General features: G+C 63.5%; 54 protein-coding genes, 2 pseudogenes and 2 riboswitches (2 of these 58 cut by a window edge). Of the genes and pseudogenes, 23 read left to right on the top strand and 33 right to left on the bottom strand.

Translation table 11 applies throughout. The features are described from left to right. From ACW5W4_RS06545 to ACW5W4_RS06555, 3 genes are all read right to left on the bottom strand, one after another. A protein-coding gene (locus ACW5W4_RS06545) for a sensor histidine kinase (RefSeq protein WP_456688825.1) crosses the window boundary here: on the bottom strand, positions 1-423 show its beginning. It extends 612 nt beyond the left edge of the window; only the first 423 of its 1,035 coding nucleotides appear in the window; it begins with the start codon at positions 421-423; its stop codon lies beyond the left edge, outside the window. A gap of 107 nt (positions 424-530) precedes the next feature. Next, on the bottom strand, positions 531-1,952 hold the full coding sequence (locus tag ACW5W4_RS06550) for a sigma-54 dependent transcriptional regulator (protein ID WP_456688826.1): 1,422 nt from the start codon (positions 1,950-1,952) through the stop codon (positions 531-533). Positions 1,953-2,145: 193 nt separating this feature from the next. Continuing rightward, the gene (locus ACW5W4_RS06555; RefSeq protein ID WP_456688827.1) at positions 2,146-3,087 is read right to left on the bottom strand and encodes a DUF2726 domain-containing protein; all 942 of its coding nucleotides are present in this window, start codon (positions 3,085-3,087) and stop codon (positions 2,146-2,148) included. Positions 3,088-3,280: 193 nt separating this feature from the next. On the opposite strand from ACW5W4_RS06555, the gene ACW5W4_RS06560 reads away from it, so the two are divergent. The 3 genes from ACW5W4_RS06560 (at position 3,281) to ppx (ending at position 7,426) form a co-directional block, all read left to right on the top strand. Then, positions 3,281-3,793, top strand: coding sequence for a glycine cleavage system protein R (locus ACW5W4_RS06560; RefSeq protein WP_041996227.1), 513 nt, complete (start codon positions 3,281-3,283; stop codon positions 3,791-3,793). Positions 3,794-3,873: 80 nt separating this feature from the next. Next, the gene (gene ppk1, locus ACW5W4_RS06565; protein ID WP_456688828.1) at positions 3,874-5,946 is read left to right on the top strand and encodes a polyphosphate kinase 1; all 2,073 of its coding nucleotides are present in this window, start codon (positions 3,874-3,876) and stop codon (positions 5,944-5,946) included. Further along, entirely contained in the window at positions 5,936-7,426 is a 1,491-nt protein-coding gene (ppx, locus tag ACW5W4_RS06570) for an exopolyphosphatase (RefSeq protein WP_456688829.1), read from the top strand. Before ppk1 ends, ppx begins: the two co-directional genes overlap by 11 nt. Before the next feature lie 60 nt (positions 7,427-7,486). Here the strand turns inward: ppx and mgtE are convergent, their stop codons facing one another. The 14 genes from mgtE to ACW5W4_RS06640 form a co-directional block, all read right to left on the bottom strand. Further along, positions 7,487-8,827, bottom strand: a complete 1,341-nt coding sequence (gene mgtE / locus ACW5W4_RS06575) for a magnesium transporter (protein WP_456688830.1) — start codon at positions 8,825-8,827, stop codon at positions 7,487-7,489. Positions 8,828-8,942: 115 nt separating this feature from the next. Continuing rightward, a riboswitch (M-box (ykoK) riboswitch) is annotated at positions 8,943-9,112 on the bottom strand. 118 nt (positions 9,113-9,230) lie between these two features. Beyond that, positions 9,231-10,436, bottom strand: coding sequence for a flagellar hook-associated protein FlgL (flgL, locus tag ACW5W4_RS06580; protein WP_456688831.1), 1,206 nt, complete (start codon positions 10,434-10,436; stop codon positions 9,231-9,233). A gap of 3 nt (positions 10,437-10,439) precedes the next feature. Further along, positions 10,440-12,443, bottom strand: coding sequence for a flagellar hook-associated protein FlgK (gene flgK, locus ACW5W4_RS06585; RefSeq protein WP_456688832.1), 2,004 nt, complete (start codon positions 12,441-12,443; stop codon positions 10,440-10,442). 3 nt (positions 12,444-12,446) lie between these two features. Next, a complete protein-coding gene (gene flgJ / locus ACW5W4_RS06590; protein WP_456688833.1) occupies positions 12,447-13,505 on the bottom strand; it encodes a flagellar assembly peptidoglycan hydrolase FlgJ in 1,059 nt (352 codons plus the stop codon). A gap of 135 nt (positions 13,506-13,640) precedes the next feature. Then, positions 13,641-14,741 (bottom strand): flagellar basal body P-ring protein FlgI, encoded by a 1,101-nt coding sequence (locus ACW5W4_RS06595; protein ID WP_456688834.1) that lies wholly within the window; start codon positions 14,739-14,741, stop codon positions 13,641-13,643. 14 nt (positions 14,742-14,755) lie between these two features. Further along, positions 14,756-15,427 carry a flagellar basal body L-ring protein FlgH gene (flgH, locus tag ACW5W4_RS06600; RefSeq protein ID WP_427261355.1) on the bottom strand — a complete coding sequence of 224 codons (672 nt, stop codon included), beginning with the start codon at positions 15,425-15,427 and terminating at the stop codon, positions 14,756-14,758. A 13-nt stretch (positions 15,428-15,440) separates the two neighbouring features. After that, positions 15,441-16,229 (bottom strand): flagellar basal-body rod protein FlgG, encoded by a 789-nt coding sequence (flgG, locus tag ACW5W4_RS06605; protein WP_456688835.1) that lies wholly within the window; start codon positions 16,227-16,229, stop codon positions 15,441-15,443. Positions 16,230-16,242: 13 nt separating this feature from the next. Further along, positions 16,243-16,989: a flagellar basal body rod protein FlgF gene (locus tag ACW5W4_RS06610; protein ID WP_427261353.1), complete on the bottom strand. Its 747-nt coding sequence runs from the start codon at positions 16,987-16,989 to the stop codon at positions 16,243-16,245. A 133-nt stretch (positions 16,990-17,122) separates the two neighbouring features. After that, positions 17,123-18,424, bottom strand: a complete 1,302-nt coding sequence (gene flgE, locus ACW5W4_RS06615) for a flagellar hook protein FlgE (protein ID WP_456688836.1) — start codon at positions 18,422-18,424, stop codon at positions 17,123-17,125. Positions 18,425-18,434: 10 nt separating this feature from the next. Continuing rightward, on the bottom strand, positions 18,435-19,178 hold the full coding sequence (locus ACW5W4_RS06620) for a flagellar hook assembly protein FlgD (RefSeq protein ID WP_456688837.1): 744 nt from the start codon (positions 19,176-19,178) through the stop codon (positions 18,435-18,437). Between the two features lie 17 nt (positions 19,179-19,195). Further along, entirely contained in the window at positions 19,196-19,615 is a 420-nt protein-coding gene (gene flgC / locus ACW5W4_RS06625; protein ID WP_041996194.1) for a flagellar basal body rod protein FlgC, read from the bottom strand. A gap of 67 nt (positions 19,616-19,682) precedes the next feature. Continuing rightward, a complete protein-coding gene (gene flgB, locus ACW5W4_RS06630; protein WP_408796610.1) occupies positions 19,683-20,084 on the bottom strand; it encodes a flagellar basal body rod protein FlgB in 402 nt (133 codons plus the stop codon). Positions 20,085-20,145: 61 nt separating this feature from the next. Then, positions 20,146-20,970, bottom strand: coding sequence for a CheR family methyltransferase (locus ACW5W4_RS06635; RefSeq protein ID WP_041996187.1), 825 nt, complete (start codon positions 20,968-20,970; stop codon positions 20,146-20,148). Positions 20,971-20,988: 18 nt separating this feature from the next. Then, positions 20,989-21,900 (bottom strand): chemotaxis protein CheV, encoded by a 912-nt coding sequence (locus ACW5W4_RS06640; protein ID WP_427261350.1) that lies wholly within the window; start codon positions 21,898-21,900, stop codon positions 20,989-20,991. Between the two features lie 234 nt (positions 21,901-22,134). Between ACW5W4_RS06640 and flgA the strand changes: the two genes are divergently transcribed. The 3 genes from flgA (at position 22,135) to ACW5W4_RS06655 (ending at position 23,563) form a co-directional block, all read left to right on the top strand. Next, positions 22,135-22,740 (top strand): flagellar basal body P-ring formation chaperone FlgA, encoded by a 606-nt coding sequence (flgA, locus tag ACW5W4_RS06645; protein ID WP_456688920.1) that lies wholly within the window; start codon positions 22,135-22,137, stop codon positions 22,738-22,740. A gap of 89 nt (positions 22,741-22,829) precedes the next feature. Then, positions 22,830-23,150 carry a flagellar biosynthesis anti-sigma factor FlgM gene (gene flgM, locus ACW5W4_RS06650; RefSeq protein WP_456688838.1) on the top strand — a complete coding sequence of 107 codons (321 nt, stop codon included), beginning with the start codon at positions 22,830-22,832 and terminating at the stop codon, positions 23,148-23,150. Further along, the gene (locus ACW5W4_RS06655; protein WP_456688839.1) at positions 23,147-23,563 is read left to right on the top strand and encodes a flagella synthesis protein FlgN; all 417 of its coding nucleotides are present in this window, start codon (positions 23,147-23,149) and stop codon (positions 23,561-23,563) included. Before flgM ends, ACW5W4_RS06655 begins: the two co-directional genes overlap by 4 nt. Positions 23,564-23,711: 148 nt before the next feature. On the opposite strand, the gene yfcE is transcribed toward ACW5W4_RS06655, so the two are convergent. Both yfcE and ACW5W4_RS06665 read right to left on the bottom strand, forming a co-directional pair. Continuing rightward, positions 23,712-24,275: a phosphodiesterase gene (yfcE, locus tag ACW5W4_RS06660; protein WP_456688840.1), complete on the bottom strand. Its 564-nt coding sequence runs from the start codon at positions 24,273-24,275 to the stop codon at positions 23,712-23,714. Next, entirely contained in the window at positions 24,272-25,870 is a 1,599-nt protein-coding gene (locus tag ACW5W4_RS06665; protein ID WP_456688921.1) for a peptide ABC transporter substrate-binding protein, read from the bottom strand. Before ACW5W4_RS06665 ends, yfcE begins: the two co-directional genes overlap by 4 nt. Before the next feature lie 263 nt (positions 25,871-26,133). On the opposite strand from ACW5W4_RS06665, the gene ACW5W4_RS06670 reads away from it, so the two are divergent. Both ACW5W4_RS06670 and ACW5W4_RS06675 read left to right on the top strand, forming a co-directional pair. Next, positions 26,134-27,171: an acyltransferase family protein gene (locus ACW5W4_RS06670; protein ID WP_456688841.1), complete on the top strand. Its 1,038-nt coding sequence runs from the start codon at positions 26,134-26,136 to the stop codon at positions 27,169-27,171. 177 nt (positions 27,172-27,348) lie between these two features. Further along, positions 27,349-27,783 carry an N-acetyltransferase gene (locus ACW5W4_RS06675; RefSeq protein WP_456688842.1) on the top strand — a complete coding sequence of 145 codons (435 nt, stop codon included), beginning with the start codon at positions 27,349-27,351 and terminating at the stop codon, positions 27,781-27,783. A 17-nt stretch (positions 27,784-27,800) separates the two neighbouring features. Here the strand turns inward: ACW5W4_RS06675 and ACW5W4_RS06680 are convergent, their stop codons facing one another. Continuing rightward, positions 27,801-28,127, bottom strand: a complete 327-nt coding sequence (locus tag ACW5W4_RS06680) for a winged helix-turn-helix transcriptional regulator (RefSeq protein ID WP_456688843.1) — start codon at positions 28,125-28,127, stop codon at positions 27,801-27,803. Positions 28,128-28,248: 121 nt separating this feature from the next. Here ACW5W4_RS06680 and ACW5W4_RS06685 point away from each other — a divergent pair, with 121 nt between their 5' ends. After that, on the top strand, positions 28,249-28,554 hold the full coding sequence (locus ACW5W4_RS06685) for a monooxygenase (protein WP_427263228.1): 306 nt from the start codon (positions 28,249-28,251) through the stop codon (positions 28,552-28,554). Here the strand turns inward: ACW5W4_RS06685 and ACW5W4_RS06690 are convergent. Further along, positions 28,535-29,083: a GNAT family N-acetyltransferase gene (locus tag ACW5W4_RS06690; RefSeq protein ID WP_456688844.1), complete on the bottom strand. Its 549-nt coding sequence runs from the start codon at positions 29,081-29,083 to the stop codon at positions 28,535-28,537. The genes ACW5W4_RS06685 and ACW5W4_RS06690 overlap by 20 nt on opposite strands. 287 nt (positions 29,084-29,370) lie before the next feature. On the opposite strand from ACW5W4_RS06690, the gene ACW5W4_RS06695 reads away from it, so the two are divergent. Beyond that, positions 29,371-30,216 (top strand): PhzF family phenazine biosynthesis protein, encoded by an 846-nt coding sequence (locus ACW5W4_RS06695; RefSeq protein ID WP_456688845.1) that lies wholly within the window; start codon positions 29,371-29,373, stop codon positions 30,214-30,216. Positions 30,217-30,432: 216 nt separating this feature from the next. Here ACW5W4_RS06695 and ACW5W4_RS06700 read toward each other — a convergent pair whose 3' ends face one another. Next, positions 30,433-31,011 carry a penicillin-binding protein activator LpoB gene (locus ACW5W4_RS06700; RefSeq protein WP_456688846.1) on the bottom strand — a complete coding sequence of 193 codons (579 nt, stop codon included), beginning with the start codon at positions 31,009-31,011 and terminating at the stop codon, positions 30,433-30,435. A gap of 222 nt (positions 31,012-31,233) precedes the next feature. Between ACW5W4_RS06700 and ACW5W4_RS06705 the strand changes: the two are divergent. From ACW5W4_RS06705 to ACW5W4_RS06720, 4 genes and pseudogenes are all read left to right on the top strand, one after another. After that, positions 31,234-31,876: pseudogene (locus tag ACW5W4_RS06705) on the top strand (Vat family streptogramin A O-acetyltransferase). A gap of 31 nt (positions 31,877-31,907) precedes the next feature. Next, positions 31,908-32,324 carry a GNAT family N-acetyltransferase gene (locus ACW5W4_RS06710; RefSeq protein WP_456688847.1) on the top strand — a complete coding sequence of 139 codons (417 nt, stop codon included), beginning with the start codon at positions 31,908-31,910 and terminating at the stop codon, positions 32,322-32,324. Positions 32,325-32,510: 186 nt separating this feature from the next. Beyond that, positions 32,511-33,770 carry a DUF3644 domain-containing protein gene (locus ACW5W4_RS06715; protein WP_456688848.1) on the top strand — a complete coding sequence of 420 codons (1,260 nt, stop codon included), beginning with the start codon at positions 32,511-32,513 and terminating at the stop codon, positions 33,768-33,770. Positions 33,771-33,856: 86 nt separating this feature from the next. Further along, entirely contained in the window at positions 33,857-34,441 is a 585-nt protein-coding gene (locus ACW5W4_RS06720; RefSeq protein ID WP_456688849.1) for a hypothetical protein, read from the top strand. A gap of 1,051 nt (positions 34,442-35,492) precedes the next feature. Here the strand turns inward: ACW5W4_RS06720 and thiH are convergent. The 8 genes from thiH to ACW5W4_RS06760 all read right to left on the bottom strand — a co-directional run bounded on the left by thiH (position 35,493) and on the right by ACW5W4_RS06760 (position 43,642). Continuing rightward, the gene (gene thiH, locus ACW5W4_RS06725) at positions 35,493-36,611 is read right to left on the bottom strand and encodes a 2-iminoacetate synthase ThiH (RefSeq protein WP_456688850.1); all 1,119 of its coding nucleotides are present in this window, start codon (positions 36,609-36,611) and stop codon (positions 35,493-35,495) included. 158 nt (positions 36,612-36,769) lie between these two features. Further along, positions 36,770-37,537, bottom strand: a complete 768-nt coding sequence (locus ACW5W4_RS06730; protein ID WP_456688851.1) for a thiazole synthase — start codon at positions 37,535-37,537, stop codon at positions 36,770-36,772. Positions 37,538-37,622: 85 nt separating this feature from the next. Then, the gene (thiS, locus tag ACW5W4_RS06735; RefSeq protein WP_042042049.1) at positions 37,623-37,823 is read right to left on the bottom strand and encodes a sulfur carrier protein ThiS; all 201 of its coding nucleotides are present in this window, start codon (positions 37,821-37,823) and stop codon (positions 37,623-37,625) included. Beyond that, positions 37,820-38,593 carry a HesA/MoeB/ThiF family protein gene (locus ACW5W4_RS06740; protein WP_456688852.1) on the bottom strand — a complete coding sequence of 258 codons (774 nt, stop codon included), beginning with the start codon at positions 38,591-38,593 and terminating at the stop codon, positions 37,820-37,822. The genes thiS and ACW5W4_RS06740 overlap by 4 nt, the downstream gene beginning before the upstream one ends. Then, a complete protein-coding gene (gene thiE, locus ACW5W4_RS06745) occupies positions 38,583-40,190 on the bottom strand; it encodes a thiamine phosphate synthase (protein ID WP_456688853.1) in 1,608 nt (535 codons plus the stop codon). The genes ACW5W4_RS06740 and thiE overlap by 11 nt, the downstream gene beginning before the upstream one ends. After that, the gene (thiC, locus tag ACW5W4_RS06750; RefSeq protein ID WP_456688854.1) at positions 40,187-42,235 is read right to left on the bottom strand and encodes a phosphomethylpyrimidine synthase ThiC; all 2,049 of its coding nucleotides are present in this window, start codon (positions 42,233-42,235) and stop codon (positions 40,187-40,189) included. Before thiC ends, thiE begins: the two co-directional genes overlap by 4 nt. Before the next feature lie 248 nt (positions 42,236-42,483). Further along, a riboswitch (TPP riboswitch) is annotated at positions 42,484-42,597 on the bottom strand. A gap of 66 nt (positions 42,598-42,663) precedes the next feature. Continuing rightward, positions 42,664-43,131, bottom strand: a complete 468-nt coding sequence (locus ACW5W4_RS06755; protein WP_456688855.1) for a hypothetical protein — start codon at positions 43,129-43,131, stop codon at positions 42,664-42,666. 82 nt (positions 43,132-43,213) lie between these two features. Continuing rightward, positions 43,214-43,642 carry a hypothetical protein gene (locus ACW5W4_RS06760; RefSeq protein WP_456688856.1) on the bottom strand — a complete coding sequence of 143 codons (429 nt, stop codon included), beginning with the start codon at positions 43,640-43,642 and terminating at the stop codon, positions 43,214-43,216. 89 nt (positions 43,643-43,731) lie between these two features. Here ACW5W4_RS06760 and ACW5W4_RS06765 point away from each other — a divergent pair, with 89 nt between their 5' ends. Then, positions 43,732-44,400, top strand: a complete 669-nt coding sequence (locus tag ACW5W4_RS06765) for a response regulator transcription factor (RefSeq protein ID WP_456688857.1) — start codon at positions 43,732-43,734, stop codon at positions 44,398-44,400. Then, the gene (locus ACW5W4_RS06770; protein WP_456688858.1) at positions 44,397-45,629 is read left to right on the top strand and encodes a sensor histidine kinase; all 1,233 of its coding nucleotides are present in this window, start codon (positions 44,397-44,399) and stop codon (positions 45,627-45,629) included. Before ACW5W4_RS06765 ends, ACW5W4_RS06770 begins: the two co-directional genes overlap by 4 nt. A gap of 72 nt (positions 45,630-45,701) precedes the next feature. On the opposite strand, the gene ACW5W4_RS06775 is transcribed toward ACW5W4_RS06770, so the two are convergent. Next, positions 45,702-46,607 (bottom strand): 1,4-dihydroxy-2-naphthoate polyprenyltransferase, encoded by a 906-nt coding sequence (locus ACW5W4_RS06775; RefSeq protein ID WP_456688859.1) that lies wholly within the window; start codon positions 46,605-46,607, stop codon positions 45,702-45,704. Between the two features lie 209 nt (positions 46,608-46,816). Between ACW5W4_RS06775 and ACW5W4_RS06780 the strand changes: the two genes are divergently transcribed. From ACW5W4_RS06780 to ACW5W4_RS06810, 7 genes and pseudogenes are all read left to right on the top strand, one after another. Beyond that, the gene (locus ACW5W4_RS06780; RefSeq protein ID WP_456688860.1) at positions 46,817-48,214 is read left to right on the top strand and encodes an isochorismate synthase; all 1,398 of its coding nucleotides are present in this window, start codon (positions 46,817-46,819) and stop codon (positions 48,212-48,214) included. A gap of 30 nt (positions 48,215-48,244) precedes the next feature. Beyond that, positions 48,245-49,975 carry a 2-succinyl-5-enolpyruvyl-6-hydroxy-3-cyclohexene-1-carboxylic-acid synthase gene (gene menD, locus ACW5W4_RS06785; protein WP_456688861.1) on the top strand — a complete coding sequence of 577 codons (1,731 nt, stop codon included), beginning with the start codon at positions 48,245-48,247 and terminating at the stop codon, positions 49,973-49,975. A gap of 86 nt (positions 49,976-50,061) precedes the next feature. Further along, entirely contained in the window at positions 50,062-50,820 is a 759-nt protein-coding gene (menH, locus tag ACW5W4_RS06790) for a 2-succinyl-6-hydroxy-2,4-cyclohexadiene-1-carboxylate synthase (protein WP_456688862.1), read from the top strand. Between the two features lie 89 nt (positions 50,821-50,909). Continuing rightward, the gene (menB, locus tag ACW5W4_RS06795; protein WP_427262824.1) at positions 50,910-51,770 is read left to right on the top strand and encodes a 1,4-dihydroxy-2-naphthoyl-CoA synthase; all 861 of its coding nucleotides are present in this window, start codon (positions 50,910-50,912) and stop codon (positions 51,768-51,770) included. Then, entirely contained in the window at positions 51,770-52,699 is a 930-nt protein-coding gene (menC, locus tag ACW5W4_RS06800; protein ID WP_456688863.1) for an o-succinylbenzoate synthase, read from the top strand. Before menB ends, menC begins: the two co-directional genes overlap by 1 nt. Further along, positions 52,692-54,086: an AMP-binding protein gene (locus tag ACW5W4_RS06805; protein WP_456688864.1), complete on the top strand. Its 1,395-nt coding sequence runs from the start codon at positions 52,692-52,694 to the stop codon at positions 54,084-54,086. Before menC ends, ACW5W4_RS06805 begins: the two co-directional genes overlap by 8 nt. A 208-nt stretch (positions 54,087-54,294) precedes the next feature. Continuing rightward, a pseudogene (locus tag ACW5W4_RS06810) lies at positions 54,295-55,059 on the top strand (SanA/YdcF family protein); the annotation flags it as partial. A gap of 75 nt (positions 55,060-55,134) precedes the next feature. Here ACW5W4_RS06810 and ACW5W4_RS06815 read toward each other — a convergent pair. Then, positions 55,135-55,752, bottom strand: a complete 618-nt coding sequence (locus ACW5W4_RS06815; RefSeq protein WP_456688865.1) for a superoxide dismutase — start codon at positions 55,750-55,752, stop codon at positions 55,135-55,137. Between the two features lie 21 nt (positions 55,753-55,773). Beyond that, positions 55,774-55,801 carry the final stretch of a DUF2753 family protein gene (locus ACW5W4_RS06820; protein WP_456688866.1) on the bottom strand. It continues 398 nt past the right edge of the window, so the window shows 28 of its 426 coding nt (coding positions 399-426); the start codon falls outside the window, past its right edge — the gene reads right to left on this strand; its stop codon occupies positions 55,774-55,776.

The raw sequence follows: 55,801 nt of genomic DNA on the forward strand, positions 1-55,801 counted from the left end.
GGCCGCCGACAGGGGGGTACGGATCTGGTGGGCCAGGGAGGCCGCCATGTTGCCCAGGGCCGAGAGGCGCTTCATGTGGTTGACCCTGTCTTGCAGACGACGGGTCTCGGTGAGGTCGGTGAGAAACACCAGCTGGCCGGGCTGATCCGGCAGCGGCTGGGTCGAGAGCTGCACCCGGCGGCCATCTCGCAGGGAGATCTCGTGACCATCGTCGGCCCGTGGCTCGAAGCAGCGGCCGATGATGGCGCGCCAGCTCATCCCCTCCAGGGGCTCGCCGAGCAGGGCATGGGCGGCGGGATTCGCCCGGGTGATGATCCCCTGACCATCGAGCAGGAGCACCCCGGTCGGCAATGCCGTGAAGATGGCATAGAGCTGACTGACTTCGTGGGACTGGACCGGGTTGTCTTGCTGCTGGCTCGTCATAAACCTGACCTCAAACAAAGAATGCGATCAGGTTATTCAAGTTCTATGCCATCTTATTTATCTGATATAAATCATGAAGTTAAAAACGAGGCGTCAAGGGGTTGACCCTAGGCCTCCTTGCTCATGCCATATTTTTTCATCTTCTCCACCAGGGTGGTGCGACGCATGCCGAGCAGATCGGCGGCCCGGGCCACCACCCCCTCCTGGGACTCCAGGGCCTGGCGGATCAGCTCCACCTCGAGGTCGGCCAGCATCTCCTTGAGATTGACCCCCTCCTGGGGAAGCTGCATCAGGTTGCCCCCCGACGCGCCGGTCACCAGCGCCGGGGGATCCTGGAACACGGCGGCCAGGGCATCGCGCTCATCCATCTCGGTCAGGCGCGCATCCCGCGGCTCGCAGGGCAGCAGGCGGTAGCGGCTCGGCAAGTCTGCGACGTCCACTATCTGCTGGGGATAGAGGATCAGCAGGCGCTCGAGCAGATTGGAGAGCTCGCGCACGTTGCCAGGCCAGGGGTACTGCATCAGGGATTCCATGGCGCGCTGGGTCAGGCGAATGAAACCCTGGTGCTGCTCCGAGTGGCGATTGAGCAGCTCTTGCAGCAGCAGCGGGATGTCATCGACCCGATCCCGCAGCGGCGGCGTCTCTATGGGGAAGACGTTGAGGCGATAGTAGAGATCCTCGCGAAACTCCTGGCTGCGGATCATGGCCTCCAGATCCCGGTGGGTGGCCGCTATGATGCGCACATCCGCCTGGATCGGCTTGCCGCCGCCGACCCTGTCGAACAGCCGCTCCTGCAGCACCCGCAGCAGCTTGACCTGCATCGGCATCGGCATGTCCCCTATCTCGTCGAGGAAGAGGGTGCCGCCCTGGGCCAGTTCGAAGCGCCCGCGCCGCGCCGCGATGGCGCCGGTGAAGGCCCCCTTCTCGTGGCCAAACAGCTCGCTCTCGAGCAGCTCGGCCGGGATGGCGCCGCAGTTGATGGGCACGAAGGGGCCGTCGGCACGGCCGGAGAGTTCATGGATGGCGCGGGCCACCACCTCCTTGCCGGTGCCGGACTCGCCGAGGATCAGCACGTTGGCATCCGTCTGGGCCACCTGGCCGATGAGGCGGCGCACCTCCTGGATCCCCTTGCCCTTGCCCACCAGCAGGCGCAGCAGGGTCTGCCCCTTGTCATGGGTCTGCTGTCTGGGATGCAGGGAGACGAACGCCTGGCAGAAGTGCAGGTGCCGGGTCAGGGATTCGTAGGAGAAGGGCGCCTCGGCCACGCCGATGAAGTTGCTGTTGGGCAGCTCGGTCTCGATCAGGGAGACGAAGGGGGTGCGGGGATACTGCTCGAGCAGCGTGCTCAGGGGACGATCCGCCAGCTCGCCTATCAGTACCCCTTGCAGGGGGCTCGATGCCTCGATGGCCATGTCCAGATCCGCGGGCGCCACCTCCTGCCAGGGCAGCCCCATGAAGGAGAGCACTGTGCCCAGCTGCTGGCGTCTAGCGACATCCGAATCCACTATCAGCACACCCATTGCCATCATAACCTTCCCTCTCGACCATGTGTTTTTGTTATACCCGTCCATGCCCTGCCAGGGGAGCCATGGTCACAAGGCGCACAAACTGCCAAAATTCCGGCGCCTTGTCAAAAACTGTCGCGCCAGAGTGTGTCCTGGCAAGCATAGTCGCAAAGAACGTATTCAATCAGAGCTTGATTTTCACTGCTGGTTCAATAGGTTAGATTTGTTTGAGGCTCGCGTAGCGGCACTCGGGAAAACGGGTGCAGGTCAGAAATTGCTTGCCGGCATAGGGGCCCTTGCGCGCCTCGCGCGCCTGCAGGGGGGCGGTGCAGCGGGGACAGGCATTGGGCTCGAGCAGCGGTTCGGCTGCCTCGGCCTGCTCCTCTTCCCCGGGCAGGGCGCTGAAGCGGGTCAGGGGCGCCTCCTCTTGCGAGGCGATCGGCGCGGCACTGGCTGGTCGGTGCGCGGGCCCCTCTTGCGGGCCCGGCGCCTGCTCCGCTCGCTCGTGGCGCTTGCCCCTGGCTTGTCCGGCGGCGCGCGGCGACGGCCGCTCCTCGCGCCCCCCGGCCCTGGGGGTCTCCTCCAGCTCGACCGATGCCAGGGCATCGGGATTGAAGGTGGGCTCGCGCCGCTCGCCCCCGGGGAAAGTCAGGGTCTCCAGGGAAGTCTCTTCCTCCTCCGCCAGCAGGGCCAGCACCCTCTCCTTGAGCTCCTCCAGATCCCCCTGCTCGCCCCCTTCCAGCACCAGCAGCGGCAGGTCGGCGCGCTCGCACAGGGCCATCAACCAGCGATCCCGGCCCGGCCGACGCTTGCCCTGCCCCGGCGCCAGTCGCTCCAGGGCGCAGAGCAGGGAGAGATCCTCGGGATGGCAGAGCAGATAATCAAACTGCCTGTCCCCCATGGCCTGCAGCTGCTTTTGCCACTTGCCCTTGCCGACCCCCTTGCCAGGTTGCAGCACATCCTTGAGCCGGACATGGGTAAACAGCCTGGCCTCCCCCTGCAACAGGGTCTGCAGCGCATCGAATTCACGGTGGCGGTCGGGGGACATGAGCGTCTCTTGCAGGGTGCAGGAGACGATCCTGGCACGGCGGGCACGCCAGATCAGCAGGACAAGAACCAGGGCCAGCAGGAGCAGGCCGGGCAACAGCAGGGCATTCATGGATGGAACAATCCGACAGTCAGAAAGAGGGGCATAATATTACCACAACCCGGCGCGGCAACCCCTATCCCTCATGCTCGTGGCGCGGGGACGCGAGGGAGGCAGAAGAATTTCGGTTTTGCCCCCGCCAGGGGGTTCATCTGGCCTGCAACGGCAGGCACAATGACATGGACTCACACACAAGGAGAGCAGGATGCAAAAGCAATTGGTAGTCACCGTCATCGGTACGGACAGACCCGGCATAGTGGAAGAGCTGGCCTCCCTCATCAGCGCCCAGGGGGGCAACTGGCTGGCCAGTTCCATGAGCGAGCTGGCCGGTCAGTTTGCCGGCATCCTCCAGGTCGGCGTGGACGAGAGTCACTATCGCCCCCTGTGCGAGGCCCTCTCCCTGTTGGACGGGCTCAAGGTGAGCTTCGCCGAAGGAGTGCTCGGCGCCGAGCCGGAGCGCCAGCTGATGCTGACGGTCACCGGCAACGACAGGCCGGGCATTGTCCACGAGGTGGCGAGCATATTGCGCCAGCTCGGGGCCAACGTCATCGACCTGACCACGGGCTGCGAGGCCGCCCCCCACTCGGGCGCCCCCCTCTTCTATGCCCATACCCTGGTCTCCCTGCCCCAGGGCCTCGCGCTCTCTACCCTGATCGAATCCCTGGAGTCCCTCTCGGATGACCTGGTGGTCGACATCGATCAAGACGCGGAAGATTGATGGGGTCGTCATTAAATTGTCACAAAAACGTCATCTAATGAGGCCCATTCGCCCATGGGATGGGATAAGCAGAGGCATAGATGAGCACCGACAAGTTGTATGAAGAGAAAGAACTGAGTTGGCTCTCTTTCAACGAGAGGGTATTGCAGGAGGCGATGGACAAGACGGTGCCGCTCATCGAGCGGATCCGTTTCCTCGGCATCTTCTCCTCCAACCAGGACGAGTTTTTCAAGGTGCGGGTCTCGGAGGTGAAGCGCCGCATCCTCATCAACGAGGTGCACGGCGGCGATGACGACGCCAAGGTGTTGCTGCGGGCCATCCAGCAGAAGGTGATGGCGCTGGGGGAGGCGTTCGACAACACCTACAAGGAATTGCTGATCGCCCTGGCCCGCCACAACATCTTCCTGGTCAACGAGGGCCAGCTCTCCGAATCCATACAGCAGTGGCTGCGGGTCTTCTTCCGGGAGAAGGTGCAACGCCACCTGATCCCCATCCTCCTCAACAAGGAGGTCAACCCGGTCAAGTTTCTCAAGGACGAGTACACCTACCTGGCGGTAGAGATGAAGAAGCATGGCCAGGTGATCCAGTACGCCCTGGTGGAGGTACCCACCAACGATCTGCCCCGCTTCGTGCAACTGCCCGCCGAGGGCACCCGCCGCAAGAAGCAGATCATCATCCTCGACAACATCATCCGCTTCTGTCTGGACGACCTGTTCAAAGGGTTTTTCGACTACGACGAGATAGCCGCCTACGCGGTCAAGCTGACCCGGGATGCGGAGTATGACCTCTCCGACCAGCTCGACCTCAGCCTGGTGGACAAGATGAGCGATGGCTTGAAGCAGCGGCTCACCGCCATGCCGGTGCGCTTCGTCTACGAGCGGGAGATGCCGGCGGCCATGATAAGCTTCCTCAAGCTCAAGCTGCAGATCAGCAGCTACGACGCCATCATGTCCGGGGGGCGCTATCACAACTTCAAGGATTTCATCGGCTTCCCCAATGTGGGCCGGGACTATCTGGAAAACCCCAAGCTGCCGGCCCTCGAATGCCGCGACTTTGACGGCTTCGTCAACGCCTTCGATGCCATCGCCAGGCAGGACATACTGCTCTACTACCCCTATCACAAGTTCCACCACTTCACCGAGCTGGTGCGCCAGGCGGCGTTCGACCCGGCGGTGAGCGCCATTCGCATCAATATCTACCGGGTCGCCAAGAAGTCGCGCATCATCCACTCCCTGATCGATGCCGCCAACAACGGCAAGAAGGTGACCGTGGTGGTGGAGCTGCGGGCCCGCTTCGACGAGGCGGCCAACATCGACTGGGCCAACATCCTCACCGATGCCGGGGTCAAGGTGGTGTTCGGGGTGCCCAGCCTCAAGATCCACTCCAAGCTCTGCCTTATCACCCGGCATGAACACGGGGAAGCGGTGCGCTACGCCCATATCGGCACCGGCAACTTCAACGAGAAGACCGCCAAGATCTACACCGACTTCTCCCTGCTGACCCGCAACCCCGACATCACCGCCGAGGTGGAGGGAGTGTTCGAGTACATCGAGTACCCCTATCGGCGTTACAAGTTCAATCATCTGCTGGTCTCCCCCATCAACTGCCGCCGTCAGCTCTACCGGTTGATTGACAACGAGCTGGTCAACGCCAAGGCGGGCCAGCCCAGCGGCATCACCCTCAAGATCAACAACCTGGTGGACAGGGACCTCATCAACCGCCTCTATGCCGCCGGCCAGGCCGGGGTGCCCATCCAGATGATAGTGCGCGGCATGTGCGCCCTGCGTCCCGGGGTGCCGGGTCTCAGTGACAACATCAAGGTGATCAGCATCATAGACCGCTTCCTCGAGCACCCGCGGGTCATGGTGTTTCACAACAAGGGCAATGTGCAGCTCTACATCTCCAGCGCCGACTGGATGAGCCGTAACATCGACGGCCGCATCGAGGTGGCCACCCCCATCTATGACGAGCGCCTCAAGCAGCGCATCCTGGACATTCTCGATCTGCAACTGAGCGACACCTGCAAGGCGCGGGTGATCGATGCCGAGCAGCAGAACGAGTACGTGAAGCGGGGCAATCGCCGCAAGATCCGCTCCCAGGTCGCCATCTACGACTACCTCAAACGCATCGAGTCAGACCCCAATGGACACTAGCCTCTACGCCGCCGTCGATCTCGGCTCCAACAGCTTTCATATGGTGATCGCCCGTCTCACCGACGGGCGCATGCAGATCATCGACCGGATCAAGGAGCGGGTCAGGCTGGCGGAGGGAATGGACGAGGCGCGCAACATGTCCCCCGAGGCCATGGAGCGGGGGCTGGACTGCCTCGCCCTGTTCGCCGAGCGCTTGTGCAACATACGTCCGGATCAGATCCGCATCGCCGGCACCTATACCCTGCGCCGGGCCAGCAATGCCCGCGAGTTCGTCGCCAGGGCGACGCAACTGCTACGCCACCCCATCGAGGTGATCAGCGGCCAGGAGGAGGCGCGCCTCATCTATCAGGGGGTGGCCCACACCCAGCACCTGGAGGGACGGGTGCTGGTAGTCGACATCGGCGGCGGCAGCACCGAGCTGGTCATCGGCGAGGGCTTCTCCCCCCTGGCCCTCACCAGCCGCAAGATGGGGTGTGTCAGCTTCACCCAGCAGTTCTTTCCCGCCGGCAAGATAGGGCCGTCCCAGTTCGAGGCGGCCGTGTTGGCGGCCCGCCACCAGCTCGATCCGGTGCGGGAGCAGTACCGCGACCTGGGGTGGCAGAGCTGCCTCGGCAGCTCGGGCTCCATTCGCACCGTCCATGACGTCCTGGTGCAGGAGGGGCTGACCGAGGGGGGCATCACCCGGGAGGCGCTGGCGCGCCTGAGCGGGCGCATCCTCGGCCACAAGAAGGTGAGCGCCCTCAAGTTCGATGGCCTGCCCACCGAGCGCCAGGAGGTGTTCGTCGCCGCCGTCGCCATATTGATCGCCCTGTTCGACGCCTTGCCCATCGCGCGGATGGATTACTCCGATGGCGCCCTGCGCGAGGGGTTGCTCTACGAGTTCGAGGAGCGGTTGCAGCACCACGACATTCGCGAGCGCACCGCCCTGGCCCTCGCCAGCCACTACCGCATCGATGGCCGCCAGGCGGCCCGGGTCGAGGCCAGCGCCCTCTCCCTGTTCGATCTGCTGGCCCCTGACTGGCAGCTCGAAGCCGATCCCTACCGCGCCATCTTGCGCTGGGCCGCCCAGCTACACGAGATAGGTCTGGCCATCAACTACGGTGGCATCCATCGCCACTCGGCCTACATCCTGGCCAACACCGATCTGCCCGGCTTCAACCAGGACGATCAGAGCCTGCTGGCGGCCCTGGTCCGCTTCCATCGCAAGTCCCTCAAGCTGGGGGAGCTGCCCCCCCTGCCCAACCATGACGAGCAGACGGTACTGCGCTGCATCCGCATCCTGCGCCTGGCGGTCGCCGCCAACCACAGGCGCCTCGATGGGCTGCTGCCTCCCTGGCAGGCCAGGGCCAGGGGAGAGAGCCTCACCCTCACCCTGCCCGCCCCCTGGTGCGAGGAGAATCGCCTGCTGATGCAGAACCTAGAAAAGGAGCAGGCCTATTGCGCCGAGCAGGGCTGGCAGCTCGACTTTCGGCTCGTCTGACGCGCGGCCATGACGACACAAGGCAGCCCTTGGGCTGCCTTGTGTCGTTTCTTGCCCCCGTCAGTTGAGGCCGGGCAGGATCAGCTTGGCTATCTCGAAGTAGATGATGAGGCCGGTGCCATCCACCAGGGTGGAGATGAAGGGGGCCGACACCACGGCCGGATCCATCCGCAAGCGGCGCAGCAGCAAGGGGATGATGGAGGCGACGATGGCGCTCCACAGCACGATGGCGATGATGGTCAGGGTCACCACCAGGCCCACCTCCATGCCGACCCCCAGGCTCCAGGCCCGCACCCAGGCCGCCAGGGCGATGGCCGCCGACACCAGCATGGCGGTGGAGATCTCCTTGCGCAGCACGGTGCCGAGGTTGCGCAGGGAGACCTCCCCCACCGCCATGGCCCGCACCAGGGTGGTGGTGATCTGGGTGCCGCTGTTGCCGCCGGTGCCGATCAAGAGCGGAATGAAGAAGGCCAGGGCGATGGCCGCCTCCAGCTGCTCCTCGAACGCCCGCAGCACTGTGCCCGTGTAGGCCTCGGCCACGAACAGGATCAGCAGCCAGGCGATGCGCTTGCGCCATAGCTGCCAGGGGGTGGCGTGCAGATAGGGAATCTCGAGGGGAGACGAGCCCCCCTGCAGCTCGGCATCCTCGGTGGATTCCAGCTCCAGGATGTCGGCGGCATCGTCCAGGTGGAAGATGCCGAGCAGGCGGCCGCCGGACTCCACCGGCAGGGAGAGCAGATCCCGCTCCACCAGCATGCGGGCCGCCAGCTCCTGATCCATGCGGGCGTCGAGGCGGATGAGATCGGACTCCATCAGCTCGCCGACCCTCTGCTGGGGATCGGCCACCAGCAGCGCCTTGAGGGAGAGGGTGCCGAGCAGCCGCCCCGCCTCGTCCACCACATAGATATCCTGAAACACCTCGGCATTGTCCCAGGCGTCATGGGTGCGCTGCCGGGCGCGGGCGATGGACTCCTCCCCCTTGAGGGTGAAGAAGTCATGGCGCATATGGGCCCCCACCGACTCGCTCGGCCAGCGCAGCAGCCCCTCGAGCTGGGTCGCCACCGCCTGGGGCAGGTTCGCCATCAGGGTGGCGCGCTCCCGCTTGCCAAGGCTGCGCACCATGGCCAGCAGATCCCGGCGCGCCACCCCGGCCTGCGCCAGGGCCAGCACGCTCGGGTGCAGGCGCAGCAGCAGCCGGGCACCGCAGCGGGTGGCGAGCATGGAGAGCAGGCGGGCGCTGCTCGGGCCCAGGGTGTCGAACAGGCAGTTGAGCTCTTCCTGGCGCAGGGCGAGCAGTTGATCGGCCCGCGCATCCGGGGCCAGCTCGTTGTCGAGCCAGGCTTCCAGGCTCGGCAGATCGAGCAGTTGATGGCGGTTCAGTAACAGGTGTGTTTTCTTCATCACGAATGAGCCTCTGTGGTCCCGGCGCACCGGGCTATCCCCTCGCGGGATGGGCAGACAAGAAAACAGCAATTGATGGACGAGATATCGGCAGGAAATGACGCCGTTCGGCGTGTCACCATCCCCACGTGCCAGCTTTAGCACTGCATAACGTATCCGGCATGCCGGAAGCCACTTGGGTTGACACCTTAATCCGATGAAAACTGTCCTGATCCTGGGCGTCTCTCGACGTCGTGAGATCAGTGGCCTGTGTTTATGCAGGAGCCTCGCCTAACGAGATGCTGCGAACAGACAGGCCGGTGTCATGCACCGGCCTGCTCGACAATGGTCGGCCAGCGCCGGTGTGGAGTCAAACGATATGAGCCTTTATTAACAATCCCTTACAACTCGGCCTGGCCGGACGTCAGCGGATGTAGTCAAACAGGGTCAGCTTGCTGATATTGCTGAACGCCTGCTGGGAGGCGCTCATGGCGGCGTTCTCCTTGGAGAGGGTCGAGATCACCTCATAGAGGTCGATCTCCGAGACCTTGGCCCTGGCCTGCTGGTTGAGGGTGTCGAGCCCGGTGTTGGAGCTCATCACCTGCTCCAGGCTGTTCATCCGCCCCCCCAGGCTGCCTATTCCCATGTCCACCCGCTGGCGGGCATTGCCGAGGTGCACCTGGGCATCTTGCGCCCGCAGTTGAAAGTCCTCATTGGAGAGGTTGGGGTCGCGCAGGGCGCCGATGAAGTCGGAAATGCCGTTGAGTATGTTGTCATTGGTCGGCTTGTCGAGGGAGAACTCCTGCACCGTGCCTGCCGCCTGATCAAGGCTGAGGGTGAGGCCGTTGAAGTTGATCTCTCCCCCCGCCACATAGTCGCCATTTTGCAGCACATTGCCGCCCGGATCCGTGATCTGGTAGCTGTCCGGCGCCCCCGCCACCGTGGTGACAGTGTACTTGTTGCTGGTCAGGGTGCTGTCGTAGCCGGTGCGGTAGAAGTTGTCGAACTGGCCCTGATCGCTCACCTCGACCTGGATGTTGGCCGTGTCGGCGCTGGCGCTGCGCCGGGTCGGCACCGTCTCGAACAGATCCTGACCCGAGTCGTTGGCGGGGATGCGCACCGTGGGGGAGACCTGGATCTCCCGCTGGCCCGTGTCCCCCTGGAACGCATAGTTGCCGTCGACGTCCTTCACGAACGGCTGGTTCTTGCTCTGGTTGCCGCCGAAGATGTACTCCCCCTGGGAGTTCCGGCTGTTCATCAGATCGAACATCTGCTGCTGCAACCCTTCCAGCTCCTTGGCCACGGACTCCCGATCCGCCTGGCTCAGGGCGGAATCGTTGGATTTTTGCATCAGGGTCTGGGCGCTGAGCATGGCCTCGTTGATGGAGGTGAGTATGGTCTCCTCATGGCCCAGGCTGTTCTCCAGCAGGCTGCCGTTGACGCTGTACTGCTGGAACAGATCGATCTCCTTGGTCAGCGCCATCTTCTGGCCCATGCCGGAGGGATCTTCCCCCGCCGTCTTGAACTTGTCACCGGAGTAGAGCTGCTCGTAGGCGGTATTTTGCCGCTCCGCCGCCGCGCTCAGGGAGGAGAGCCCCCGGTTGTACATCATGTTGGTGGTGATACGCATGACTTACCTCACGGATGACAGCAGGGTGTCGAAGATGGTTTTGGCGGTGCTCACCACCTGGGCCGAGGCGGCATAGGCCTGCTGGAAGCGGATGAGATTGCCCGCCTCCTCGTCCAGGCTGACCCCGGAGACGCTCTCGAAAATTGCACTGCTCTGCTCCAGCTTGCCCTTGTTGGCCAGCATCTCGGTATTGGCCTGACTGGTCTTGTTGCCCAGACCGACCACCAGCCCGGTGTAGGCCTCGTTGAGGGTCATCTTGTCATTGCCGCTGGCGGCGCTGCTGCTCTTGCGCACCAGATCCTTGTTCTGCAGCTCGGCCAGGGCCAGGCCGTTGGCATTGTCGGAGAAACCGTTCTGGTTGTAGCTCAGGGTGAAGCTGTCATTGGCGGCAACCTGGCCCGTGATGCTGAATTCGTAGCCGGGGTCGTTGCCGGGATCCCCATAGACCTTGGGACCGCCGAGGGGGTTCTCGAGGGCGGCCATCAGGTTCTGCCCCTTGCTGCTGGCGGGGGCCACCCCGATCAGGGTGGTGCCGTCGCTGCCATAGACTTCGTAGTTGCCGCTGTCGTCTATCTTGATCACCTGCGGTGCATTCGGGTCCAGGTTGTTGCTGGCAAAGCCAGAGCCCGCCCCCGTGTTGCCGATGGCGCCGAGGGCGATGGTGGCCGAACCCAGGTTTTGGCTGTTCTTGTCGGCCTTGAGCGGGGAGGCCAGCGCCAGATCCTCGGCGCGGTTGATCAGCTTCTCCAGGCCCGCGGCCGCCTGCTTGGTCGGCTGCAGCAGGATCTTGTCCCCCGCAGCCGGGGTGCCGGAGAGGTCCAGGGAGAGACCGTGCCCCGGCACCTCGAAGCCGCTGACGGGCACTGTGTTGCCGGTGGCGACCGAGGTGCGCTTGCCGTCGACGCCGATGGCGAACACCTCAAAGTCGGTGGCGCTGCTGAAGCTCACCTCGTAGTCGAGGGCGGTGACTTCGCTGCCCTTGCCGGGCATGAAGCCGACCGTGGCCGCCCCCGTGCCGCTGTTCTTGCCATAGGGCAGGCCTTCGCTGCCGGGCAGGGAGAAGAGATCCCCCCCCAGCTCGTTGTCGAGATCCATCCCCAGCCGGTTCTGCTGGTTCATGGCATCCCCCAGGGCGACCGCCAGCTGACCCAGCTCGCGCTTGGTGGGCTCCAGATCGCTGCGGGCGGCGAACAGGCCGCCCAGCCCCCCGCCCAGGGTCTTGTTGTCTATCTTGGTCTGGTTCTTGCCCAGGTTGAGCTGCAGCGCCTTGTCCCGGGAGTCGGGATCCCCGGGGATCACGCTGAACTGGGCCACCGAACCATCGAGCACCAGGGAGTGGCCCGTGCTCATGTTGACCAGCACGCTGCCGTTGGGCTGGGTGACGGTACGGATGTCCATCTTGGCGGCGAGCTGGGCGATGGCGTCGTCGCGCTGATCGTAGAGCGCCAGACTCTCCTCCGCCGTGCCCTGGGTGCGCACTATGGCCTTGTTGATCTCGTTGATGTTATTGAGCAGGCTGTTGACCTGCTGGGTCTCGTCGTCGATGCGATCGTTGATGACGTCGCTCTGCTTGTCGAACTGGGACGAGAGGGTGTGGAAGCGATTCACCATGCTGGTGAGTTCGGTGAGGGTGCTGTTGCGCGATCCCAGATCCGCCGGTGACTCGTTGGCGGTATGGAATCCCTTGAAGTAGGCGGTGATGGCGGTGCCGACGCTGTTGCTGGTGTCCCCCAGCAGGCTGTCCACGGTGGAGAGCTGTTCGAAGCGCATGGAAGAGGCGCTGAAGGCAGAGGTATCCCGGCGCAGTTCGCCTTGGGCATACTGGTTGATCACCCGCTCGCTCACGCTCTCGCCGGTGCCAAAGCCGATGGAATTGGTGTAGATCAGGGTGCGTTCACGCACATAGCCCTGGCTGTTGACGTTGACTATGTTGTTGCTGGTGGTCTGCAGCAGCTTCTGATGCGCCAGTACCCCGGATGTTCCTATCCCAAGCAGATCGCTTGCCATGCTTTACAGCTCCGTCTCTGTGTACTGGGCAATGGGTCCACTGCGCAATACCTGTTTCAATTTACTGGCGTATTGGGGGTCGGTGGCATAGCCAGCCTGTTGCAGGGCTTCAAAATAACGGTCCGGACTGTCCACCTTGGCCAGGGCGCCCTTGTAACGGCTCCCGGAAGTCAGGAAGTCGACATAGTCATTGAAGCTCTCTTCAAACGACTCGTAGGAACGAAACGCCGCCTTCTGGCGCGAGGCCACCCCTTGTTCGTACTCCAGGGTGCTGACCACCGCCTTGTCCCCCTGCCAGCGCGGATCCGCCTTGATGCCAAACAGGTTATGGCTCATCTGGCCGTCGCCATCCTTGATGACCCGCTTGCCCCAGCCACTCTCCAGGGCCGCCTGGGCCACCAGCACCGCCGGGCTCAGTCCCAGCTTGTCGGCGGCCTTCTTGGCCAGGGGCATCAGCTTGCTGACGAAGTCACTCGGTGACTCGAAGGCGGTGATGGCCCCGCCAGCCTGACTGCCCTGCTCCGCTTTGGGCCCCATGGCAGGCACGCTGCGGGCGCGCCTGCCAACCGCCTGCTCGGGCTGGGCCGTCGTATTCATCTCTTTCTCAGCAAAATCCTTGCCAACTTTGGAGGCTTCAATCAGACCATGTTCGCCGGGGGCCGGGGCCACATAGGGCTTGTAGACCCGCTCGGTGCGCTGGGGCAGCTTGAGGACGCGACCATCCTCATGCTTGAAGCTGTCGGGGGAGAACTGCTTGACCACCATCTCGGCCAGCCCCAGTCCCCCCTTGCCGGACATGTCCGACACCCGCTGCTGGTCGAGCATGCCCTCGTAGAACTGGGTGTAGCTGCTGCTGAAGGGGTTGTCCGCGGTCAAGGACTGGCTCGCCTCGCGCATCCCCTTGAACAGCATCTGGCTGAAGATGGACTCGAACTGGCGGGCCGCCGACTGGAGCGCCTGTTGCTTGCCCTCCTTGCTCATGCTCATCTGGCGCAGCTTGTCCAGGTTCTGGATGTCCTGCACCATGCCCAGATCCACGCCTTTATTGTCGATATTCGCCATCTTGCCTACCTTCTTTGCCGCCTGTGGCAACCCCTTGCCGGGGGACCCTGCCTGTTTGCCCAATATATGACCGACTGACACCTGTCCGTTACCGCCCCAGGGCGTCGAGCCCCTCATGGGTCAACCCGGTGCCACTTACAGAATGACCAGTTGCCCCTCGATGGCCCCTGCCTGTTGCAGGGCTTCGAGGATGGCCATCAGATCCCCCGGGGCTATGCCCACCTGATTCACCGCCCGCACCAGATCGTCCAGGGTGGCGCCGGTGTCGAGCTTGAACATGCGCCCGTCTTCCTGCTGCACATTGATGGTGGAGTTGTTGGTGACCGCCGTATCCCCGCCCGCCAGGGGGTTGGGCTGCGAGACCTGCTGGTTCTCGGCGATGGTCACCGTCAGGCCGCCGTGGCTGATGGCCGCGGGTTTGAGCCTGACCTGGCTGCCGATGACGATGGTGCCGGTGCGGGAATTGACGATGATCTTGGCCGCTTCGGCACCTGGATCCACCTCCAGGTTCTCTATGGTGGCGAGGTAGGCGACCCGTTGACCGGGATCCCGCGGGGCGAACACCTTGACCGAGGTGGCATCCAGGGCCTGGGCCGTGTTGGGCCCCACCAGGTTGTTGATGGATTCCGCCAGCCGGCGCGCCGTGGTGAAGTCGGATCGGTTGAGGTTGAAGGTGATGGTGTCCCCCTGGCTGAAGGAGTTGGGCACCTCACGCTCGACGGTGGCGCCATTGGCGATGCGGCCCACGGTCGGGGTGTTGATCACCACCTTGGAGCCATCCGCCCCCTCGGCCCCCAGGCCGCCGACCACCAGGCTGCCCTGGGCCACCGCATAGACCCGCCCATCGAGCCCCTTGAGGAAGGTCTGCAGCAGGGTGCCGCCCCGCAGGCTCTTGGCCTCGCCGATGGCGGATACGGTCACGTCTATGGTCTGGCCCGGCTTGGAGAAGGGGGGCAAGTCGGCGTGGATGGCCACCGGCGCCACGTCCTTGATCTTGGGCTTGATGTTGTCCGGCACCTTGATGCCGAAGTTGTTGAGCATGGTGCGAAAGGTCTGCTCGGTGAAGGCGTTGTTCTTCTCACCGGTGCCGGGCAGGCCCACTACCAGGCCGTAGCCCAGCAGCTGGTTGCTGCGCACCCCTTCCACCGAGCTGATGTCCTTGATGCGGGCGGCGCTGGCCCCCTGGGGCAGCAGGGTGAAGAGGCAGCACAGGCACAATACGCTGAGTCGTGTCATGGGAAGTCCTAGCACTAGAGCGGCCACCAGGGACCATTGAAGAAGCTGGTCAGCCAGCCCTGCTCCTGGGTATTGGCCAGGTCCCCGGTACCACCGTAGTGGATGCGGGCATTGGCCACCTTCTGGGAGGAGACGCTGTTGTCCGAGGTGACATCTTCGGGGCGGATGAGGCCGGTGATGCGGATGTATTCGTTGCCGTTGTTGAGCATGATCCACTTCTCGCCGCGCACCACCAGGTTGCCGTTGGCGAGCACCTTGGCCACGCTGACCGAGATGCTGCCCTGCAGGCTGTTGCTCTGATCCGCCTTGGCCTGCCCCTTGAACGCGCTGTTCTGACCGATGGAGGCTGACATGTTGTAGGCGCCGGCCGTGATGGGCACGCCCCCCAGGCTCACCGGATCCAGATTGAACTCGTTGTCCTTGCCGGTCTGGGTGTTGGCCTTCTTGGAGGCGGAGGTGGATTCCGCCAACTCTATGGTGATGATGTCGCCGACCTTGTGGGCCTTGATGTCCGAGTAGATGCCATTGACCTGATCGGGCTGAAAGATGGCGCCGGTCGGGCGCACCGACACCGGCTCGGACTCGCCATAGACGGGGGCGAACTCGGGGTCGTCCGGCTTGGCGGTATTGAGGGTGCTGGTACAGCCCCCCAGCGCCAGCAGACTCAGCATCCAGATGGTTTTCACTATGAGACTCCCGTTACAGCCGCTGGGTCAGGTAGGACATCATGGAGTCCACCGCCGAGATCACCTTGGAGTTCATCTCGTAGACCCGCTGGGCCTGGATGAGGTTGACCAGCTCCTCGGTGACGTTGACGTTGGAGACTTCCAGCATCCCCTGCTTGATGACCCCGAGGCCATCCGCCCCGGCCACCCCTTCGATGGGGGCGCCGCTGGACTGGGTCTCGAGGAACATGTTCTCCCCCATGGGTTGCAGACCGGAGGCATTGACGAAGTCGCTGATGTTGATCTGGCCTATCACCTGGGAGGCGCCATCCCCCTTGAGCTGGATGGAGATCTGACCATCCTCCCCTATGGTGACGCTCTGGGCGTTTTCGGGGATCTGGATCTCGGGTTGCAGCGGGTAGCCATTGCCCGGGGTGACGATGGTGCCCTCGTCATTGAGGGTGAACTGGCCGTTGCGGGTGTAGGCGCTGCTGCCGTCCGGCAGCTGCACCTCGAAGAAGCCGCGACCATTGATCATCAGGTCCAGGGAGTTGTCCGTGGTCTGCACATTGCCCTGGCTGAAGCTCTTCTGGGTGGCGACCACCTTGGCCCCCGCCCCCAGCATCAGGCCGGAGGGCAGCTCGGTATCCGCCGAGGAGCGTCCCCCCGGCTGATTGATGTTCTGATAGAGCAAGTCTTCGAAGATGGCGCGGGACTTCTTGTAACCCACCGTGCTGGCGTTGGCGAGGTTGTTCGAGGTGACGGCGATGTTGGTCTGCTGTGCATCCAGCCCCGTCTTGCCTATCCAAAGTGCAGGATTCATGTCTGGCTCCTAATTAGCTGATACGCAGCAGTTGGGTTTGGGCTTCGTCGTTCTCCTGGGCCGTCTTCATCATCTTGACCTGGGTTTCGAACTGACGCTGCAAGCGAATGAGGTTGGTCATCTCGTCGACCACATTGACGTTGCTCCCCTCGAGGGAGCCGGCAATCAGGCCCACCTCGGCGGAAGCGGGTTCCGGCTGGCCGTCCTTGCGGCGAAACAGGCCATCCTGCCCCTTCTCCACCGCGTCCGCGGCCGGACGCACCAGCTTGATGCGCTGAAAATCCTCCGGCAGGTTGGGCGCGGCCCCCTCGGGGCGACCCGTGATGGTGCCGTCCCGGTTGATTTCAAGCTTCTCCAGCGGCAGCGGCAAGACGATGGGCCTGCCGGCCTCGTCCACCACATTGAGGCCGGTGCTGGTCTGCAGATTGCCGGTGGCGCTCAGCTCCAGGTTGCCCATGCGGGTGAAGGCCTCGCCCCCCTTGCCGTCCTGCACCGCGATCCACCCCTGCCCGTCTACCGCCACGTCCAGATCCCGGCCCGTGGTCATCAGCATGCCGTGCTGCAGGTTCTGGCCCGGCCGCTCCGTCATGGCGAAGACCCGGGTCGGCAAGCCTTCGCCGAACGCCTGCATGGCGCGAGCCTGCTCGAAGTCGGACTTGAAGCCGGTGGTGTTGGCGTTGGCCAGGTTGTTGCCACGCACAGCCAGGCTGTTCATGTTCTCCTTGGCACCGGACATGGCGATATAAAGCAGGTGATCCATGGGATCCTCCGTCAAACTGATGACTCTGACGGGAAGAAAGCAATTAAGGTGCCAACAGCGTTAATGAATTCTTAACTTATTGATATATAAAAGGGCGCCGAAGCGCCCCTTGTCGTTCCCTCTCCACCATCCATTAACGGATCTGCAGTATGGTCTGCTGCAGCGAGCTGTTGACTTCCAGGGAGCGGGAGTTCGCCTGGAAGTTGCGCTGGGCGGTGATGAGATCCACCAGCTCCGAGGTCAGGTCCACGTTGGACTGCTCCAGGGCCGAGGACTTGACGGAGCCGAAGGTGCCCGAATTCGGGGTGCCCGGCAGGCCGTCTCCGGAGAGCAGAGATTCGCGCCAGGAGGTATCACCGACCTGGGTCAGCCCCTGGGGGTTGGCGAACTTGGCCATGGCCACCATGGCCACCTTGACGGTGGTGGCGTTGCTGTAGGTGGCGGAGACGATGCCGTCATCGGTGATCTCCACCTTGGTCAGCCGACCCACGGTCGAACCATCCTGGGTCAATTTATTGACTTCAAACGGCGACGAGTACTGGGTCACGGTACCGAGGCGGTACTCGAAAGTCTGGGTCTGATCGGCCCCATTGCCGATGATCCCGGCCCCCGGGGTCCCCAGCGCCTCCGTCGTGATGGGATCGGGGGTCACTGTCGTGAGCTTGCCATCGGAGCCAAACGCCAGGCTCGCATAGGCAGCCCCACCCACCTCGATGGGGTTGGTCCCCTCGTACATGTACATGCGCCAGGAGGCGGGCGTTACCGCCTGCGGAGGCGTGTTGGTATCCCCCTCCTTGACGAAATACTGGGTGATGGTGTGGGGTTCGCCCAAGGAGTCGTAGACAACCACAGAGGTGGAAGAGGAGTAGGTATCAGAATTCGTTGTGTCGAGCGGGACGTTGGTCACATCGATCGGTGTCGTGGACGCCGGCAGGTTGAAGCTGGCCTCCACCAGGGTGGTCGGCTTGGGCTCACCGGCCCGATCCGGGATCTGGATGGGTTTGGTGGCGTTGAGGCTGACCGCCTTGGGGGTACCGTCGGCGTTGATCTCGTACCCCTGCAGATAACTGCCGGAGTTGTTGACCATGTAGCTGTTCTCGTTGAGCTTGAAGGCGCCGGCACGGGTGTAGGTGCGGTCGAGGGAGCTGACCCCGTCCGAGGTGACGAAGAAGCCGTTGCCCTGGATGGCCAGATCCAGCGAGTTGTTGGTAAATTGCAGCGCCCCCTGGTGGAACTGCTGTGCCACGGCCCCGGTCGCGACGCCATTACCCACCTGGGTCTTGGAGTTGACGAAGATGGAGTTGGCATAGACGTCGGCAAACTCGGCGCGGGACTCCTTGAAACCGATGGTGTTGACGTTGGCAATGTTGTTCGCGGTGACGTTCAGGTCTTTTTGAGCCGCATTGACGCCGCTGAGGGCATTGTTGAATGACATGTCTTTCTCCTTAGATCACTGCGTTATCGGTCGCGTTGGTGGTCGAGTTGGTGGTCGACTTGTTGCCCGCACCGGCGATTTCCAATACATCGGTCAGATAGATGCCTCCCAGTCCCTTGAGCTTGAGGGTGCTGGGTGAGCTGGCCGAGCCCAGGGTGACGCTCTCGACCTGGGCGTAGGCCAGGGCGGGCAGACTCTCCGACTTGCCCGCCACGGTGGCACTGGCCTCAATCTGGTACTTTCCGCTCTTGGCCGGGTTGCCGTTCTTGTCCAGGCCATCCCAGCTGAAGGCGACGTTGCCCTGATGATCCCCTTCGATGGCGAACTCCTTGATCACCTGGCCACTCTCGTCTTTCACCGTCACCTTGATGTTGCTGCCACCGTCTGCGGTGGCGATCATCCCATTGACGGTACCGCCGCTCTCCAGATAGCCGGTATTGGACGGGATCAACACCTCCTGCCCCACCAGGGCCGAGGCCTGCAACGCCTGGCTCGAGGTCATCAGGCTGTTGAGGCTCTCCATCTGGGTCGACAGGCTGTTGATCCCCTCCGAGGTGGACATGGAGGTCATCTGGGACAACATCTGGGCGTTGTCCACCGGCTTGAACGGATCCTGATAGGCGAGCTGCATGGTGAGCAGCTTGAGGAACGACTCCTGATCCAGCTCTTTCTTCTGGGTCGTGCTCGTGGTGGACGTGGTCTGGCTCGACGTCGTTCGGTTGACGCCAAGCACGCTGTCATAGGTATCTGCCATTTACTTGCCGCCCCCTGTCAGGACTTGCCGAGATTGAGGGTCTGCTGCAGCATGCGCTTGGCAGAATCGGCAATCTGGACGTTGGTTTGGTAACTGCGCGACGCACTGATCATGTCCGCCATCTCCTCCACCATGTTGACGTTGGGCTTGAAGATGAAGCCATCCTTGTCCGCCATGGGGTGGTTGGGGTTGAACTCCTTGAGCAGCGGCGCCTTGCTCTCGACGATGCCCTTCACCTCGACCCCGACCGAGCCCTGGCTGTCGCTCATGGCCTGATCGAGCTGGGCGGCAAAAACTGGCCGCCTGGCGTGGTAAGTTCCTTCCACGCTGGAGCTGACGCTGTCGGCGTTGGCCATGTTGCTGGCCACGGTATTGAGCCGCACCGACTGGGCGCTCATGGCCGAGCCCGCGATGTCGAAGACCTTGAACAAACTCATTGCTGTGCTCCTTGCAAGGCCTTGAGGCCGCTGGCGTTAAGATTCATGTGCGGATGGACGAGTGACATCACTGCTCTCCTTTGAGGGCTTTGAGCAGGCCGCTTATCTTGCCGTTCATGAATTCGACCGAGGTCTGGTATTCGAGGCTGTTGCGCAAAAATTCGCTGCGCTCCTGCTGCAGATCGACGGTATTGCCGTCGCCGGTATCTGGCTGGAGCGGGTTGCGGTACTGGGTGGCGCCCGGGGCATCCATGTTCAAGGCGAAGTGACGCTCGCTGGTGGTGGCCAGACTGAACCCCTGCTGGTGCTGCTGCGCCTGCGCCATGGCATCGGCGAAATTGATGTCCCTGGCCTTGAAGCCCGGGGTATCCGCGTTTGCGATGTTGCTGGACAGCACTTCCGCACGTTTGGCGCGCACGCTCAACGTGTATTGATGAACACCAAATGCCTTGTCGAATGAAATTGCCATAGCACACCTCCTGCTTGCTGGATTCTTAGCAAGAGGTGTGCCAAAGGAGGAAGTAAGGGGGTTATTTGACCTTGTAAACGATGCCCGGGTTGCAGCGGATCATCTCGAACCGGTCGGTGAGGCCGGCCAGGGACTCCGAGGCCCCCAGCATCAGGTAACCGCCCGGATTCAGGCTGGCGGCGAACTGGTTGAGGATCTTCGACTTCACCTCGGGGGCGAAGTAGATGAGCACGTTGCGACAGAAGATGATGTCGAACTTGCCGAGCAGGCTGTAGCTCTCCAGCAGATTCAAGGGGCGAAACGTGGTCAATTTTCTGACACGCTCCGTCACCCGCATCCGGTTGTCGCCACAGGGTTCGAAAAACAGCTTCTTGCGCTCGGGGGAGAGCCCCCGGGCCAGCGCCAGGCTGTCGTAGACCCCCTCCTTGCACTGGTTGAGCATGGTGGTGGAGATATCCGTCCCCACTATCTGCACGCCCCCGGGCAGGGTGCCGGGCCGCTTCATCTGCTGCTCCAGCGCCGTCATGGCGATGGAGTAGGGCTCCTGGCCGGAGGAGGACGCCGCCGACCAGATCTTGATGGGTCGCCCGCTCTTGCCCAGCTCGGGAAACAGCTTGTCGGTGAGCAGCTGGAAGGGATAGCCATCCCTGAACCAGAGGGTCTCGTTGGTGGTCATGGCATCGACCACCGCCATCTTCAATTCCCGCTCACGCACATTCATGGCGCGGGTCACCAGTTCAGACAGACTCTCGATGCCAAACTGAGCCATCAAGGGGGACAGGCGGCTCTTCACCAGATACTGCTTGTTGTCACCCAGCACAATTCCGCTCTGCAGCGCCAAAAAGCTGCTGAATTGCTTATATAAGTCGTCTGACAGTGTCTTCATGTATCCACGCTTCTTGTTTTAGAGTGCGCCCTGAACGGCCTTGGCCAGCTCATCGGGCTGAAACTTGGCGATGAAATTGTTCGCCCCGACTTTCTGCACCATGGCCTGGTTGAACACACCACTGAGAGAGGTGTGCAGGATAACATGTAAATCCTTCAGGCTGGGATGGTTGCGGATCTCGGCGGTGAAGGTGTAGCCATCCATCTCCGGCATCTCTATGTCCGAGATGACCAGGGCTATCTGATCCTTGATGGGACCCTGCTTGGCCATCTCCAGCAGCATGTTGAGGGCCTCGCGACCATCTTTGGCCAGCACGCACTGCACGCCGATGGCATCCAGCGCCCGCTGCACCTGCTTGCGCGCCACCGAGGAGTCGTCGGCCACCAGCACGGGGCGCCCCTGGGTGTTGTGCTCCACGCTCGCCTGCACCAGATCCTGACTCACCTCGGTCGAGACGGGAGAGATCTCGTTGAGGATGCGTTCCACATCCAGGATCTCCACCAGCTCGCCATCCACCTCGGTGACCGCCGTCATATAATTGATGCGCCCCGCCCCCTTGGGTGGCGGCAGAATGGACTCCCAGTTCATGTTGATGATCCGCTCGACCGAATGGACCAGGAACCCCTGAATGGAGCGGTTGTACTCCGAGATGATGATGAAACACTTGGAGAGATCGGCGATGGGACGCTTGCCCATGGCCATGCTGAGATCGATCACCGAGATGGTCTGGCCGCGAATGTGCGCCACACCACGAATGCAGGAGTTGAGCTTGGGCATGACGGTCAGGGGCGGGCACTGCAACACCTCGCGCACCTTGAAGACGTTGATGCCAAATCTTTGACGTCCATTGAGCCGAAACAGCAGCAACTCCAGGCGATTTTGCCCGACCAGTTGAGTCCGTTGGTTTACTGAGTCCAGAATACCGGCCATACACACTCCCTAAAAACGCCTGGCATTATTCATGCATGAGATGCATGTGCCATGTTGGCTCGCGCCAGAGGATTGCCAACCCCAAGGGTCGGACTTGGCGCAAGCATAGTTAACATTGGTCATATACGTCATTCACTTATCGACCAGCGGACGAAAATGATTAACAGACTTTTGCTCATCTCCTTGCTCCTTGGCGGGGTCGGCTCTGTTCGAGCCAGCGACGTCAATGCCGGGCTGCAAACCCGGGCGGAAGAGTTCGTACGCGATCAGCTCTCTCTCCCCCTCGATGCCAGGGCCCAGATCAGCGCCGCCAGCATAGACGAGCGGCTGCAACTCAGTCCCTGCGACCAGGATCTGGAGATCAGCCTGCCCGCCAGGATGGAGATCCGCCGCAACACCACCCTCTACCTCAAGTGCCACGAGGCGCCGGGCTGGGATCTCTATCTGCCGGTGCGGGTCAGCATCCAGAAGCCTTACATCACAGTGGTGGAAGCCATCGCCAAGGGAGACATCCTCGGTCGCAACCAGCTGGCCCAGGCCTATGAGGATCAGACCCTGATCCGTGGGGACTATGTGCAAGATCTGGATGCCCTGGTCGGCACCCGCAGCAAGCGGGAATTGAGGCCGGGTCAGCCGGTGCGCCTCAACCAGATCTGCGTGGTGTGCAAGGGAGACCAGGTCACCCTCATCGCCGAAAACAGCAGCATGCAGATCAAAACCATGGCCCGCGCCTTGCAAGATGGCAGCTTCGGCGACATGATCAAGCTCATCAATACCCGCTCCGGCAAAACGGTTCAGGGCAAGGTGAGCTCGGTCGACACCGTCATCGTCACCTTCTGACGGATTTTTTTGGGTATTTTCCCTAAAGTTCCGGCAGGTTAGACCGATAACCGGGGTAAGCAGGCAGCAAAGCGAAGAAGGTAACCAAGATGGCTATTAACAATATCAACAACTTGGCGGGTAACCGGGTACAAAATACCGGTAACAGCCAGAGCAGCGTGGCCAAGTCGACCAGCGGCGGACAAGACGCCCGTGCCCCCCAGGTCAAGGTCGATTCAGTCTCCCTGACCAGCGAGGCGCAACAGTTGCAACAAGTACAGAAAAACCTCAACTCGGCCTCGACCGGGAATGAGAGCCGGGTGGAGAGCCTGAAGCGGGCCGTGGCCAGTGGTGAATACCAGGTCAACAGCCAGGTCGTTGCCAAGAAGATGTTCAGCCTGGAAGCCCAGCTGGAGAAAACCCTGGGATGATGGACCTGGCTGAGCTGCTGCAACGACAGCATGATCAGCTCGCCCAGATGCAGGCGTTGCTGACCGAAGAGTTCGCCCTTCTCACCCAGCGCCGAGCCCTCGAGCTGCCTCCCCTGGCACAGCGCAAGCAGCAGCTGCTTGGCGCCATAGAGGCGCTGGACGAGACTCTTGTCCAGCAGCCGGATCTCCCTGCCCAGCTCGCCAGCCAGCCGGAGCTCATGGCCCGGATCACCGACAGCCTGGCCGCCTGCCAGCAGCAAAATGACATCAATGGCCGCCTGCTGGAGCTGAGCATGGTCGCCAATCGCCGCCTCGCCGGTTTCCTGAGCCAGCTGCGGGACAGAAACTCCCTCACCTATGATGCCAAGGGCAACACCCGCTCCGGCACCCGCTCCCCCGCCATCAAGGCCTGATCGCCGGGGCGGCGCTTGCCCCGCACTCTGTTTATCCGTTTCCCGTGCCTTGGCACCCTTGCCGGCTCCCCCCGCTGTTCACTCCCCAGACAATGGGCGGCCATGGGTATCGGCCCGCCCCCCTTGGGGGGGCGGGGCGCCCTCTGTGTTAGCCCCCAGCCAGTGACAGCCGCTGCAACACCCGACCGTCTTGCGCCGCCCGCAGGCTCAGCTCGCCCCCTTCATAGCAGACCAGGCTGGCGGGCAGATCACCCCTGGGGAAGCAGATTGAGCCCGGGTTGACCCGGATCCGCTCCGCTTCCCCCAGGCCGCTGCGGGTCAGCTCGGGCAGATGGGTGTGGCCGCTCAGATAGAGGCTGCCGCCGGGCAGGGGCACCTCGTCCGGCCGATAGAGATGGCCGTGGCTCATAAACCAGCGTCGCCCGTCCACCAGCAGCTGGTTGTAGGGCGCCAGCATGGGAAACGCGAGCAGCATCTGATCCACTTCCGAGTCGCAGTTGCCCCGCACCGCCAAAATCCGGCTGGCCATGGCGTTGAGGCGCTCGGCCAGCGCCGCCGGCTGATAGCCTGCCGGCACCGGGTTGCGCGGGCCATGGTTGAGCAGATCCCCCAGCAGCAGCAGATGGTCCGGCTGCCAGGGGGCGAGCCAGTCCATGACCCGGTCGAAGGCGGTCAGGCTGCCATGGAGATCGGAGAGGATGGCGAGTCTCATTGGTCGGCTCCTTGGGGGGCGGCGAAGTAGAGATCCTTGCTGGCGATCGCCCCCTTGAGGTTGGCGGTGGGCAGACCCCGCAACCGGGGATCGATCAGCCGCGTCTGATGGTAGTGATAGAGGGGGATGACGGGGGCATCCTGGGCCAGCAGTGCCTCCGCCTGCCGATAGAGGTGCGCCCTGCGCTGTTCGTCCAGGGTGGCGGCGGCCTGCCCCAGCAACTGATCATAGCGGGGGTTGCAGTAGCCGCTCTCGTTTTGCGGATCCTGGCAACGCAGGGCATTGAGCATGGCGGAAGGATCCACATAATCCCCAAACAGGAAGGAGCGCGCCACCATGAAGTCGCCGCTGTCCTTGGCGGTCTGATAGGCGTCCCATTCCAGACTCTTCAAATCAACCTCGACCCCCAGGGGTCGCCACATGTCGGCCACCGCCTGCGCCATGCGTCTGTGGTGTTCCGAGTCGTTATAGGTGAGGGTCAGCCGCAACGGATGGGCCGCATCGATGCCCGCCGCCTTGAGCAAGCCAGCCGCCATGGCCTCACGGCTGGCGGCACTGGCCTGCTCATCAGGGGAGGCGGCATAGCCAGGCATGTCCGGCAGCAGGCTCCAGGCGGGCAGCTCCCCCTGGCCGCTCACCTCCTCGGTCAGCCGCTGGCGATCGACAGCCATGCTCAGGGCCTGGCGCACCCGCACGTCCCGCAGCTCGGGCTTGCCCAGATTGAAGCTGTAGAGATAGGTGCCCAGCAGAGGCTGGCCCCAGAGCCGCTCGGGATGGCTGCTCCTGATGCTGTCATAGTACTCCTGGGAGACCCGGTTGCTGAGCTGGAGCGTCCCCGCCTCGTAGCGCTGACGCTCCGCCTGCTGGGAGGCGAGGGGCAGGTAGCTGACCCTGTCTATCCGGCTGTGGGCATCGTTCCAGTAGGCGGGATTGCGCGCGAGCTCCAACCGCTCCTGGGGTCGCCACGCCATGAGCCGGTAGGCGCCGTTGCTCACCAGATGGCCGGGTTGGGTCCAGCCCTTGCCATATTCGGCAATCACTTGCCGCAGCACGGGCACGAAGGGGCGCTGGCTGATGAGCCGCAAGAAATAGGGCACGGGCCGCTCCAGGGTCACCTTGAGGACCTGATCCCCCTCGGCCGTCACCCCCAGGCTCTCCATCTCCAGGGCCCCGGCATAGATGGCGCCGGCATTGTTGATCCCGGCGGCCAGCAGCAGGCCCGCCGAGGGGGATGCCAGGGCGGGATCGAGCAGGCGACGCCAGGCGTAGACGAAGTCCTCGGCCTTGAGGGGCGCCCCGTTGGACCAGCGCAGATCGGGGCGCAGGAAGAAGCGCCATTCCAGGCCGTCCTGGCTCTGCTCCCACCTCAGCGCCTGGGCGGGCACTATCTTGCCCTCCCCGTCTTCGCTCACCAGCCCCTCGAACAGGTCGGCCAGGATCACTTCCCCGGGAAAGCCGCTGCGGATCAGGGCCGGATCCAGGGACTCAGGTTCGGCCCCGTTGCCCCTGGTGAGGGTCTGGGGCACGCTCGGCGCCGGGCCGGGCGGCAGCGGCTCGGCGAGGGCGCTCTGACTGAGGCTGGCGCCCAGCAACAGGCCGCATAACAGGGAGGAGACCCGGGGGCCGGGGGGCGGGGGGGGGGGGGGGGGGCCACAGAGGCTTGCCGACCTCGAATGGGGCCATTTTTGCGGCAAGGAGGTAACAAAGGCTTACCGGCCGCGGATGGGGTCATTATTGCGACGAGGAGGTAACAAAGGGTAACCGGTCACGGGCGGGGTCACAGTTGGCGGCTCCCTGACTGGCGGGGGTCAGGTGCGGCTGTTCGGGTGCCACCAGACCCCAGACGCAGCGAGGTATCATGCGCATCTCCAGCATCGAATGCGGGCGAGTGGTGGCCATCCTGGCCGTGATGACCATTCACCTCTCCCCCTTCAGCAATCCGTTCGATCCCGCGCTGTGGGACGACACCCCCTACCTCTTGCTCGGGGCCATCATCAACCAGCTGTGCCGCTTCGCGGTGCCCCTCTTCTTCCTGTGCGCCGGCTACTTTCTGCAACCCGCCCTCGCCGCGGGCCACCCCGTGTGGGTGGCGCTGCGCTACTGCCGCTCCCTGCTGGGACTCTGGCTGGTGTGGAGCCTTGTCTACCTGCTGGTCCCCTTCAACCCGGTTGCGGCCATGACGGAAGGCTATCTGCCCGCCATGGCGGGCCAGTGGCAGATGCAGCTGGGGGATCCCCTCAATGTCTGGTGGGTGGGCGGCATGATCCACCTCTGGTTCCTGCCCGCCCTGATGCTGGCCGTCCTGCTGCTGGCCCTGTGCTGGCGGGTCGGGCTGCCCCGACTGGCCCTGGTGGCGGGCGTGCTGCTCTACGGGCTTGCCCTGATCGGCGGCTCCTATGGCCCGCTGCTGGCGGGGGGCGAGTGGGCCCTGCTGACCCGCAACGGTCCCTTCTTTTCCCTGCTGTTCGTGGCCCTTGGCGCCGAGTTGCGCCTGCGCGCCTGGCGGCCGGACGGAAGGCGCTGCGCCCTGCTGATGGTGGCGGGGATGGGTCTCTATGCCCTGGAGGCCGCGGGCCTGCTACGCTTTGCCGCCGTGCCCCTCAACCGTCACGACTTCCTGCTGGGCTCCCTGCCCTGGGCGCTCGGCCTGTTCGGCCTGCTGCTGGCCAACCCAAGCTGGGGCAAGGGCAGCTGGCTGGAGCGCCAGGCCCCCAGGGTGCTTGGCCTCTATTGCCTGCACATGATGCTGGTGGTCTGGCTGATGGTGTTCGGCCCCCAGGGCAAGCTGCTGTGGTGGGAGCTCCTCAAGGTACCCGCGCTGCTGGCGCTCACCCTGCTCGGCTACCGGCTACTGGCGACCACCGCGCTCAGCCGCCGGTTGCTGCGGGCCCGCTGACGACCCAGGGGGGATGCGGACTCCGCGCCTCGCGGCGACACCTGTACCGCAAGGTGTCTTCCCCACTCCCGGAGGCCACCTTTCCGTTATGGGGGCGGCACTTTGGCCGCGCACCGGTTGACGATGAGCCTGGTGCGGTTAGCATGCTCTCTTCTGATGCCACCAGACGAGACACAGATGCAGGTCCGCCCTTTCACCCCGGCCGACATGGAGGCCGTCCTCGCCGTCTGGCTGGATGCCTCCCTGCTGGCCCACCACTTCATCGCCCCCGCCTACTGGCACGCCAATCTGGACGCGATGCGGGGGATCTATCTGCCCGCCGCCGACAACCATGTGCTCTGCCAGGATGGCGCCGTGCTCGGGTTTTACTCCCTGCATGGAGAGACCCTGGCCGCCCTCTTCGTGGCGCCTGCGCACCAGGGGCGCGGCCATGGCAAGGCGCTGCTCGCCCATGCCAAGCGGCAGCGGCCAGCGCTTCGTCTGCAGGTGTACCGGCAGAACCAGGCCAGCTGCGACTTCTATCTCGCCCAGGGCTTCACTATCGAAGGTGAGCAGCGGGATCCCCACACCGGCTGCGTCGAATGGGTGATGGGCTGGTCGGCCGAGGGTTAGTGCCGTTTGGCAGAACGTCAGTGCGGCTCCCGCGCCAGCAAGTCGGCGTGGGCCAGGGCGAAGTCGTGCATCCGTTGCAGCAGGGGGAGCAGGGCAACGCCGAGCGGGCTCAGGGCATACTCCACCCGGGGCGGCACCTCGGGGTGCAGGGTGCGGATGATGACACCGTCCGCCTCCAGCGCCTTGAGCTGGGCGGTGAGCACCTTCTGGCTCACCTCGGGCAGGCGGCGGCGCAGGTCGCCAAAGCGCAGAGTCTGCGCGCGCAGATGAAACAAGATAGCCGGCTTCCATTTGCCGGCGAGCAGACGCAGCACCTCGTAGGCAGGACAGGGGGATGGGGACACGGGATGCCTCGCGAGTGGTTACTTTGCGGTAACTATGCCACTAAGATGTGCCTTCTTGCAGCCAAGATGCCAGCTTCCTATGATGCGGACTTAGTCATTCAACGCCCACGAGAGGTTCGCCATGCCCAGCCTGCTGCAAATCCATTTCAATTTCCCCGCCGAACAGATGGGGCCCGCACTGACCGCCGCCGCCATGCCGCTGGCCGAGTCCATCACCCGGGAGCCTGGCTTCATCTCCAAGATCTGGACCGAGAATCCGCGCACCGGCGAGGCGGGAGGCATCTACCTGTTCGAAGATGAAGAGAGCGCCCTCGCCTACGCACGGATGCACGAGCAGCGGGTGCTCGCCATGGGGGCCAGCGCTGTCCAGTACAAGCTGTTCGACGTCAACGAGCCCCTGAGCCGCCTCACTCGCGGCATCCCCTGATCCCGTCATTCAGCCTCAGCTGGTAATAGGTATCCCGCTGCCAGACAAAGCCCAGCCGTCGAAACAACCGCTGGCTGGGTTCATTCTCCGGCTCGATATCGGCCAGCAGGATCCTGATGCCCAGCGTCCTGGCTAGCGCCATCAAGGCCAGCAGCGCCTCGCCCATCAGCCCCCGCCCCCAATGACTGCGGGCCAGCATGCCACCCACCTCTGCCTGGCGCAGACCGGCCAGCTCAGCACAGGTCGCGAAGCCGTGCAGGCCGCAGGTACCGATGAGGCGACCACTCTCCCGCAGGGTCAATCCCCACTCCAGAGACGTCCCCTCGGCCAGCAGACGATCGACGCTCGCCAGCATCAACCCTACGGTGGCGAGGTCGGGAAACGGCGGCTCCCCGACGAAGCGCATCACCTCGGGATCCCCGTAGATGGCGAGCAGATCCGCGCCGTCTTGCGCGCCGAGCGGGCGCAGCAACAGCCGTGGGGTCAGCAGCGGAGGGAGTTCGCGGGGCAGTGGTGGCAGCACGTTCAAGGAGCCTGATCCTGTGGGGAGCGTCTCCCCATCATGGGGCTCGATTCCTCGGGGTCAAGCCCATGTTGCCCTGCTACCGGGTGCGCCGTTCCCCTGTCTCGGGAAGGCGGGGGCCATGGCGCCGGGGGAGCGCCGGTACGGGGCAGCATTATTATGCTTTGACTCATCGGGAAGAGCCGCTTTATGGTCGGCGCTGATCGCCATAGGGATGGGATGACGGCCCCCGGCATCCTGTAAAATGCGCGAGCCATAGATCGCCAGGGTTCCAACCGATTAAGGACAATAATTTGAAGTGTGAACTAGTGGATGTTTTCTCAACCGAGAAATTGAATGGCAATGGCCTGACTATTTTTTCAGATTGTGACCATATGACGTCAGCCGAGATGCTCGCATGGACCCAGGAAATGCGGCAGTTTGAATCCATATTTATCCAGGTGAAGGAGGGGCAATATCATGCGAGGATCTTCACCATCGAAGAGGAGCTGGACTTCGCCGGCCACCCGCTGCTGGGGCTGACCTATCATCTGCATCACGCATATGGTCATCAGACCGAACATGATTGGCTCGTTTACACCAACCAGAAAGCCATCCCCCTGACGAGCATAAAGACCGCGACCAGCTTCACGGCCACCATGGATCAGGGCAAGCCTGAATTCATATATACCCTGTCCGGGCAAGAGGCCGCCACGCTCTACTCCGCCCTCAATCTCACTCCCCCCGATGATGCAACATTCGGCGTCGAGGTGATATCCACCGGATTGCCATATGTGATCCTCCCGGTTGCGTCACAGCTGGAGCATATTTCATTCCAGGTGAAGGACCTTGCCCCCCTCATCACCCCCCTGGGTGCGAAATTTCTCTATGTGCTGGACGTTGAGAGCGTCGAGGGTAGAACCTGGGATAACCAGGGGGCAATAGAAGACATTGCGACCGGCAGTGCCGCCGGCCCGGCAGCCGCGTATCTGTTCAAGCATGGATTGATGGCGCATCCGGAGATCACCCTTCACCAGGGACGCTTCCTTGGCCGCCCCAGTGAAATTAACGTCAAGGTAGAGGCCAAGGGGCCCGATATAGAGAACATTCGCGTCAGCGCAAATATCGTCAAGGTCGCCGATATCACTCTCCTCGATTGATCTCGACGTCTGCGCTCCTCCCACCGAACAGCCGGGGCGCCATATCGTCAGCATCGGTGCCAGTCAGGCACCGATACTGAATGAGCGCGTCTCATCCACCCAGATCAGAAACGATGCCATGGGGTCATGGCGCCCTATGAAGCGAGCAGATGACAAGGCCTGTGGCGTTATCCTGTTAGACCATCGAGGGCGCCAGGTCCCCCTGATCAGGCTGGCTCAGCGGCTGGCGCTGCGGCTCTCGCTCCAGAGCAACTCGCCGCTCTTGAGATCCATCAGGCTCATGGCGAGGCGGTAGCGGCCCCCCTCGGCGAAGAGATCCCCGTAGAGCATGTAACCGGCCCCGGTCTGGCGGCCCAGACGCACCAGGGAGGCGGGGTTCATGCCCCCCTGCTGGTATTCGAGCTGACCCGTGATGGCCGCCACCTGGCCCGGGTCGGCGAAGCGAAAGTCGCTGCCCCCCTGAATGCGCTGGCTCATGGCCACCGCCATGGGCTGGGTGCTGAAGGCTTCCCCTGTGCCGTTCTGAGGCGCCATCAGCAGCAGCACCGGGCTGCTGCCCGCCAGCGCCTGCACCTCGGGGGCCTTCAGGAAGGCATCGGCCAAGGCGAGCGCCAGCCCGGTCGGCGCCACCGCCTTGGGAGGCGGCTTGACCGCCTCGGGCTCGGCCACCGGCTGGTCCGGCTGACTTATCGGCTGGCTCGGCTCGCCGACCGGCGCAGGGGGGCCACCATAGGGATTGACCGCACAACCGCCCAGCAAGAGGGCACCCACCATCAACAAGAAACGCAGCTTCATCTTTTCTCTCCGCAAGAAGTGCGCAAGGCGCACTTCGTCCATCATCCATTTTGACGGAGCCAGACTCCGCCGCCCCTCCATGCTAGAGACAAACCCGCCCCGGGTCGATGCGCACAGGAGCCGGGGCGACAGAGACTGGCGAAGCGGCGGGCACAAAAGGGTGGCACGGCTCCATCCGATTCCGTTAGGGTAGCCTGAGCCCAGACCCCAGAGGAGCCCCCCATGCACGGACCCGACCCCGCCAATCCCCACCCCATGAACGGCTTCCCCCAGGTGTGCTTTATCAAGAACACCATCGAGGGGCCCAATATCGAGGTGGGTGACTACAGCTATTACGACGATCCGGAGGATTCGGCAGGTTTTGAGCGCAACGTCCTCTATCACTTCCCCTTCGTCGGCGACAAGCTCATCATCGGCAAGTTCTGCGCCATCGCCCGCGGGGTCAAGTTCATCATGAACGGCGCCAACCACCAGAGCTCGGGCTTCTCCACCTACCCCTTCTTTATCTTCCTTTATCTTCGGCAACGGCTGGGAGAGCGCCGCCCCCGCCCCGGGCAGCCTGCCCTACAAGGGGGATACGGTGATTGGCAACGACGTCTGGATTGGTTATGAGGCCCTGCTTATGCCGGGCGTGAACGTCGGCAACGGCGCCATCATCGCCGCCCGCGCCGTGGTCACCACTGACGTGCCCGCCTACGCCGTGGTCGGCGGCAACCCCGCCAAGGTAATACGCTATCGCTTCGACGACGACACCATAGCCCGTCTCAACGCCCTCGCCTGGTGGGACTGGCCGGTGGAGCGGATCAGCCAGAATTTGCAGTTGATAGGCGGCGGCGAGATAGCCGCGCTGGAAGCGGCAACCTGATAGACACAACCACCATCAAGCAGGAAGCCCTATGCAACTAACCCCACCACAGCCACCCCAAGACAATGAGTTCGAGGCCCTGCGCAATGGCCTGAACGGTTTCAACGAGGCCATCACCGGCCAACTGCTGCGCGAGCGGATCGCCAGCTTTATCAAGGATGAAGACGGGGCTGTGCGGGGCGGTATTCTGGGGGAGATAAAATGGGGTTGGTTCCATATCGAGGGGCTCTGGGTCGACGAAAGCATCCGCCGCGATGGCTGGGGCACCCACCTGCTTGGCGCCATGGAGCAGTACGCCCGAAGCAAGGGCATCACCAACTACCATCTGGAAACCACCAGTTTTCAGGCCCTCCCCTTCTACCAGAAGCAGGGCTACGAGGTCTTTGGCCAGCTACCCGATATGCCGCCGGGGCATATCAGTTACTTTCTGAAAAAGCAGGAGCACTGATTGAAGATCCTGCCACCTGCCAAAAGGGGAGATACCCAAGAACATACATTCCATCATTTCGCATCGCCGATGTAGAGGGTGCACTACCTCACATTAAAAGACTCAAATGCTTCATCCTACGATTGGTTGGAGCTACACTGCCACAAGATGATTTTTAATATAAATAATTATTGTATCGGGGTGTTTATGAAAATAAGTAAGTCTCTATCCTCATTATTTCTGTTTCTTCAAGAAAAAGAAAAAAATGGCGTTTCTTTCTCCCTAGAAGAAGTTCTTTCTGCGACAGGATGGAAAGCAACAACATTCAGAACTTATTGGATAAAAGGACAACTAGCAGACTTCATCAGTGAAACCCCTGATGGTTTATATGATGCCTCTAACTGTCAGAATATATCAGAAGTAGAGTTTTCCAAATTGCTATCCCAATCCAAAAACAGGAGAGGATTAGGTCACAACTGCAGGTCAAAATTAGCCAAAGCATTATTAGCAAAATCTAAAGACAACATGCTCCTTGCCTTGGAGTTATACAATAGGCCATCCTTGGAGAACAAGATGGATGCTTTCTCAATGTGTTTTTGCACGGCGTGGGAGCAATTTTTAAAGGCTGCGCTAATAGAACGAGATGGTGAAAAGTCTATTTTTAGAGCCAAGGCTAAAGGATTCAAGGAAACAATATCCTTGCGGGAGTGCTTAGAAAGATATTACTCTAGCAACTCTAAAATAAGAAAAAACATAGAGCAGGTCGCTTATTTTAGAGATCAGGCTGTTCATCTTCTTATGCCTGAGATACAAGGAATTATATCCAGAGTGTTTCAGTCTGGAGTTCTTAACTACACGTCGCAATTCGAGAGTTTCACTGAGACCTCATTTATAAATAATAGCCACACTGGCATGATTTCTTTAGTTGGGGAGTTTAAATCACCACCCATATCTATAATGAAGTCAACTTATGGTGACATAGCTGATGACATCCTGGAATTAGCAACATCTATCGAAAATGAGGTAAATCAAAGCAATGACATTGAATTTGCCATCCCACTTAATGTAAAACTAATATTTGCTACCGACGATGCTCAAGGAAATACGATTGCGTTAACCAGAGCGGAGGATGGCATTGAAGCCCTTCGACAAGCACTAATAATAGAAAAGCCAACCGATAGAGAAAAGACCCATCCATTCTTACAGAAGGATGCGATCAATGAAATAAATTCTCGGCTACAAGATAGATATGATGAGGGTGTTCTTAATAAGCATTTGTCACATGATAAGAAAACAGGCATCCCACTAATAAATAAAAATTGTTTCGATGCTGTCGCATTCAAGAATTCGTGGAAATCATGTAACAATAAGTTCCATTACAAGAATGCAAACCCAGAACTACATTATTACTCCATTGAGCTAGTCGAAGAGTTTATCAAAAAACAATGGAGCACTGTGATTATTTAAAAAATGCCAAGAGGAGTTACAACCTAGCAAGAAAACAAAAGAACTCATAATTTCATTACTTAAATAATTTATAGGGGTGTTTTATTTTGTCTTTAGATATTGCATACAGTACAGATGTTGATGATTATATTGATCCTGACAGAGCTTATGAATTTTATTGGTCTGGGTTAATTAAAGACAAGAGAAACTTTATATGCCCAGGTTCTGGCTGTGTGGCACAAGTAACTTGCGCCAACCTAGATGAAGATGTTCAGGACATGAAAGTTTCCCCTCATTTCCGAGTTTATGGCTCACATAGTTCTACTTGCGAGGTTTTTAATAAGACTCCTTTAAATTTTCATTACAATGAAGCGTCCTATATTAAAAAGGAAAGGCAGTCCATAGAGGAGTCAGTTGTCGATTTATTTCTTATGGAAAGACCCGCATCTTATTATGACGAGCCAAGCAACACTCCTTTAGTTCAAAGAAAAACCCAAAAACTGAAAACAATAAGCAGTTCTAAGCATACCACCACCCAAGAAAATGGTAGCATAGGCACAATTTATTCGGTCAGAGCCATTGTCGGCCGTTATATTCGTTATAAAAAAGACAACTCTATAAGTCATAGGCGAGTGAATATACAAGGGAAAGATGTTAATTATCGAAGTATATTCAAATGTATTTGGGAGTAAGACTTAGAGTCTCTTCCTGAACACCCTGTAGTTTACTACGGCTGGGCATATATAAATAGATTAAAATCCAACCATGGATATCAGATAAAATTCAAAAAGCCGTTTAAGAAAGGAGATGAAGAGCTTCTATCTACAATAATGATCAGCGATCGACTAATAGACAGTTACAAGGTGAAAAAACTTGTGACCACTCGACTGGAAAAAATAATAAAAAACGAGAAACCACTTGCATTTGTCTTTATGTATGGGCGCCCATATGAAAGCATATCTAGAACAGGGGTGAAATATGCTAATTTTTCTATCACCAACCTCGATATGATCGACATCAACTATGGCTGTCCATTACCAAAAGAATATGACAAGTAACATCCATACAATTAGTGGAGATATACCTAGGATGCAATGAGGCGAAGTGAGTTTCGCTTCTATCTTCACAATAGAGGAACGACACTCCCCGCTCATTGCACCCTACCTGAGCTCTCCTGAAGTTATGGCGGGCACGGTTTTGGTCCCCCCTCTTATTCGCTGAGGCGAGCCCGCTTGTCCAGGTCGCGAGACAGGATGTCGAGCGAGCGGCGCCAGGCCAGGGGCCAAATCGGGAAAGGGCGAGCACAGCTCGACCCGATTTGGCGCGAGAACAGGGATGTTCGAAGCGGGCTTTGGCCGAAGCCATGGATGGCGAAGGCCAAAGGCCCGTCGGCGCGTGCCGTTGGACAAGCGGGTGAGTCGAAGGCACCCGACGTAAGTCGGGCGAATAAGCGGGGGTGGCCGCTCGATTGGTGACTTATCCTTGGCCACGCAAAGAAAAGTTACTCGCCCAAGCCCGAAGGGCGGGCGAAACCCCTTCGAGGCCAGCGGCCTCGCGTCCTGCACGGCAAAGCCGTGCCACCACACAACGGCTCCTGCCGCCAACGCCATACCTCGGAACGGACGATTACGCCTAACGGCTAATCGACCCTACGATTGCACGGCGCAGCCGTGCCTGCTCGCCACAGGCACGGCGTCTGGCTGGACGCCCGGATGCCGCCGGCAAAGGGGGGCCTGGCCGCCCCTATCGGCCCAGGAAGGGTTCCCAGTCCTTGAACACCGGCTGTAACCCCGCCTGCCGCACGGCGGCGGCCACATCTCCCAGGGCGCGGTCGTCGTGGATGGCGAACTGCTCCAGCTCCTCCTTGTCCCCTTCGGCATAGCCGCCGGGCTGGGTGCGGGATTCCGCCGACATCTGGGTGATGCCAAGGCGCACAGCGCCGTTGCGAAAGGTCGCCGACTCGCGGGTCGAGAGCGACAAGTCCAGCGTTGGCGAGAAGAGGCGCCAGGCGCAGATCAGTTGGGCTAACTGGCGATCCGACATGACCACTTCCGGCTCCAGCCCTCCGGTGCAGGGGCGCAGGCGCGGGAAGGAGAGGGAATAGCGGCTCTGCCAGTGGTGGCGCTCCATCCAGGCCAGGTGCTCGGCGACGAAGTAGCTGTCGGCGCGCCAGTCCGGCGACAGGCCGATCAGCGCGCCGAGGCCAATCTTGTCGATGCCGGCGCGCCCCAGCCGATCCGGGGTGGCGAGACGCCACCCGATATCCTGCTTGTTGCCGCGCAGGTGGTGGCGAGCGTAGGCGGGGGCGTGGTAGGTCTCCTGGTAGACCATGACGGCGTCGAGGCCCAAGGTCTTCAGCTCGGCGTAGTCGGCCTGGGACAGGGGCTGCACCTCCATCGCCAGGGTGCTGAAGTGGCGGCGGATCCGCGGCAGCTGCTCACGAAAGTAGTCCATGCCCACCTTGGTCTCGTGCTCGCCGGTCACCAGCAGCACGCTGTCGAAGCCGCGCGCCTTGAGGGCCAGGCACTCGCGCTCGATTTCCTCGCTGTTCAGAGTCTTGCGTTTCAAGCGGTTGCTCATGGAGAAGCCGCAGTAGGAGCAGTCGTTGGCGCACAGGTTCGACAGATAGAGGGGCACGTAGAAACCCACCGTATTGCCAAAACGCTGGCGGGTCAGGCGCTCCGCCAGCTCTGCCATCCGGGGCAGATAGGCCTCTGCTGCTGGCGAGATCAGCGCCATAAAATCCTGCAGGGTGCGCCGTGGATTGGCCAGCGCCCGCTCCACATCCCGGGCCGTCTTGGCGCGGATACTCATGCCCACATGGTCCCACTCCAGCTCGCGCCAGCGATTGGCAAAATCCAACCCCCTCCCGGCCTCCCCCTTGGGAGGGGGAGGAGCGCAGGACTCGCCCCCTTCAAGCACCGAGTCAGCTTCGCCCCTCCCCCCCGGCCCCTCTCCCTTATTTTGTGAAGAGTCGAGAGGGGAGGACGAATCTCCCCCAGTGATAGCAATTCCCTGACTCATAACGCCCCCAGAAAATCGGTGAGGGGGCTGGAGGCCTGGGCCTGGCTGCCGCGTGCCCCCAGGCCCGCCTCGTAGGCGCTGCGACCGGCCTCGCAGGCGAGCGCAAAGGCGCGGCCCATGGCGACCGGATCCCCGCTCACGGCGATGGCCGTATTGACCAGCACGGCGTCGGCGCCCAGTTCAAAGGCCGCCGCCGCGTGGCTCGGCGCGCCAATCCCCGCATCCACCACCACGGGCACATTGGCCTGCTCGATGATGATGGAGAGGAACTCCCGGGTCACCAGCCCCTGATTGGAGCCGATGGGGGCGCCAAGCGGCATCACGGCGGCGCAGCCCACCTCTTCCAGCCGCTTGCACAGCACGGGATCGGCGCCGCAGTAGGGCAGCACCACGAAGCCCTCTTTGACCAGCTGTTCGGCGGCCTTGAGGGTCTCGATGGGGTCGGGCAGCAGGTATTTGGGATCGGGGTGGATCTCGAGCTTGAGCCAGTTGGTGCCCAGTGCCTCCCGGGCCAGGTGGGCGGCAAACACCGCCTCGGCGGCCGTCTTGGCCCCAGAGGTGTTGGGCAAGAGCTTGACCCCGAGGGCCAGCAGCGGCGTCAGGATGTCGTCGTGGCGCTTGCCGGGCTCGAGGCGCTTGATGGCCATGGTGACCAGTTGGGAGCCGCTCGCCGCTATGGCTGCCGCCATCAGATCCGGGCGGGCAAACTTGCCGGTGCCGGTAAAGAGGCGCGAAGAGAAGGTGTGATCGGCAATTGTCAGCATCTCAGCCTCCGGCCACTGTGGTAAGAAGAGAGGAGGCCCCGCCGCAAGGCAGAACGCTCGAAAATGGGAGCACGAGCATCATGAGTCAGCCTCCGGCGATGGCAGTGAAAAGGTGGATCTCGTCCCCGTCATTGAGGCGGGTCTCTGGCCAGCGGCTGCGGGGCAGCACGGCGCCATTGAGGGCCACCGCCACCCCCTGGGGGGCAATCTCCTGCACCGCCAGCAGCTCGGTCAGACGCTGGCCGGTGGGCAGCGTCAGCTCGATATCGTTCAATCGAATATTCATTGGTCATCCTTATGGCTGCCACACACAGGGCAGTCGGGGTCGGCGGGCAGGCGCAGGGTCTGCCACTCATGGGCCAGGGCATCGAAGCGGCGCAGGGTGCCCGCCACCGGGCTGGGGCGTCCGAGCAATATTTTCAGGGCCTCCAGGGCCTGCAATGAGCCCATCACCCCCACCAATGGGCCGGTGACGCCGCTGCTCTGGCAGCTCTCCTTTATCTCGGCATCCGCCGGGTAGAGGCAGGCGTAGCAGGCGTGCTCAGGCGCGCTTCGCACCATCAGCTGACCCTGCCAGCCGACGGCGGCGGCGGAGATCCAGGGTTTGCCCTGCTCGACGCAGGCGGCGTTGATGGCCTGGCGGCTGGCAAGGTTGTCGCAGCAATCCACCACCAGATCCACCTCGGCCACGAAGCCGGGCAGGCTCAGCTCATCGAGGCGCTGGTTGATGGCAATCAGCTCCACCAGCGGGTTGTGGGCGGCCAAACGCTCCCGGGCCAGCTCCGCCTTGGAGCGGCGCAGCCCCTCCCCGTCGAACAGGATCTGGCGCGGCAGATTACTGCTGTCGAGCGTGTCGCCATCGGCCAGCCACAGCGTCCCCACCCCGGCCCCGGCGAGATAGAGGGCGAGCGGCGAGCCAAGCCCGCCGAGGCCGACGATCAGCACCGACTTGCCTTTCAGTCGCGCCTGCCCCGCTTCCCCTATCTCGGCCAGCATCAGTTGCCTGCCGTATCTCAGATACTCTTCGTCACGAAGAGACGCCTCATCAGAGCGCATGTGCCACCTCCTGCACTGCTATGGCGGAGCGCGCAGGCTCCCCGGCCCCCACGGCAGCGAGCAGCCGCTTCGTCGCCCCCTGCCAGTCGTCGCTCCCTGTGATGGCGGAGACCAGGGCGATGCTGCCCACCCCGCTCTGCTGCACCGCCGCTATGCGCTCTTCGCCGATGCCGCCGATGGCGACCGTGGGCCAGTCCTGCATCAGGGCGCGGTAGTGGTGCAGCCGCACCAGCCCCTGGGGGCGGGACGGCATCTGCTTGGTGTTGGTGGGGAAGATATGACCCAGGGCAATGTAGGAAGGGGCCAGCTCCCGGGCCCGCATCAGCTCGAAGTAACCGTGGGTGGAGATGCCAAAGCGCAGACCGGCGGCCTGAATGGCGGCGAGATCTGCCGTCTCCATGTCCTCCTGCCCCAGATGCACCCCATAGGCACCGGCGGCTATGGCCTGTTGCCAGTAATCGTTGATAAAGAGCCGCGCCCCGAAGCGGCGACCCAGGGCCACCGCCGCCGCAATGGCGGGCATCACTTCTTCGGCGGACAGATCCTTGATGCGCAGTTGCAGGGTCTTGACCCCGGCTTCCAGCAGGCGTTTGAGCCACTGCACCGAATCCACCACGGGATAGAGGCCGAGGTTGTGTTCGGTCGGGGCAAAGGGGCCCTCTGGCAGGCGGGCCGCGCAGGCAGGATAGAGACCGAAGCGGCGATCCAGTTCGGACCCCGCCAGCACTGCACGGGGGAACTGGGCGAGATCGGCCGGCCAGCCGAGGTGGGCTATGGGGCCTGGGCCCGCTCCCACCCCCTGCGCCGCCGCCAGCCCTTGCTGCAAATAGGCGCGCGCCAGGGTGATGGCGTCTTCAATGGGGTAGTCCTGCGCCACCACGGCGGCGATGGCGCTGGCGTAACAGCAGCCTGTGCCGTGACCGTGGCGGGTATCGAGGCGCGGCGCGGCGAGCCAGAATTCGCGGGTCTCGTCCTGGTAATAGTCCAGACACAGCTCCCCACTCCAGCCCAGATGGCCGCCCTTGACCAGCACGGCGCGGGCGCCCAGTTCTCGCAGCCGGGCCGCGCCCGCCCGCACCAGCGCAGGGCTGGTCGCCGGAATGCCGGTCAGGGCTTCCAGCTCGGGGCCGTTGGGGGTGATGAGGGACAGACGCGGCAGCAGTTGTTCGCGCACCGCCACCAGCATGCCGGGCTCGGCCATGGGGGTGCCAGTGCTGGCGATGGCGACCGGGTCGTAGACCACGAAGGGGGCTTCGATGGTCGACAACCTGCGGGCCAGCACCTCCACATGGAGCCGGGTCGGCAGCAGGCCTATCTTGATGGCGGCCGGGGGCAGATCCAGCCCCAGGGCGTCGATCTGGGCGGTGAAGGTCTGCATCAGCACGGGGTCCACCATCTTCACCGCCACCGAATTCTGGGCCGTGATGGCGGAGATGACCGAGCAGCCGTGCACCCCTAGGTCATGCAGGGTGTGCAAGTCGGCCTGAATGCCGGCCCCGCCGCCGGAGTCTGAACCGGCGATGGTCCAGACCACGGGACGGGCCTGCGTTACGGCGGACAGGTCGGCGGGGCTGACAGCCCCGCGCTCGCTGCTCACGCCTCCTCCCCTGCGGCCTGCTTCAGGGTCGCCGCCTGGTGGTAGATCTCGCCGCCAGTCTCCTTGAAGGTCTCCGCCATGCGGGCCATGCCACTCTCAACGTCGGCCTGCTTGAAGGTCTCCGGCTCCTTGTGGGCGATGCCGCTCTCCACCTCGGCCACCACCCGCTCCTGCTGGCCGTCCATGCCCACCATCTTGATCTCTACGGCTTCCAACTTGGCGGCGTAGTCACGCACGTCCTGGGTGATCTTCATGGAGCAGAACTTGGGGCCGCACATGGAGCAAAAATGAGCCACCTTGCCGGACTCCTGGGGCAGGGTCTCGTCGTGGTAGGCGCGGGCGGTGTCGGGATCCAGCGCCAGATTGAACTGATCCTCCCAGCGGAACTCGAAGCGCGCCTTGGACATGGCGTTGTCGCGGATCTGGGCACCCGGATGACCCTTGGCCAAGTCAGCGGCGTGGGCGGCGATCTTGTAGGTGATGAGGCCCTGCTTCACGTCCTCCTTGTTCGGCAGCCCCAGGTGCTCCTTGGGGGTCACGTAGCAGAGCATGGCGCAGCCGTACCAGCCGATCATGGCGGCCCCTATGCCGGAGGTGAAGTGATCGTAGCCGGGGGCTATGTCGGTGGTGAGGGGGCCCAGGGTGTAGAAGGGCGCCTCGTGACAGTGCTCCAGCTGCTCGGTCATGTTGCGCTCTATCATGTGCATGGGCACGTGGCCGGGGCCCTCGATCATCACCTGGACGTCGTACTCCCAGGCGATCTTGGTGAGCTCCCCCAGGGTGTGCAGCTCGGCAAATTGCGCCTCGTCGTTGGCGTCATAGACGGAGCCCGGGCGCAGGCCGTCCCCGAGGGAAAGCGCCACATCATAGGCGGCGCACAGCTCGCAGATCTCGCGAAAATGCTGGTAGAGGAAGTTCTCCTTGTGATGGGACAGGCACCACTTGGCCATGATGCTGCCGCCACGGGAGACGATGCCGGTGAGGCGCTTGGCGGTCATGGGCACGTAGCGCAGCAGGACGCCGGCGTGGATGGTGAAGTAGTCCACCCCCTGCTCGGCCTGTTCCAGCAGGGTGTCGCGGAACAGCTCCCAGGTGAGGTCTTCGGCGATGCCGTTGGTCTTTTCGAGCGCCTGGTAGATGGGCACTGTGCCGATGGGCACAGGGCTGTTGCGCAGTATCCACTCCCGGGTCTCGTGGATGTTGCGACCGGTGGAGAGATCCATGACGGTGTCGGCCCCCCAGCGGGTGGACCACACCAGCTTCTCCACTTCCTCCTCGATGCTGGAGCTGACCGCCGAGTTGCCTATGTTGGCGTTGATCTTCACCAGGAAGTTGCGGCCGATGATCATGGGCTCGGCTTCCGGGTGGTTGATGTTGCTCGGGATGATGGCGCGGCCGGCGGCCACCTCATCGCGCACGAATTCGGGGGTGATGTTTTCCGGCAATCTGGCGCCGAAGCCCTGACCCGGATGCTGGCGCAGCAGCAGCTCGGAGCGCACCCGCTCGCGGCCCATGTTCTCGCGGATGGCGATAAATTCCATCTCCGGGGTGACCATCCCCTGACGGGCATAGTGCAGCTGGGTCACCCGGCGGCCCGGCCTGGCACGCAGCGGCTTGGGCAAATGTTCGAAACGCAGGTGATCCAGCCCCTCGTCGGCGAGGCGCTCCTGGGTGAAGGTGGAGCTCAGACCCGGCAGCGGCTCGGTGTCGCCCCGCTCCAGCACCCAGGCTTCCCGCAGGCGCGGCAGGCCGCGGCGCACGTCTATCTCGGCGCGCTCGTCCCCGTAGGCTCCCGAGGTGTCGTAGACCGGCACCGGCTCGTTGGCCTCGAACTGGGGAGCTTCCTTGCTGCCGCCAACCAGGGTGTCGGCCAGCTGGATTTCACGCAAAGGCACCCGGATATCGGGGCGGGAGCCCTGGATGAAGATGCGGCGGGAGTTGGGATGGGCCATACCCTTGAGGTTGTCGATAAAGGCCTGGGCACTGGAGCGCAGCTCCCGGCGGCTGGCGGGCACGGACTTGCTGTTTTCAGAAGAGGTAGACATAGCAAAACTCACATTAACTGATTGAAGTTATGGGTTTGCTTGTCTGGAGTTCGAGGAGAAGTGATGAACTTGCAGTCTGGGTGCGCTCTCGGGAGGGAGGGAGCTTGCCTGGCTCCTCACTGCGCCCGCCCTCTGTGCCCTGATGAGCAAGATGATGGTGACGACAGACTCCCCCTCGTGCGCCCTGACTCATGAAGAGCGGATCCCTTCGCTGAGCGGGGAGGCTGGTCCTCCCCCGGCGCGGCAACTCGCAAGTTACCCTTGTTTCCCTTCGCAGGTTCTAGCCTGATCAGGTTCCACGGATCCCGAATTAACGGTCTCAGCTTTGCGTCGTTCGACGGTCAGCACTCCGACAAGATGGCGCCAGTATAAGTGGGGGAATGGAAAGCACAAGCCCTTAACAACTCCGATCTCTCGGGACGAGCCTGTTACTCCTCCGGATTGATGATCAGGATCTCGGTCAGACGGCCGTCATCATCCCGGCTCAGCACCAGGCGGCGACCCGGTTGCAGATCGACGGGGCGGCCGTTCACCCAGCGGGTGCCGGCATCAAACACCAGCACACCGAGATCCTGTAGCAGCAAGGCCTGCCCCGAGTGGGCAAGCAGTCGATCCTCCGCCCGCCGCCAATGAGCCCAGAGGGCCGGATCCGGCGCCCTGGCGAGCACCCGGATCTGCTCGGCCACGCCGTGGCGGCTCTGGATGGCGAGGTGCATGCCGGGCCTGAGATCGTCAAACTGCGCCGCCCCGACCAGGGCGGCGCTGCCGAGTTCGAGCTCGGCCCCCTGAAATTGCAGGCGGATGCCATCGTTGTGCTCCAGCGCCACCAGCCAGAGCTCGGGCTCGTCGGCAAGGGCGTGGCAGGAGAGCAGCAGGAGCAAGGCGGTTCTGGTCATAGCAAGCAGGCCCATGGTCAACCCGGCGAGGAGGTTTAACTATGGGCCTGGATGGGCAATTTTGCCGGTCACCCTGACCGGATCAGTCATCCTCCCGGCAGCGGCTCAGCCGCTTGCCGTCGAAGCGGCACTCCAGCTCCAGCCAGCGCCCCTCGAAGGGGGCCAGGCTGTCATCGGAGGCACCATAACCCCAGATGCGCCCGCCAAGGACAGGGCCCTCCAGCTCCATCTCGTCGGCCTCGTCCAGGGGCTCCACCTCGCGGATCAGCCGTCTCTCCCCCTGCGCCGTCGTCTGCACTACCCCTTCCAGATCGACCCAGGTACCGCCGAGGTCATCTTCGTCCAGCCCCTCCTTGAAGCGGGTCTGCTCATCGATCACGAAGGGAATGCCGTTGACCATCAACTGGCCCAGCTGCCAGGTGGTGCGGCCGGTCAGCTTGAACTCGGCCCCCTGCGCCAACCCCAGGGGCAGCAAGATCGTCAGCAGGAGGGCGCACAGAGACTTCTTCATCGGGGATCCTCGGGGTTACACTGGCCAGCAGCATGGCGTCTTCGTCGTGAAATGACCGTGAAAAACGGCCAAGACCAGGAGATCAAAACATGAAAATACTGGTGGTGGAAGACAATCCCCAGGTGGCGGAAACCATCATGGACTATCTGGCGCTGGCCGGGCACAGGGTGGACTGCGCCTATCACGGCCAGGCCGCCTTGCAGCTGCTGGCACAGCAGCGTTTCGACGTCATCATCATGGATGTCATGATGCCGCGCCTGGACGGCCTCTCCACGGTGGAGCGGCTACGGGCGGACGGCATCGCCACCCCTGTGCTCTTTCTCACCGCCCGCGACAGCCTGGACGACAAGCTGGCAGGGTTTCGGGTCGGGGGCGACGACTACCTGATCAAGCCGTTCGCCATGGAGGAGCTGGAGGTGCGGCTGCAGGCCCTGGCCCTGCGCGGCCCCCGCAGCGACATGGGGGCGCTGGCGTTTGGCGATCTGACCCTGGATCCCGCCGCGGGCCGCGCCAGCCGCGCCGGGGTGGAGCTCAAGCTCGGCAAGATCCCCTTTCGGATCCTCACCCTGCTGGTGCGCCGCGCACCGGATCTGGTGAGCCGCCAGGAGCTGATCGAGGGGGTCTGGGGGGATGAAGAGCCTGACTCCGACGCCCTGCGCAGCCACATCTATGCCCTGCGCAACGCCCTGGACAAGCCCTTCGAGCACCCCATGCTGGAGACGCGCCACGGTCAGGGCTACCGGCTGGTCACCCCATGACGGCGGGATCCTCGCCCCTGCCCAGCCTGCGCCGCCGCCTGGTGCTGATCCTCGGCAGCGCCGGCCTGCTGCTGCTGGTGCTGCTCAGCCTGTTGATGCTGGTGGCCGAAGACAAGATGGAGGAGCTGAGCCTGCGCCACTGGCTGGAGGCCGAGGCGACCCGCTATCAGGATGACTGGCTGCGCCTGGGGGATGCCGCCCCCGCCCCCAGCCCGCGCCAGTTCTCCAGCTACTGGACAGAGGCGGGCCGCCTGCCCGGCTGGCTCAAACCCTACCGAGTCCCGGGTTTTTTCGAGCATCAGCTCGGCGAGGAGGACAAGCACTTCCTGGTGCGCCCCCACCCCTCTGGCCAGGGCCTCATCTATCTGGTGTTCAACGACGATGCCGACGACTATCTGGATCCTTATGAAGACCAGCTCCACCTCGCCACCCGCCTCATCGGCCTGACCCTGCTGCTGGCGGCCCTCGGCTTCGGCGTCTGGCTGGTGCGCCACATCACCCGGCCACTGGAGCAGCTGCGCCAACGGGTCGCCCACCTCACCCCGGATCAGGGGGACTTCGTCCCCGACGCCCCCTGGCAGGAGCTGCGGGAGATAGAGCTGGCGCTGCTGGCGGGCAAGCAGGAGGTGGCGGCCGTGTTCGCCCGTGAGCAGGAGTTCAGCCGCTTCGCCAGCCACGAGCTGCGCACCCCCAACATGGTGATCCAGGGCTCCGCCGCCCTGCTCGGCAAGGTGAGCGAGCTGCCCGCCCCCGCCGCCCGGGCCGCCAGCCGCATCCGCGCCGCCAGCGACGAGATGGCCCTGCTCACCGAAACCTTCCTGCTGCTGGGGCGAAAGGAAGCGGTGGAGCGGCCGCCCCAGCGGGTGGCCCCCCTGATCCAGCAGGAGCTGGCCCGCCTCGCCCCCCTGCTGCAACGCGAAAACCTGGACATCCGCCTCGCGCTGGACGAGGCGAGCGAGGTCAGGGCCCCCCTCTCATTGCTCGCCATTGCCCTCGGCAACCTGTTGAAAAATGCCCTGAGCTACGCCGAGGGTCACATCGAGATCGCGCTGCAGGGGCAGGTGCTCACCATCAGCAACCCCACGGCGGCGCCGCCGGATCAGATCCTGGGCTATGGCTGCGGCCTCACCATCATAGAGCGCATCTGTGCCAAGCTCGGCTGGCAGATAGAGACCCGGCTGGAGCAGGGCGTGTTTCGCGCCAGCCTGCGGATGGGCGAGGAGCCCTGAAGGGCGCCGACCCCGTGACCACAAAACACAGAGGCGGCCCGGGGGCCGCCTCTGTGCTGTTCGTCTCCGGCCTCAGGAGAGGGCCAGACCGAGGGAGAGCAGCAGACTGTAGAGAAACGCGCTGATGGCGGTCTTCTTGAGGGCGCCGGTCAGCACCTCGCCATCCTGGCTCAGGTGCAGGGTGCGGGCGGCATCGGTGAGGGGCTTGAGCGCGGGCAGGAAGATCCAGGGCCAGAGGCTCGCGGGCGGGATCAGCAGGAAGACCATGGTGGCCAGCAGCGCCGCCCCCAGCAAGGCCCAGTGATAGGCGATGGCGCGGTTGCGGCCGAGGCGCACCGCCAGGGTGATCTTGCCGCTGGCGGCATCGCTCTCTATGTCCCGCACATTGTTGATGTTGAGCACGGCGGTGGCCAACAGGCCGCAGGCGGTGGCCGGCAGCAGCAGATCCCATTGCAGAGTCTGGGTGAACAGGTAGTAGGAGCCGAGCACCCCCAGCAGGCCGAAGAAGAGAAACACCGAGATGTCGCCAAAGCCGCGATAGCCGTAAGGGGTCTTGCCCACCGTGTAGGTGATGGCCGCGACGATGGCGGCGCCACCGAGCAGCACGAAGGCGAGGAGGTGCAGCCAGGCGTCGCCGAAGACGCTGATCAGCAGGGCCAGGCCGCTCACCACGGCCGCCAGGGCGGTCAGCCCCATGGCCACGCACATCTGCTGGCGGGTGATGAGGCCGGAGACCACGGCCCGCTGGGGCCCGATCCGCTCTCCGTTGTCCGCCCCCGAGACCGCATCCCCATAGTCGTTGGCCAGGTTGGAGAGGATCTGCAACAGGATGGCGGTCAGCAGAGAGAGGGCCATGATGCCGCCGTCGAAGGCGCCACGGCTGGCGGCCAGTCCCGACCCCAGCAGGATGGAGGAGCAGGCCAGGGGCAGGGTTCGCAACCGCGCCGCCAGCAACCACACAGAGAAGGTATTTGTCATATTTTGATGGCCAAACAATCAGATATTGATCGTGTTAAGGGTTATCGAAACGGATTTGGGTATACTTGCCAACCTGGGAGCCGGGCTCCCTTGGGCAATTTACAGGGATGAATGGGCGGATAATATATAGGAATAATCGCCCTTTGGCATAAACCCGCGGCCTGCCCCCGCCCCACAGACCGTCACCCCACGGCTCGGATACGACATCCATGTTGGCTCAGACCCATATCAAGCAACAGCTGGACGCCCTGCGTCATGACCGGACCCTGGGCTTCGTGCGCCTGCGCGTGGCCTGCGAGGTGAACTCCTTCCTCGGCTGGCTCAACGCCCAGCCCCTCTATCCACGCATCTACTGGCACGCCAGGGGGGAAGAGAGACCCGAATACGTGGCCCTTGGCCGCATCCACGAGCTGACGGATCCCGCACACATCGCCCGCATCTGCGCCAACACCCAGGCCAGCCTGGTGGACAGCCCCCGCTACTTCGGCGGCCTGGCGTTCGATCCCGACCAGCCGCCGCAAGGGGAGAACCCCTGGCAGGGCTTTGGCCCCTGCCGCTTCGATGGTCTGGCGCTCGATCCCGACCAACCGCCGCAAGGAAATCGCGAGTGGCAGGGCTTTGGCCCCTGCCGCTTCGTGCTGCCGCGCATCGAGCTGGTGCGCCGGGGGGAGTGTGTCAGCCTCTGCCTCAACCTCTGGTTCGACGAGCACAACCGGGAGGCCGAACTGGCCGCCGGCCACCAGGCCCTGGCGGCCCTGGTACCCGAGGCGCCCCTGCCTCCCCTCACCCCTCAGCAGTGGCAGCGCCGGGACAAGCCGGCCAGGCCCGGCTGGCAACAGCTGGTCAGCACGGTCACGGCCCCCGACTTTCAGGCCCACACCCCCAAGGTGGTGCTCTCCCGAGCGAGCCGGCTCGAGGGGGCCGACGTCAATCCCTGGAGCCTGCTGGCCCGCTGGGCCGAGCGGGCCGAACAGTGCTTTCGCTTCGGCTTCCAGTTCGAGCCGGACCGTGCCTTCATCGCCTGCTCCCCCGAGCGGCTCTACCGCCGCGAGGGACGCCACCTGTTCAGCGAGGCGCTGGCGGGCACCATACGCCGCAGCGGCGACGAGGCGCACGATGCCAGGCTCGCCGCCGAGCTGCTGAGCGACAGCAAGAACCGGCTGGAGAACCGCCTGGTCCACACGGACATACTGCACCGGCTCGCCCCCCTGGCCCACGACGTCACCCTGACCGAGCCCAGGATCCTCAAGCTGCGGCTGCTGCAACATCTCAAGTGCGACATCGAGGCCGAGCTCCATCCCGAGGTGTGCGACTGGCAGCTGCTGGCGGCCCTGCACCCCACCCCTGCGGTGGGTGGGGCCCCACGGGAATCGGCCCTGGCCTTCATCCGCGAGTTCGAGCCCTATGATCGCGGCTGGTACGCCGGTGCCTGCGGCATGCTGAGCCGGGAGACCTCGGAGTGCAGCGTGGCCATCCGCAGCGCCCGCATCGACCCCGGGGCCGTCACCCTGTTCGCCGGTGCCGGCATAGTCGCGGGATCCGAGCCCGCCGCCGAGTGGGCCGAACTCGACAACAAGATAGCCAACGTCCTGTCCCTGCTGGGATAGCGTTTTTCATCGACCCACTGCGAGAGCCTTATGCCCGCCAGTCAACTGCCTGAGCACCGCGCGTTTGCCAGCCATCACGCCACCTTCAATCACGTCTGGTCCTCTCTCCTGCTGGAAGAGCTCTACCGCCTCGGGGTGCGCGACATCGCCCTGGCCGCCGGCTCCCGCTCCGCGCCGCTCACCATGGCCGCCGCGGCCCACCCGGGCTTTCGCCGCCATCTGCACTTCGACGAGCGGGGCCTGGGCTTCATGGCCCTTGGGCTGGCCAAGGGCAGCGGCCGCCCGGTCGCCCTCATCACCACCTCGGGCACGGCGGTGGCCAACCTCTGGCCCGCGCTGGCAGAGGCCCAGCTCACCGGGGTGCCCCTCGTCATCCTCTCCGCCGACCGGCCCCCGGAGCTTATCGACAACGGCGCCAACCAGGCCATCGACCAGCAGGGGATCTTCGCCCGCTACCCGGTCCACCAGCAGAATCTGCCGAGCCCCACCCCCGCCATCCCGGCCGCCTTCGTGCTGAGTTCGGTGGATCAGGCCCTGGCCAGACAGGCGCTGACCCCGGGGCCTGTCCACTTCAACTGCATGTATCCCGAGCCCCTCTACCCCGGCGCCGAGTACCTGGACTTTGCCGACTACCTGGCCCCCCTCGGCGACTGGTTGCACTCGGGCCAGCCCTGGAGCCCCTGGCAGAGCGCGCCGACCCCCTGCCCGCCCCAGCCGGACTGGTCGGCGTTTCGCGCCAGACGCGGCGTCCTGGTCGCCGGGCGGATCGAGGATCCCGCCCAGGCGCAGCAGGTGGCCGAGCTGGCGGAGCGCCTCGGCTGGCCCCTGCTGGCCGATCTGCAGAGCCAGCTCCACTTCGACCACCGCAGCCTGACCCATCAGGACATGGCGCTGCAGGATGACGCCTTCTGCGCCGAGCTGGCCCGGGCAGAGGTATTGCTGCAATTTGGCGCCCGCCTCATCTCCAAGCGGCTCGGCCACTTCATCAAGCAGCACCCCTGGCAGGATTACTGGCTGGTGGACCCGCAACCGGCCCGGCTCGACCCCGATTACCGGCTGCGTCGCCGCCTGCTCTGCCTCCCCGGCGCCTTTCTCGAGGCCCATGAGACGCCCGGGCGTGCCGCCCCCTGGCACCGGCTGGTACAGCGTCAGCTCCCCGTCAGCCAACGGGTGCGCAGTGCCTGCACGCGCTTCTCCGAGCTCGGGGTCTGCCATCGCCTGAACCAGCTGGTCAAGGGCCAGCTGTTTGTCGGCAACAGCATGCCGGCCCGGCTGATGGACATGCTGGGCGAGCCGGGCAAGGGCCCCAGCCGGCTGATGACCAACCGCGGCGCCTCCGGCATCGATGGCCTGATCGCCACCGCCTACGGCTTCGCCCAGACCAGCCAGGAGCCCACCACCCTGCTGCTCGGGGATCTCAGCGCCCTGCACGACCTCAACAGCCTGGCCCTGCTCACCAAGGCGCAGGCCCCCCTGGTGGTCATCATCCTCAACAACGACGGCGGCAGCATCTTTCGCATGTTGCCCGTGCCCAGAGGGGAGCTGCTGGAGAGCTACTACCGCCTGCCCCACGGCCTGGACTTTGCCCAGGCCGCCGCCATGTTCGGCCTTGGCTATCGGGCGCCCGCCACCCTGGCCGAATTTGAGCACAGTTACGCCGCGGCCCTGGAAAAAGGGGTAACCCTGATTGAAATCAAGGTACCGAGTCACGAGGTGGCCGAGGATCTCAAGGCACTGGGAGACAGCATCCGTGGCCGGTGAGTCGACGTTAGAGCCTGCAATGGCCATCAAGGTATCCAGCAACCATGGGGTAACCGAGGATCTGAAAGCGCTGGGAGACAGCATCCGTGGCCACTGACAGCGCCCAACCCACCCTGGTGCTGCTGCACGGCCTGCTGGGGGATGCCGATGACTGGCGGCCTGTCATCCAGGCCCTGCCGGGTGTCCAGTGCCATGCCCTGGATCTGCCGGGCCACGGCGGCAACAAGGGGCTGAGGGTGAACGGCTTTGAGCAGGCCCATGACTGGCTCTGCGGCGAGCTGGCCGCGCGGGGTATCACGCGCTACCGGCTGGCGGGCTATTCCCTGGGGGGGCGGCTCGCCCTCCATCACGCCAGCCAGTCCCCCGCCGGCTTGCAGGGGCTCTTGCTGGAGAACTGTCATCCGGGCCTGGCAGTGGCCGAGCGGGCCGCCCGCCTCGAACACGACGAAGCCTGGGCCCGGCGCTTCGAGCGCGAACCCCTGGCCCGGGTGCTGGCGGACTGGTATCGCCAGCCGGTGTTCGCCGATCTGGACGAGGCCGCCCGTGGCCGCCAGGCCGCCCGCCGCCTTGGCAATGAGGGTCGGGCCCTGGCCGCCATGCTGCGGGCCACCTCCCTTGGCTGGCAGCCGGATCTCGTCCCCTGGCTTGGTAAAACCCGGTTGCCGGTAAGCTGGATCTCCGGCAGCCGGGATCACAAATTCCATGGTCTTGCTTGCCAGCTGGTGAAGCAAGGCTGCAATATCAATCACTTGACCCTGGATGGCGGCCACAACCTGCACGCCAGCCAGCCCGAGCAGTTTGCCCGGCTCCTGCGGGAGTGGGTCAAGCAACCAGAAGCGTCATGATTGAGCAATGCCGGCAGCGGGACAATACGCCCCCGCCTGCCATGACCGGATTGCTCAATTGATGACGACCACATCAGAAGGAAAACACCATGATTGAGGCAATGACGGAAGCGGAACTGTACGCACCTGTCGAATGGCAGGATTGCTCCGCCGGCTACGAGGATATCCTCTATCACAAATCCCTGGATGGCATTGCCAAGATCACCATCAACCGCCCCCAGGTGCGCAACGCCTTCCGCCCCCGCACCGTGAAAGAGATGCTGCAAGCCCTGGCCGATGCCCGTTACGACGATCATATCGGTACCATCATACTGACCGGTTTTGGCGAGAAGGCGTTCTGCGCCGGCGGCGACCAGAAGATCCGCGGCGACTACGGCGGCTACAAGGACGATGAGGGTACCCATCACCTCAACGTGCTCGACTTCCAGCGCGACATCCGCACCTGTCCCAAGCCCGTGGTGGCCATGGTGGCCGGCTACGCGGTCGGCGGCGGCCACGTGCTGCACATGATGTGCGATCTCACCATAGCCGCGGACAACGCCCAGTTCGGCCAGACCGGTCCCAAGGTCGGCTCCTTCGACGGCGGCTGGGGCGCCTCCTACATGGCCCGCATCGTCGGCCAGAAGAAGGCCCGGGAGATCTGGTTCCTGTGCCGCATGTACGATGCCCAGCAGGCGCTCGACATGGGGCTGGTCAATACAGTGGTGCCCCTGGCGGAGCTGGAGCGGGAAACCGTGCGCTGGTGCCGGGAGATGCTGCAAAACAGCCCCATGGCGCTGCGCTGCCTGAAGGCGGCGCTGAACGCCGACTGCGACGGCCAGGCCGGTCTGCAGGAGCTGGCGGGCAATGCCACCATGCTGTTCTACATGACCGAAGAGGGTCAGGAAGGACGCAACGCCTTCAACGAGAAACGTCGCCCCGACTTCTCCAAATACAAGCGGAATCCCTGATGACACTCGCCCTCTATCGCTACCAACTGCCCTTTATCCAGCCCCTGACCTTCCACGGCAAGGTGGAGGTGGCGCGGGAGGGCCTGTTGGTGCGCATCGACGACGGCTGGGGGGAGATAGCCCCCCTGCCCGGCTTCTCCAAAGAGACCCTGGCCGAGGCACAAGCCGAGGCCATCGCCTGCCTGGCGCGGCTGGCCAAGGGACAACCCCTGGCCCCTGCGCTTCCCTCGGTGCAGTTCGGCTTCGACTGCGCGCGCCGGGTCTGGCCCGTGCAGACGGCACCCCTGCCCGAACCCTATCCCCTCATCCAGGGCGCGCCCCAGGAGCTGCTCAAGCACTGGAAGAACTGGCTGCACCACACCCCGGACAAGGCCAAGCTGAAGGTGGCCCGCTACCCCATGCGCGACGAGCTGGCGCTGATCCGCCTGCTGTGCGATCGCCTGCCCAACCTCAAGCTGGTGCTGGATGCCAACCAGGGCTGGACCCGGGAGGAGGCCTGGGCCTTCTGCGGCCACCTGGACGCGAACCGGATCGAATACCTGGAAGATCCTTGCGCCGAGTTCGACGACATCGCCTTCGTGGCTGAGCGCACCGGCATGCCGGTGGCCATCGACGAGCTGCTGGCCCAGGGCAAGCCCTGGCAGCCCATCCCACAGCTGAAGGCCCTGGTGCTAAAACCCACCCTGCTCGGCTCCCTGGCCCACAGCGAAGTCCTGGTGGCCCGCGCCCGGGAGCTGAAACTGAAGGTGGTCGTCTCCTCCTGCTTCGAATCCGGGGTCGGGCTGGGCCAGCTCGCCCGCCTCGCGGGGGAGTGGGCGCCGGAGCAGGCCCCTGGCCTGGATACCCGCCGCTGGCTGGCGAGCGATCTGCTCGGCGCCGATGGCCAGCCCGATCCCGCCTGCCTGGAGACCCTGTACCTGAGTGACTGACCAAGCCCCCCCCGCCCTCTGCTGCCCGGTGCGTCACTGGGCACAGACGGCGCCCGAGCGCACCGCCATCCAGGGCAACGGCTCGCTCAACTACCGGCAGCTGGATGCCAGGCTCAACGGCCTGTGCCGTCAGCTGGCGCAGGCGGGACTGACCCCGGGCGATCGGCTGACGGCCGTGGTGCGCGGCGCCCTGGAGGACGTGTTGCTGGCCTGGGCCTGCGTGCGCAGCTGCCTCGTCTTCTGCCCCCTCAATCCCGCCTTCCCCCTTCCCAGACAGGCCGAGCTGGCCGCACAGCTGGATGTCTGCGCCTTCTGGTCGGCGGGGGAGATCCCGGCGGGCGACTGGCAAGCCCTCATCCTCGACTTCACGGGCGAGCTGCCGGCAAGTGAAGAAACCTGGACGCTTGAACCGGCCCAGCCGAGCAACATGATCCTCACCTCGGGCTCCAGCGGCACCCCCAAGGCGGTGGTCCACCGCCTCGCCAACCACCTGGCCTCGGCCAGGGGCTCCGCCAGCCAGATCCCCCTGGACGAGGCCTGCGGCTGGCTGCTCTCCCTGCCGCTGTTTCACGTCGGCGGCTACGCCATCCTGTTTCGGGTCTTCCTGGCGGGGGCCAGCCTGGTGCTGGACGATCGCAGCCAGCCCCTCAGGGAGCGCCTCGAATGCCAGCCCATCACCCACCTCTCCCTGGTGCCGACCCAGCTCTGGCGGCTACTGGCGCAAGGGTTCGACCCCGGCCGCACCCGGCTGCGGGAGCTGCTGCTCGGCGGCGCCGCCATCCCCGGGCCCCTGGTCGAACGGCTGACCGCCATGGGGTTCACCCCCAAGGTGAGCTACGGCCTCTCCGAGATGGGCAGCCAGGTCTGCACCGGCCTGCCGACCACTGCGGGTCTGGTTGGCAGGCCGCTGCCAGGGCGGGAGGTCTGCATTCAACAGGGGGAGATCTGCGTACGCGGTGACACCCTGTTCGTCGGCTATTTCAAGGACGGCGAACTGGTGCGGCCGCTGGATGAGGAGGGCTGGTTCCACACCCGGGACAAGGGTCATTTCACCGCCGAAGGCGAGCTGGTGGTGGAGGGGCGGCTCGACAACCTCTTCATCTCGGGCGGGGAGAACATCCAGCCCGAGACCATAGAGCAGCGCCTGGTGGATCACGGCGCCGTGGCCCAGGCCCTGGTGGTGCCGGTGCCGAGCGAGGAGTGGGGGCAGAGACCCGCCGCCTTTATCGACTGGCACGGCGAGCCCGTGCCCCACGCCGAGCTGGCGGCCTGGATCCGCGCCGTCCTGCCCGGCTTTATGGTGCCGGATCAGTGGCATCCCTGGCCGGATCTCGGCGGCAGCCTGAAACCCTCCCGCACCCTGCTCGCCCGCAACCTGCGTGCCTGATCCCGGCGGCCCGCCATGGCTCCTTGGGCGGGGAAGTCGGGGAGACGGCCTCCCGCTCCGCTCGAAAGGCCCGAGTGAGACTCGCTCGATTGCGACAGACCCTGGCTCCTGACCCCATGGCGCCGGCCATCCCCCATGACGGCAGGGGCCAAAATGTAATAGAATGGCCGCCACTCACTCCCTACGCCAAGCCAGATCCCGACCGCCCATGACCAAGCTTCGCAAGACACTGCTCATCTGCCTCTGCCTGTTGCTGGGTGCCGCCGCCCTGTTGCTGGCCTATGGAGAGTGGGTCGTCTCCGAGAGCCGTCACTACACCTATGACGATGTCGATGCGGTGCCCTACAACCGGGTCGCCCTGGTGCTTGGCACCTCCAAATACCTGATAGGCGGCGGCACCAACCACTACTTCCAGACCCGGATCCGAGCAGCCACCGAGCTCTACAACAACGGCAAGGTGGATTACATCCTGGTCTCCGGCGACAACGCCACCCTGCAATACAATGAGCCGCGCCAGATGCGCCGCGCCCTGATCAAGGCGGGCATCCCGGCCAGGGCCATCTACAGCGACTACGCCGGCTTTCGCACCCTGGACTCCATCGTGCGCGCCCGGGAGGTGTTCGGCCAGGAGCGGTTCACCGTGGTCTCCCAGGCGTTTCACAACGAGCGCGCCATCTTCATCGCCCGCCACTTCGGCATAGAGGCGGTCGGTTTCAACGCCCAGGATCCCAGCGCCTATCAGGGCATACGCACCCGGGTGCGCGAGGTGTTCGCCCGCCTGATGGGGGTGCTCGACCTCTACATCCTCGACAAGGGCCCCAAGTTCCTCGGCCAGCCGGTCAACATAGGCGAGCCCATCCCCTGCCAGCCCCTGAGCACCCTGGGACTGAGCCAGCCCTGTCTGCCGCTGCCAACCGAACCCCTGGCCAGTGGCGAACAGGTGCTGATCCAACCCTCGGCGGCGCAGGCGACCCAGGTCGAGTGAGCCGACCCCCTCCCTGACACGAAAAGACCCGCCGAGGCGGGTCTTTTGCTATGCGGGCCAGCCTCAGGCGGCCAGCGCCCGGCGGTAGTTGTCCGCCACCCGTTCCCAGTCGATCACCTGATAGAAGGCGGCGATATAGTCGGGGCGCTTGTTCTGGTACTTGAGGTAGTAGGCGTGCTCCCAGACGTCCAGCCCCAGGATGGGCACCAGCCCCTGCATCAGGGGACTGTCCTGGTTGGCGCTGCTCTCCACCTGCAAGGTGCCAGAGGGGGTCACCACCAGCCAGGCCCAGCCGCTGCCAAAGCGGGTCAGGGCCGCCTGGGTGAAGGCCTGCTTGAAGGGGTCGAATCCCCCCAAATCCCGCTCGATCGCCGCGGCCAGCTCGCCGCCCGGCTCACCGCCCCCCTGCGGGCTCATCACCTGCCAGAACAGGGAGTGGTTGGCGTGGCCGCCGCCGTGATTGCGCACCGCCCCCTGCAGGCTGGCGGGCAGGCTCTCTATCTGGCCGAGCAGCTGCTCGAGGGGGGTATCGGCCCACTCGGGAGCCGCCACCAGGGCGGCGTTGAGGCCGTTGACATAGGTCTGGTGGTGGCGGCTGTGGTGGATCTCCATGGTGAGGGCATCCAGATGGGGTTCGAGTGCATCGTAGCCATAGGGCAGGGCAGGCAGGACATGATTCATAAGCAACTCCTTGCGATGGGTTCAATGAAGGGTGTGAACGGCACGCTCC

The organism is Aeromonas crassostreae (assembly GCF_054052445.1).

Excerpts from the sequence above, each read along its gene's own strand:
- ACW5W4_RS06815 (WP_456688865.1), bottom strand. The coding sequence starts at position 55,752 with ATGAATCATGTCCTGCCTGCCCTGCCCTATGGCTACGATGCACTCGAA.
- yfcE (WP_456688840.1), bottom strand. The coding sequence starts at position 24,275 with ATGAGACTCGCCATCCTCTCCGATCTCCATGGCAGCCTGACCGCCTTC.
- mgtE (WP_456688830.1), bottom strand. The coding sequence starts at position 8,827 with ATGAAGAAAACACACCTGTTACTGAACCGCCATCAACTGCTCGATCTG.
- ACW5W4_RS06560 (WP_041996227.1), top strand. The coding sequence starts at position 3,281 with ATGCAAAAGCAATTGGTAGTCACCGTCATCGGTACGGACAGACCCGGC.
- ACW5W4_RS06675 (WP_456688842.1), top strand. The coding sequence starts at position 27,349 with ATGCAGGTCCGCCCTTTCACCCCGGCCGACATGGAGGCCGTCCTCGCC.
- ACW5W4_RS06555 (WP_456688827.1), bottom strand. The coding sequence starts at position 3,087 with ATGAATGCCCTGCTGTTGCCCGGCCTGCTCCTGCTGGCCCTGGTTCTT.
- flgJ (WP_456688833.1), bottom strand. The coding sequence starts at position 13,505 with ATGGCGAATATCGACAATAAAGGCGTGGATCTGGGCATGGTGCAGGAC.
- thiS (WP_042042049.1), bottom strand. The coding sequence starts at position 37,823 with ATGAATATTCGATTGAACGATATCGAGCTGACGCTGCCCACCGGCCAG.
- flgK (WP_456688832.1), bottom strand. The coding sequence starts at position 12,443 with ATGGCAAGCGATCTGCTTGGGATAGGAACATCCGGGGTACTGGCGCAT.
- ACW5W4_RS06710 (WP_456688847.1), top strand. The coding sequence starts at position 31,908 with ATGCAACTAACCCCACCACAGCCACCCCAAGACAATGAGTTCGAGGCC.
- flgL (WP_456688831.1), bottom strand. The coding sequence starts at position 10,436 with ATGCGTATCACCACCAACATGATGTACAACCGGGGGCTCTCCTCCCTG.
- ACW5W4_RS06765 (WP_456688857.1), top strand. The coding sequence starts at position 43,732 with ATGAAAATACTGGTGGTGGAAGACAATCCCCAGGTGGCGGAAACCATC.
- ACW5W4_RS06780 (WP_456688860.1), top strand. The coding sequence starts at position 46,817 with ATGTTGGCTCAGACCCATATCAAGCAACAGCTGGACGCCCTGCGTCAT.
- menC (WP_456688863.1), top strand. The coding sequence starts at position 51,770 with ATGACACTCGCCCTCTATCGCTACCAACTGCCCTTTATCCAGCCCCTG.
- ppk1 (WP_456688828.1), top strand. The coding sequence starts at position 3,874 with ATGAGCACCGACAAGTTGTATGAAGAGAAAGAACTGAGTTGGCTCTCT.
- menB (WP_427262824.1), top strand. The coding sequence starts at position 50,910 with ATGATTGAGGCAATGACGGAAGCGGAACTGTACGCACCTGTCGAATGG.
- ACW5W4_RS06670 (WP_456688841.1), top strand. The coding sequence starts at position 26,134 with ATGCGCATCTCCAGCATCGAATGCGGGCGAGTGGTGGCCATCCTGGCC.
- ACW5W4_RS06610 (WP_427261353.1), bottom strand. The coding sequence starts at position 16,989 with ATGGATCACCTGCTTTATATCGCCATGTCCGGTGCCAAGGAGAACATG.
- ACW5W4_RS06635 (WP_041996187.1), bottom strand. The coding sequence starts at position 20,970 with ATGAAGACACTGTCAGACGACTTATATAAGCAATTCAGCAGCTTTTTG.
- flgB (WP_408796610.1), bottom strand. The coding sequence starts at position 20,084 with ATGGCAATTTCATTCGACAAGGCATTTGGTGTTCATCAATACACGTTG.
- ACW5W4_RS06775 (WP_456688859.1), bottom strand. The coding sequence starts at position 46,607 with ATGACAAATACCTTCTCTGTGTGGTTGCTGGCGGCGCGGTTGCGAACC.
- flgM (WP_456688838.1), top strand. The coding sequence starts at position 22,830 with ATGGCTATTAACAATATCAACAACTTGGCGGGTAACCGGGTACAAAAT.
- ACW5W4_RS06755 (WP_456688855.1), bottom strand. The coding sequence starts at position 43,131 with ATGACCAGAACCGCCTTGCTCCTGCTGCTCTCCTGCCACGCCCTTGCC.
- ACW5W4_RS06740 (WP_456688852.1), bottom strand. The coding sequence starts at position 38,593 with ATGCGCTCTGATGAGGCGTCTCTTCGTGACGAAGAGTATCTGAGATAC.
- flgE (WP_456688836.1), bottom strand. The coding sequence starts at position 18,424 with ATGTCATTCAACAATGCCCTCAGCGGCGTCAATGCGGCTCAAAAAGAC.
- menD (WP_456688861.1), top strand. The coding sequence starts at position 48,245 with ATGCCCGCCAGTCAACTGCCTGAGCACCGCGCGTTTGCCAGCCATCAC.
- ACW5W4_RS06640 (WP_427261350.1), bottom strand. The coding sequence starts at position 21,900 with ATGGCCGGTATTCTGGACTCAGTAAACCAACGGACTCAACTGGTCGGG.
- flgG (WP_456688835.1), bottom strand. The coding sequence starts at position 16,229 with ATGAATCCTGCACTTTGGATAGGCAAGACGGGGCTGGATGCACAGCAG.
- ACW5W4_RS06685 (WP_427263228.1), top strand. The coding sequence starts at position 28,249 with ATGCCCAGCCTGCTGCAAATCCATTTCAATTTCCCCGCCGAACAGATG.
- ACW5W4_RS06715 (WP_456688848.1), top strand. The coding sequence starts at position 32,511 with ATGAAAATAAGTAAGTCTCTATCCTCATTATTTCTGTTTCTTCAAGAA.
- ppx (WP_456688829.1), top strand. The coding sequence starts at position 5,936 with ATGGACACTAGCCTCTACGCCGCCGTCGATCTCGGCTCCAACAGCTTT.
- ACW5W4_RS06620 (WP_456688837.1), bottom strand. The coding sequence starts at position 19,178 with ATGGCAGATACCTATGACAGCGTGCTTGGCGTCAACCGAACGACGTCG.
- ACW5W4_RS06760 (WP_456688856.1), bottom strand. The coding sequence starts at position 43,642 with ATGAAGAAGTCTCTGTGCGCCCTCCTGCTGACGATCTTGCTGCCCCTG.
- ACW5W4_RS06700 (WP_456688846.1), bottom strand. The coding sequence starts at position 31,011 with ATGAAGCTGCGTTTCTTGTTGATGGTGGGTGCCCTCTTGCTGGGCGGT.
- flgC (WP_041996194.1), bottom strand. The coding sequence starts at position 19,615 with ATGAGTTTGTTCAAGGTCTTCGACATCGCGGGCTCGGCCATGAGCGCC.
- ACW5W4_RS06595 (WP_456688834.1), bottom strand. The coding sequence starts at position 14,741 with ATGACACGACTCAGCGTATTGTGCCTGTGCTGCCTCTTCACCCTGCTG.
- ACW5W4_RS06550 (WP_456688826.1), bottom strand. The coding sequence starts at position 1,952 with ATGATGGCAATGGGTGTGCTGATAGTGGATTCGGATGTCGCTAGACGC.
- thiC (WP_456688854.1), bottom strand. The coding sequence starts at position 42,235 with ATGTCTACCTCTTCTGAAAACAGCAAGTCCGTGCCCGCCAGCCGCCGG.
- ACW5W4_RS06770 (WP_456688858.1), top strand. The coding sequence starts at position 44,397 with ATGACGGCGGGATCCTCGCCCCTGCCCAGCCTGCGCCGCCGCCTGGTG.
- ACW5W4_RS06730 (WP_456688851.1), bottom strand. The coding sequence starts at position 37,537 with ATGCTGACAATTGCCGATCACACCTTCTCTTCGCGCCTCTTTACCGGC.
- ACW5W4_RS06655 (WP_456688839.1), top strand. The coding sequence starts at position 23,147 with ATGATGGACCTGGCTGAGCTGCTGCAACGACAGCATGATCAGCTCGCC.